General features: G+C 63.5%; 56 protein-coding genes (2 of these 56 running past the window's edge). 29 read left to right on the top strand and 27 right to left on the bottom strand.

Going from position 1 to position 55954, the window contains the following annotated elements; all coding sequences use genetic code 11:
* Positions 1-95 carry the beginning of a PhoH family protein gene (locus G7026_RS01865; protein WP_181068942.1) on the bottom strand. It extends 1297 nt beyond the left edge of the window, so 95 of the gene's 1392 nt are visible here — the first part of the coding sequence; its start codon is at positions 93-95; its stop codon lies beyond the left edge, outside the window.
* Positions 96-344: 249 nt separating this feature from the next.
* Positions 345-1331 carry a CDF family Co(II)/Ni(II) efflux transporter DmeF gene (dmeF, locus tag G7026_RS01860; RefSeq protein WP_181068941.1) on the bottom strand — a complete coding sequence of 329 codons (987 nt, stop codon included), beginning with the start codon at positions 1329-1331 and terminating at the stop codon, positions 345-347.
* A gap of 149 nt (positions 1332-1480) precedes the next feature.
* On the opposite strand from dmeF, the gene yaaA reads away from it, so the two are divergent.
* The 3 genes from yaaA to G7026_RS01845 all read left to right on the top strand — a co-directional run bounded on the left by yaaA (position 1481) and on the right by G7026_RS01845 (position 4883).
* Positions 1481-2260: a peroxide stress protein YaaA gene (gene yaaA / locus G7026_RS01855; protein WP_181068940.1), complete on the top strand. Its 780-nt coding sequence runs from the start codon at positions 1481-1483 to the stop codon at positions 2258-2260.
* 718 nt (positions 2261-2978) lie between these two features.
* Entirely contained in the window at positions 2979-4421 is a 1443-nt protein-coding gene (locus G7026_RS01850) for a mannose-1-phosphate guanylyltransferase/mannose-6-phosphate isomerase (protein ID WP_181068939.1), read from the top strand.
* Between the two features lie 240 nt (positions 4422-4661).
* Positions 4662-4883, top strand: coding sequence for a hypothetical protein (locus G7026_RS01845; protein ID WP_181068938.1), 222 nt, complete (start codon positions 4662-4664; stop codon positions 4881-4883).
* 282 nt (positions 4884-5165) lie between these two features.
* Here G7026_RS01845 and purU read toward each other — a convergent pair whose 3' ends face one another.
* Positions 5166-6017: a formyltetrahydrofolate deformylase gene (gene purU / locus G7026_RS01840; RefSeq protein WP_181068937.1), complete on the bottom strand. Its 852-nt coding sequence runs from the start codon at positions 6015-6017 to the stop codon at positions 5166-5168.
* Between the two features lie 286 nt (positions 6018-6303).
* On the opposite strand from purU, the gene mvaT reads away from it, so the two are divergent.
* Positions 6304-6681 carry a histone-like nucleoid-structuring protein MvaT gene (gene mvaT, locus G7026_RS01835; RefSeq protein ID WP_181068936.1) on the top strand — a complete coding sequence of 126 codons (378 nt, stop codon included), beginning with the start codon at positions 6304-6306 and terminating at the stop codon, positions 6679-6681.
* Positions 6682-6856: 175 nt separating this feature from the next.
* Here mvaT and sbcB read toward each other — a convergent pair whose 3' ends face one another.
* The gene (sbcB, locus tag G7026_RS01830; protein ID WP_181068935.1) at positions 6857-8281 is read right to left on the bottom strand and encodes an exodeoxyribonuclease I; all 1425 of its coding nucleotides are present in this window, start codon (positions 8279-8281) and stop codon (positions 6857-6859) included.
* A 280-nt stretch (positions 8282-8561) separates the two neighbouring features.
* Between sbcB and G7026_RS01825 the strand changes: the two genes are divergently transcribed.
* The 6 genes from G7026_RS01825 to G7026_RS01800 are packed head-to-tail and all read left to right on the top strand — an operon-like array spanning position 8562 to position 15316.
* Positions 8562-9239, top strand: a complete 678-nt coding sequence (locus G7026_RS01825) for an RDD family protein (protein WP_258190140.1) — start codon at positions 8562-8564, stop codon at positions 9237-9239.
* On the top strand, positions 9236-10216 hold the full coding sequence (locus tag G7026_RS01820; RefSeq protein ID WP_181068933.1) for a stage II sporulation protein M: 981 nt from the start codon (positions 9236-9238) through the stop codon (positions 10214-10216). The genes G7026_RS01825 and G7026_RS01820 overlap by 4 nt, the downstream gene beginning before the upstream one ends.
* Complete coding sequence (locus tag G7026_RS01815) at positions 10203-11780, top strand: DUF4129 domain-containing protein (RefSeq protein WP_181068932.1); 1578 nt, start codon at positions 10203-10205, stop codon at positions 11778-11780. Before G7026_RS01820 ends, G7026_RS01815 begins: the two co-directional genes overlap by 14 nt.
* Complete coding sequence (locus G7026_RS01810) at positions 11777-12955, top strand: DUF4350 domain-containing protein (RefSeq protein ID WP_181068931.1); 1179 nt, start codon at positions 11777-11779, stop codon at positions 12953-12955. The genes G7026_RS01815 and G7026_RS01810 overlap by 4 nt, the downstream gene beginning before the upstream one ends.
* A complete protein-coding gene (locus G7026_RS01805; RefSeq protein ID WP_181068930.1) occupies positions 12952-13968 on the top strand; it encodes an AAA family ATPase in 1017 nt (338 codons plus the stop codon). The genes G7026_RS01810 and G7026_RS01805 overlap by 4 nt, the downstream gene beginning before the upstream one ends.
* Positions 13969-13984: 16 nt before the next feature.
* Positions 13985-15316 carry a DUF58 domain-containing protein gene (locus G7026_RS01800; RefSeq protein WP_181068929.1) on the top strand — a complete coding sequence of 444 codons (1332 nt, stop codon included), beginning with the start codon at positions 13985-13987 and terminating at the stop codon, positions 15314-15316.
* Between the two features lie 4 nt (positions 15317-15320).
* On the opposite strand, the gene G7026_RS01795 is transcribed toward G7026_RS01800, so the two are convergent.
* From G7026_RS01795 to G7026_RS01785, 3 genes are read right to left on the bottom strand one after another with little or no spacing between them, the layout of a single operon-like run.
* Positions 15321-15764, bottom strand: a complete 444-nt coding sequence (locus tag G7026_RS01795; protein ID WP_181068928.1) for a PilZ domain-containing protein — start codon at positions 15762-15764, stop codon at positions 15321-15323.
* A 55-nt stretch (positions 15765-15819) separates the two neighbouring features.
* A complete protein-coding gene (locus G7026_RS01790) occupies positions 15820-16245 on the bottom strand; it encodes a DUF4124 domain-containing protein (RefSeq protein WP_308811743.1) in 426 nt (141 codons plus the stop codon).
* Positions 16246-16276: 31 nt separating this feature from the next.
* Complete coding sequence (locus G7026_RS01785; protein ID WP_181068926.1) at positions 16277-16654, bottom strand: tetratricopeptide repeat protein; 378 nt, start codon at positions 16652-16654, stop codon at positions 16277-16279.
* A 154-nt stretch (positions 16655-16808) separates the two neighbouring features.
* Between G7026_RS01785 and pyk the strand changes: the two genes are divergently transcribed.
* On the top strand, positions 16809-18260 hold the full coding sequence (pyk, locus tag G7026_RS01780; protein ID WP_181068925.1) for a pyruvate kinase: 1452 nt from the start codon (positions 16809-16811) through the stop codon (positions 18258-18260).
* A 47-nt stretch (positions 18261-18307) separates the two neighbouring features.
* Here pyk and G7026_RS01775 read toward each other — a convergent pair whose 3' ends face one another.
* Together G7026_RS01775 and G7026_RS01770 are read right to left on the bottom strand one after the other, a co-directional pair.
* On the bottom strand, positions 18308-19237 hold the full coding sequence (locus G7026_RS01775; protein ID WP_181068924.1) for an iron-sulfur-binding ferredoxin reductase: 930 nt from the start codon (positions 19235-19237) through the stop codon (positions 18308-18310).
* A complete protein-coding gene (locus G7026_RS01770) occupies positions 19237-20364 on the bottom strand; it encodes a GGDEF domain-containing protein (RefSeq protein WP_181068923.1) in 1128 nt (375 codons plus the stop codon). Before G7026_RS01770 ends, G7026_RS01775 begins: the two co-directional genes overlap by 1 nt.
* A gap of 199 nt (positions 20365-20563) precedes the next feature.
* On the opposite strand from G7026_RS01770, the gene G7026_RS01765 reads away from it, so the two are divergent.
* Complete coding sequence (locus G7026_RS01765; protein WP_181068922.1) at positions 20564-22087, top strand: fumarate hydratase; 1524 nt, start codon at positions 20564-20566, stop codon at positions 22085-22087.
* 65 nt (positions 22088-22152) lie between these two features.
* Here G7026_RS01765 and G7026_RS01760 read toward each other — a convergent pair whose 3' ends face one another.
* From G7026_RS01760 to G7026_RS01750, 3 genes are all read right to left on the bottom strand, one after another.
* Positions 22153-22374 (bottom strand): VF530 family protein, encoded by a 222-nt coding sequence (locus G7026_RS01760; RefSeq protein WP_181068921.1) that lies wholly within the window; start codon positions 22372-22374, stop codon positions 22153-22155.
* A gap of 82 nt (positions 22375-22456) precedes the next feature.
* On the bottom strand, positions 22457-23038 hold the full coding sequence (locus G7026_RS01755; protein WP_181068920.1) for a DJ-1/PfpI family protein: 582 nt from the start codon (positions 23036-23038) through the stop codon (positions 22457-22459).
* Positions 23039-23078: 40 nt separating this feature from the next.
* Positions 23079-24242 (bottom strand): phospholipase D-like domain-containing protein, encoded by a 1164-nt coding sequence (locus G7026_RS01750; RefSeq protein ID WP_258190139.1) that lies wholly within the window; start codon positions 24240-24242, stop codon positions 23079-23081.
* A 532-nt stretch (positions 24243-24774) separates the two neighbouring features.
* Here G7026_RS01750 and olsB point away from each other — a divergent pair.
* Genes olsB through G7026_RS01735 form a run of 3 tightly spaced genes read left to right on the top strand, consistent with a single transcriptional unit; the run spans position 24775 to position 26915 of the window.
* Complete coding sequence (gene olsB / locus G7026_RS01745) at positions 24775-25527, top strand: L-ornithine N(alpha)-acyltransferase (protein ID WP_181068919.1); 753 nt, start codon at positions 24775-24777, stop codon at positions 25525-25527.
* Between the two features lies 1 nt (position 25528).
* Positions 25529-26296, top strand: coding sequence for a lysophospholipid acyltransferase family protein (locus G7026_RS01740; RefSeq protein WP_181068918.1), 768 nt, complete (start codon positions 25529-25531; stop codon positions 26294-26296).
* Positions 26297-26345: 49 nt separating this feature from the next.
* Positions 26346-26915 (top strand): acyl carrier protein phosphodiesterase, encoded by a 570-nt coding sequence (locus G7026_RS01735; protein WP_181068917.1) that lies wholly within the window; start codon positions 26346-26348, stop codon positions 26913-26915.
* A 3-nt stretch (positions 26916-26918) separates the two neighbouring features.
* Here the strand turns inward: G7026_RS01735 and G7026_RS01730 are convergent, their stop codons facing one another.
* Together G7026_RS01730 and G7026_RS01725 are read right to left on the bottom strand one after the other, a co-directional pair.
* Positions 26919-27707: a class II aldolase/adducin family protein gene (locus tag G7026_RS01730; RefSeq protein WP_219858258.1), complete on the bottom strand. Its 789-nt coding sequence runs from the start codon at positions 27705-27707 to the stop codon at positions 26919-26921.
* Between the two features lie 91 nt (positions 27708-27798).
* A complete protein-coding gene (locus G7026_RS01725) occupies positions 27799-28251 on the bottom strand; it encodes a flavodoxin (protein WP_181068915.1) in 453 nt (150 codons plus the stop codon).
* Positions 28252-28490: 239 nt separating this feature from the next.
* Here G7026_RS01725 and G7026_RS01720 point away from each other — a divergent pair, with 239 nt between their 5' ends.
* From G7026_RS01720 to folX, 3 genes are all read left to right on the top strand, one after another.
* Positions 28491-29117: a PilZ domain-containing protein gene (locus G7026_RS01720; RefSeq protein ID WP_181068914.1), complete on the top strand. Its 627-nt coding sequence runs from the start codon at positions 28491-28493 to the stop codon at positions 29115-29117.
* A gap of 105 nt (positions 29118-29222) precedes the next feature.
* The gene (folM, locus tag G7026_RS01715) at positions 29223-29933 is read left to right on the top strand and encodes a dihydromonapterin reductase (protein WP_181068913.1); all 711 of its coding nucleotides are present in this window, start codon (positions 29223-29225) and stop codon (positions 29931-29933) included.
* Positions 29934-29962: 29 nt separating this feature from the next.
* Positions 29963-30337 carry a dihydroneopterin triphosphate 2'-epimerase gene (folX, locus tag G7026_RS01710; protein ID WP_181068912.1) on the top strand — a complete coding sequence of 125 codons (375 nt, stop codon included), beginning with the start codon at positions 29963-29965 and terminating at the stop codon, positions 30335-30337.
* Here folX and G7026_RS01705 read toward each other — a convergent pair.
* Positions 30312-31316, bottom strand: a complete 1005-nt coding sequence (locus G7026_RS01705) for an SDR family oxidoreductase (RefSeq protein WP_181069230.1) — start codon at positions 31314-31316, stop codon at positions 30312-30314. The genes folX and G7026_RS01705 overlap by 26 nt on opposite strands.
* A 174-nt stretch (positions 31317-31490) precedes the next feature.
* Here G7026_RS01705 and G7026_RS01700 point away from each other — a divergent pair, with 174 nt between their 5' ends.
* Complete coding sequence (locus tag G7026_RS01700) at positions 31491-31781, top strand: DUF1244 domain-containing protein (RefSeq protein ID WP_181068911.1); 291 nt, start codon at positions 31491-31493, stop codon at positions 31779-31781.
* Positions 31778-32125, top strand: coding sequence for a HopJ type III effector protein (locus G7026_RS01695; RefSeq protein ID WP_181068910.1), 348 nt, complete (start codon positions 31778-31780; stop codon positions 32123-32125). Before G7026_RS01700 ends, G7026_RS01695 begins: the two co-directional genes overlap by 4 nt.
* 45 nt (positions 32126-32170) lie before the next feature.
* On the opposite strand, the gene trxB is transcribed toward G7026_RS01695, so the two are convergent.
* Complete coding sequence (trxB, locus tag G7026_RS01690) at positions 32171-33154, bottom strand: thioredoxin-disulfide reductase (protein WP_181068909.1); 984 nt, start codon at positions 33152-33154, stop codon at positions 32171-32173.
* 197 nt (positions 33155-33351) lie between these two features.
* Between trxB and cysZ the strand changes: the two genes are divergently transcribed.
* Positions 33352-34101 (top strand): sulfate transporter CysZ, encoded by a 750-nt coding sequence (cysZ, locus tag G7026_RS01685; RefSeq protein ID WP_181068908.1) that lies wholly within the window; start codon positions 33352-33354, stop codon positions 34099-34101.
* 50 nt (positions 34102-34151) lie between these two features.
* On the opposite strand, the gene G7026_RS01680 is transcribed toward cysZ, so the two are convergent.
* The 4 genes from G7026_RS01680 to G7026_RS01665 form a co-directional block, all read right to left on the bottom strand.
* The gene (locus tag G7026_RS01680) at positions 34152-35261 is read right to left on the bottom strand and encodes an NADH:flavin oxidoreductase (protein WP_181068907.1); all 1110 of its coding nucleotides are present in this window, start codon (positions 35259-35261) and stop codon (positions 34152-34154) included.
* A gap of 63 nt (positions 35262-35324) precedes the next feature.
* A complete protein-coding gene (locus tag G7026_RS01675) occupies positions 35325-35921 on the bottom strand; it encodes a TetR/AcrR family transcriptional regulator (protein WP_181069228.1) in 597 nt (198 codons plus the stop codon).
* A gap of 127 nt (positions 35922-36048) precedes the next feature.
* Positions 36049-36534: a glutathione peroxidase gene (locus G7026_RS01670; protein WP_181068906.1), complete on the bottom strand. Its 486-nt coding sequence runs from the start codon at positions 36532-36534 to the stop codon at positions 36049-36051.
* Between the two features lie 126 nt (positions 36535-36660).
* Positions 36661-37146, bottom strand: coding sequence for an FKBP-type peptidyl-prolyl cis-trans isomerase (locus G7026_RS01665; protein ID WP_181068905.1), 486 nt, complete (start codon positions 37144-37146; stop codon positions 36661-36663).
* Between the two features lie 86 nt (positions 37147-37232).
* Here G7026_RS01665 and G7026_RS01660 point away from each other — a divergent pair, with 86 nt between their 5' ends.
* The 4 genes from G7026_RS01660 (at position 37233) to G7026_RS01645 (ending at position 41927) form a co-directional block, all read left to right on the top strand.
* Positions 37233-37448: a DUF3565 domain-containing protein gene (locus G7026_RS01660; RefSeq protein WP_181068904.1), complete on the top strand. Its 216-nt coding sequence runs from the start codon at positions 37233-37235 to the stop codon at positions 37446-37448.
* A gap of 10 nt (positions 37449-37458) precedes the next feature.
* Positions 37459-38649 carry an acetate kinase gene (locus tag G7026_RS01655; protein ID WP_181068903.1) on the top strand — a complete coding sequence of 397 codons (1191 nt, stop codon included), beginning with the start codon at positions 37459-37461 and terminating at the stop codon, positions 38647-38649.
* Positions 38650-38714: 65 nt separating this feature from the next.
* On the top strand, positions 38715-40808 hold the full coding sequence (gene pta, locus G7026_RS01650; protein ID WP_181068902.1) for a phosphate acetyltransferase: 2094 nt from the start codon (positions 38715-38717) through the stop codon (positions 40806-40808).
* A 204-nt stretch (positions 40809-41012) separates the two neighbouring features.
* Positions 41013-41927 carry an acyltransferase gene (locus G7026_RS01645; protein WP_181069226.1) on the top strand — a complete coding sequence of 305 codons (915 nt, stop codon included), beginning with the start codon at positions 41013-41015 and terminating at the stop codon, positions 41925-41927.
* Positions 41928-41956: 29 nt separating this feature from the next.
* Here the strand turns inward: G7026_RS01645 and G7026_RS01640 are convergent, their stop codons facing one another.
* The 6 genes from G7026_RS01640 to G7026_RS01615 form a co-directional block, all read right to left on the bottom strand.
* Positions 41957-44101: a putative bifunctional diguanylate cyclase/phosphodiesterase gene (locus G7026_RS01640; RefSeq protein WP_181068901.1), complete on the bottom strand. Its 2145-nt coding sequence runs from the start codon at positions 44099-44101 to the stop codon at positions 41957-41959.
* Positions 44102-44255: 154 nt separating this feature from the next.
* Positions 44256-47987, bottom strand: a complete 3732-nt coding sequence (locus G7026_RS01635) for a CHASE domain-containing protein (protein WP_181068900.1) — start codon at positions 47985-47987, stop codon at positions 44256-44258.
* Between the two features lie 151 nt (positions 47988-48138).
* Positions 48139-48795, bottom strand: a complete 657-nt coding sequence (locus G7026_RS01630) for an OmpA family protein (protein ID WP_181068899.1) — start codon at positions 48793-48795, stop codon at positions 48139-48141.
* Positions 48796-48938: 143 nt separating this feature from the next.
* On the bottom strand, positions 48939-49580 hold the full coding sequence (locus G7026_RS01625; RefSeq protein WP_181068898.1) for an MBL fold metallo-hydrolase: 642 nt from the start codon (positions 49578-49580) through the stop codon (positions 48939-48941).
* 82 nt (positions 49581-49662) lie between these two features.
* A complete protein-coding gene (locus tag G7026_RS01620; RefSeq protein WP_181068897.1) occupies positions 49663-51345 on the bottom strand; it encodes a fatty acid--CoA ligase in 1683 nt (560 codons plus the stop codon).
* Positions 51346-51496: 151 nt separating this feature from the next.
* Positions 51497-52126, bottom strand: a complete 630-nt coding sequence (locus G7026_RS01615; RefSeq protein WP_181068896.1) for a LysE family translocator — start codon at positions 52124-52126, stop codon at positions 51497-51499.
* 67 nt (positions 52127-52193) lie between these two features.
* Between G7026_RS01615 and G7026_RS01610 the strand changes: the two genes are divergently transcribed.
* The 4 genes from G7026_RS01610 to G7026_RS01595 all read left to right on the top strand — a co-directional run bounded on the left by G7026_RS01610 (position 52194) and on the right by G7026_RS01595 (position 55587).
* Positions 52194-53156: a 2-hydroxyacid dehydrogenase gene (locus G7026_RS01610; RefSeq protein WP_181068895.1), complete on the top strand. Its 963-nt coding sequence runs from the start codon at positions 52194-52196 to the stop codon at positions 53154-53156.
* A 69-nt stretch (positions 53157-53225) separates the two neighbouring features.
* Positions 53226-54224, top strand: coding sequence for a class I SAM-dependent methyltransferase (locus G7026_RS01605; protein ID WP_181068894.1), 999 nt, complete (start codon positions 53226-53228; stop codon positions 54222-54224).
* Between the two features lie 248 nt (positions 54225-54472).
* A complete protein-coding gene (locus G7026_RS01600) occupies positions 54473-55060 on the top strand; it encodes a TMEM165/GDT1 family protein (protein WP_181068893.1) in 588 nt (195 codons plus the stop codon).
* An 83-nt stretch (positions 55061-55143) separates the two neighbouring features.
* Positions 55144-55587, top strand: coding sequence for an ester cyclase (locus tag G7026_RS01595; RefSeq protein ID WP_181068892.1), 444 nt, complete (start codon positions 55144-55146; stop codon positions 55585-55587).
* A gap of 16 nt (positions 55588-55603) precedes the next feature.
* Here the strand turns inward: G7026_RS01595 and G7026_RS01590 are convergent, their stop codons facing one another.
* A protein-coding gene (locus G7026_RS01590; protein ID WP_181068891.1) for a M48 family metallopeptidase crosses the window boundary here: on the bottom strand, positions 55604-55954 show its end. The gene runs 468 nt beyond the window's last position; 351 of the gene's 819 nt are visible here — the last part of the coding sequence; the start codon falls outside the window, past its right edge — the gene reads right to left on this strand; it ends in the stop codon at positions 55604-55606.

Below are 55954 nucleotides of genomic sequence, written 5' to 3'. Positions count from 1 at the left end.
AAGTTCAGCAACGCGTTGGGATCGTGGATCAGCACATTGGTGTCGAGCACGTAGAGCGTGGGCTGCGTAGCGCGGGGTCTGCCGTAATCATCCATACGCGGTTTCACCTTTCTCGTCTGGCCGGGCGCGGAGCAGACGACGCTCCGTCGCATACGAACCGCCATGCGCAAGGTGAGCGACTTGGGGAGCCAGTGGGTTCGGAGCATCCCGAGGCCGCCACCTGTGTTGCAGGTTTCGGCGGTCTGTCTCTGGTAATACCGTAAAAAACATGACCGGCGAAAGGCTTTTTCGACCCGATGAGGCTTTTTTTTCCGCGCGACGAAATGCGCTTGGCGGTCCCGAGCTCAGCGCGCTAGAGTCCCGAGTCCAGGCCCTGCGAAATGCGTCGCAAGAGCGCAGCGATTGACCTCCGCGGTGACGTGAACGATCTCGGCAAAACCATGCAGCACCGCCTTGTAATCGTCCGCCGAGCGATCCCCATGGGTGACGACACTGAGGATGCAGCTGTATTGCGCCTTCCCCACGCGCCATAGATGCAAGTCCACCACTTCGGTATCGGGCAGTTGCTCGAGTGCCCGCCGAACCTTCGCCACCAGCGGATCGTCCATTTCCCGATCGAGTAGCGCCTTCGCGGTCTCGAGCAGCAGCCCCTTGGCCCATATGCCGATCACCAGTGCGCCTAGCACGCCCATCAGAGGGTCCAGCCAGCCCCATCCGTAATATTTCACCCCGAGCAACGCGACGATCGCCGCCACCGAGGTCAACCCATCGGTCAACACATGCACGAAGGCGGCCTGACGGTTGAGGTCCTTGCCATGCCCATGCGGGTGCCCCTCTCCATGACCGGCATGGGCGTGATGGGCATGCCCGTGCTCATGCTGGCCACGCAGCAGCCACGCCGACCAGAGGTTTACCAGCAGGCCGATCACCGCCACCCAGAGCGCCTCGTCGTAAGCGATCTGCGCAGGCGACCAGAAGCGCCAGATCGATTCGCCGAGCATCAGCACCGCCACCACAACCAGCAGCAAGGCACTGGCAAACCCGGCCAGCACTTCGATCTTCCAGGTGCCGAAGGCAAAGCGGCGATCACCCGCAAAGCGCCTGGCGAGATAGTAGGCCAGTGCCGCAAGACCGATCGCCACCATGTGCGATGCCATGTGCCAGCCGTCGGCCAGCAACGCCATCGAGTTGAACAGGTGACCCGCCCCGATTTCCAGAATCATCGTCGCCCCGGTCAAAGCCACCACCTTCCAGGCCTGCCGCTCGGACTGCCGCTCCAGCGGTCGGTAATCATGGGAAGGATGCCAGTGGGAATGGTTGCAGTCGGTCATCGGCGCTCTCCTCGAAACTCGACACAGCTTGCTCCTTGCCCCCAGGGGAAGGTCAAGCATCCCGCTGGCCGGGACGGACAATCGCGCCGATAGCTGGAGCCGCGAGACCCATCACGCCTAGAATCGGCACCATTTGATGGAGACTGCTGATGCTGATGGTGATATCCCCCGCCAAGACCCTCGATTACGAGACGCCCCCTGCTACCCGGCGCCATACCCAACCGCAATACCTCGACCACTCCCAGGTGCTGATCGATGAGCTTCGCAAGCTCTCGCCCCAGGAAGTCGCCGAACTGATGCACCTGTCGGACAAGCTCGCAGCGCTCAACGTGGCGCGTTATGGCGGCTGGGATCCGGAATTCACCCCTGAGAACTCACGGCAGGCGATCCTGGCTTTCAAGGGCGACGTCTACACCGGGCTGGCCGCACAGGACTTCAGCGAAGAGGATTTCGATTTTGCGCAGAAGCACCTGCGCATGCTGTCGGGACTGTACGGAGTACTGCGACCGCTGGACCTGATGCAGCCCTACCGACTGGAAATGGGCACCAAGCTCGCCAATGCCCGCGGTAAGGACCTCTATGCCTTCTGGGACGAGCGCATCAGCGAATGGCTGAGCGAAGCTCTACGGGAGCAGGGAGATGACGTGCTGCTCAACCTGGCATCCAACGAATACTTTTCCGCGGTGAAAAGAAAAGCACTGGCCGCCCGCGTGGTGGAAACCGAGTTTCGTGACTTGAAAAACGGTGAATACAAGATCATCAGCTTCTACGCCAAGAAAGCACGTGGCCTGATGGCTCGCCATGTGATCAAGCATCGGATACGCGACGTCGATCAACTCAAGGCGTTCGACGACAAGGGCTATCGCTTCAGCGAAGAGCGCTCGACCGACGACCGCCTGGTCTTCCTCAGGGCCGAACCGGTGGACTGATCGCTTTCCCTTCTACTCCCCTCCGGGGCGGCTGCCCTCGCCGCCCCGCTCTCGATACGGACAACGGGTGCAGTGCTCGTCGGAACGGGCGCGTACCCTCCAACCTTTTGCCCCAAAAACAAATGCCCGGGAACTATCTAAGGGCACCAGCATCATAAGCGCGTACCGACAATTCCGGATTGGAAAGGGACGTCGCACATGAATGTGCCCTGGGTCATCAAACAATTGCGTTTTTCATTCCGGACCGAAGCGCGACAGGTATTGCCCGCTTCATCCGCCGATAGTGATCACTGCGCGATCACTCCGCGGTCCCGGGATATTGAGCACTCCGCTTGCCATGGCAAGTCGGCGTCTCGACGCTCGATGGATACGACTGATCCATTCGCGCGCGGACTATCCACGGCGAAGCAGCGCTTTGCCGGTCAGTCGAACTGCCGTGGCGAGGCACTGCGCTCGTCCTGTTCAGTGGATAGAACCAACAGGAGCACCGGCAGCGGCCAGGTCGCTCACATCACTCCCGCTCGCCGGCAGGCGAGAAGAAACTGCGGCTGCCTGGGGCTCACGCCTCGTCGGGCACGCCTTGGCTTTTCAGTCGTGGAACGCTACTCCGCGGCCCGTGGAACCTGACAGCTCAAATGAGCGATGCATCAACGCGGCTTTGCGCTGCGCTTAATCGGACAAGAAAAGACTTCAAACGAATCGATTCAGGAGAACGCACATGATCCCGGTTATTCTTTCAGGTGGTAGCGGTTCCCGGCTTTGGCCCCTGTCCCGCAAACAGTTTCCCAAGCAGTTCCTGGCACTGACCGGCGAACAGAGCCTGTTCCAACAGACCGTCGAACGCCTCGCGTTCGAAGGCATGCAGCAACCCGTGCTGGTGTGCAACAAGGAACACCGCTTCATCGTCAAGGAGCAGCTGCAGAACCGCAAGCTGTCGGTGCAGAGCCTGATGCTCGAGCCCTTCGGCCGTAACACTGCGCCGGCCATCGCCATCTCCGCGATGAAGCTGATCGAGCAAGGTCGTGACGAGCTGCTGCTGGTACTTCCCGCCGACCACGTGATCGAAGACCAGAAAGCCTTCCAGCGCTCGCTCGCCCTGGCCACCAATGCCGCCGAACGTGGCAAGCTGGTGCTGTTCGGCATCCCAGCGACCCGCCCCGAGACCGGTTTCGGCTACATCAAGTGCGATCTTTCCGAGCGCGACGGCCTGCCCAACGGCGTCAATCGCGTCATGCAGTTCGTTGAAAAACCCGACGAAGCGCGCGCTCAGCAGTTCGTCGAATCGGGCGACTATTTCTGGAACAGCGGCATGTTCCTGTTCCGCGCCAGCGTCTTCCTCGACGAGCTCAAGCAGCACGACCCGGACATCTACGACACCTGCTGGGCCGCGCTCGAGCGCAGCCTGCACAACGGCGAAGAAGTCCTCATCGACCCGGCAACCTTCGCCTGCTGCCCGGACAACTCGATCGACTACGCCGTGATGGAAAAGACCCAGCTCGCTTGCGTCGTGCCAATGTCGGCAGGCTGGAGCGACGTCGGCTCCTGGTCCTCGATCTGGGACGTCCACGCCAAGGACGAGAACGGCAACGTGGTCAAGGGCGACGTCGTCGCGATGGACACCCACAACAGTCTGATCCACAGCAATGGCAAGCTGGTCACCGTGCTGGGCATGGACGACGTGGTCGTGGTGGAGACCAAGGATGCGCTGATGGTGGCGCACAAGGACAAGGTCCAGGACGTCAAGAAACTGGTCAACGCCCTCGATGCCAAGGAGCGTTCCGAGACCCACAACCACTGCGCCGTCTACCGCCCCTGGGGCTGGTACGACTCGGTGGACATGGGCGGTCGCTTCCAGGTCAAGCGGATCTGCGTCAACCCGGGCGCCAGCCTGTCGCTGCAGATGCACCACCACCGCGCCGAGCACTGGATCGTCGTATCCGGTACCGCGCAGGTCACCTGCAATGACAAGACCTTCCTGCTGACCGAGAACCAGTCCACCTACATTCCGGTGACTTCGGTCCATCGTCTCGCCAACCCTGGCAAGATCCCGCTGGAAATTATCGAAGTCCAGTCGGGCAGCTACCTCGGCGAAGACGACATCGAGCGCCTCGATGACGTATATGGTCGCGCCGAGGGCGTCGAAGCCAATGTAGCCCGCTAAGCGACGCCGCTAAAGAGAGCCCCCTTCCGCAAGGCAGGGGGCTTTTTCATTGGAAAATCGCGCCGGCACAGTCATAAGTCGGCTGTGCGCAGGAACATCCTGCACCAGCGATTCACTTCCTGTTTCGCCACTCCGATCATCGTAACAAACAGTTTTATCTTGAAACTCGCAAACAATCTGCTTTCAATACGCAACCCTGCACAGAGCAGATTCCATTCTTGAACGAGCGATAGACCAAACGTGACCAAAGATGAACTGCGCATCGAACTCGAACGCCAGGCGCAGCGATACAAGACCATTTATGGCGGGGAGGTCACTACCTACGCCGCCCAAGTTGAACCCGAACGCAAACCCTGGCGCAAAAAAGCCAGCGTTCAAGACCAGGCGTTCAAGGAAGAATTGCAGAAACTGGAACTCGAACGGGAGAAACTGCAAGACGATCCCGAAAACAAGTCCCTGTAAATTGCGCGGCTAATACGCACCGGATTGGCGCAGCATGCTGATAGCGGAAGTTAGACGGCAGTCCATTGCCGCCCCGTCCTTAGCCGTCCTTTCCCGATGACTTTTCCGCCGTATCACGCCCATCAGGGGCTTGTTCCTGCAAGCGCTGCCACAACTGCGCCGCCTCCGGAAACTCCGTGCCATGATTCTCGCTGAGTTCCTCGGGATCATAACGACGAACACAGCCCTCACCGATAGTTGATGGGGCCTGGCTCGTCGCTTTGTCCAAAGGCGTGCTCATGCTTAATTGAATACGACTGTCTTGTTGTCGTGTACGAGAACACGGTCCTCGAGGTGATAACGCAAGCCGCGGGACAACACCATTTTTTCGACATCTTTGCCCAAGCGGACCATGTCTTCGATGCTGTCTCGATGCGTTACGCGAACGACATCCTGCTCGATGATCGGCCCGGCATCCAACTCTTCGGTGACGTAGTGGCAGGTCGCACCGATGAGCTTCACGCCTCTGAGCGACGCCTGGTGATAGGGTTTGGCACCAACGAACGACGGCAGGAAACTGTGATGGATATTGATGACCTGTTGGGCGAACTGCTCGCAAAGATCGGGCGGCAGGATTTGCATGTAACGCGCAAGCACGATCACATCGGCCTCATGAGCCCTGACCAGGCGTGATACTTCGGCGAATGCTTCTTCCTTGCGCCCCGCAATGACCGGTACGTGGAAATAGGGGATGCCATGCCACTCGACCATGCTGCGCAAGGCGTCGTGGTTAGCTATCACGCAAGGGATCTCGCAATCGAGTTCGCCGCTGTGCCAGCGATGCAGCAAGTCCGCCAGGCAATGCGATTCGCGGCTCGCCATGAGTACCACGCGCTTGCGCTGCTCCGAATCGCTGATGCGCCACTCCATCGAGAATTCCCGGGCTATGGGCGCGAAGGCCTGGCGGAATCCTTCCAGATCGAAGGGCAATGAATCGGCGCGAATTTCATGACGCATGAAGAACCAGCCACTCTGGCTGTCGGAGTGATGACTCGCCTCGGTAATCCATCCATTGTAGGTGGCGAGAAAATTACTGACCTTGGCGACGATGCCAACGCCATCCGGACAGGCAATGACCAGCCTGAAAGTACGCATCGAGGTAACTCCGCGGTTCGTGAGGCGCGCATTCTATCCCAACGCGTAAAATCGCAGCCATCGCCGTTTTTCGCTATTGCCGACGGCATAAGCCCGAAAACGGCAGCTTCCGTGGGCAAGACAAATCAATAAAGAAGTTGTCCGAGATTCGTCCGCATCGGAAAAACGCCGCAACTTAAATCTCGAGTACGACAACGGTAATTTGCCGAGCTATATTTACTTGCCGCATTTGCATGATTACCATTACGGACAACCTTAACCTTATCCTCATATCAGGGAAGCCCACATGTCGCTTATCAACGAATACCGCGCTACCGAAGAAGCTATCAAAGAACTTCAGGAGCGCCTGAAGAACATGTCGCAGGATGACAAGCTGCAAAAGGAACTTGAATTCGAAGGCAAGCTTCGGGAGCTGATGGGTCAGTACCAGAAATCGCTGCGCGACGTTATTGCCCTGCTCGACCCGGAGGCAAAAAATACTCGTACTAACCGTACTGCCAAGGCGCCTGCGCCAAGCAAGCGTGCCCGCCGCGTAAAGCAGTATAAGAACCCGCACTCCGGCGAAGTCATCGAAACCAAAGGCGGCAACCACAAGACCCTGAAAGAGTGGAAAGCCAAGTGGGGTGCAGACACCGTTGAAGGCTGGTCGACCCTGCTGGGCTGACCCAAGTAGCGAACATCGTCAGAGCGCCAATGCGACCAGAGCGCCCATGACCACTCGGTCATTATCAGCTGAAAGCCTCTGAAGGTTCGATACCACAGCAACACGGAACGCCGGTTCTCCCGGTTATTCGAAAAAGAAACTTTTCGAATAACAAGGAAGCCGGCGTTTTTTTAACTCATAAACCGTAGCGAATACGCAGCTGCTCGGCGTGCGCCTGCCACTGCTGCAGCAGACCTACCCGATCTGCACTCGCGCCTTCCAGCAACTGACCGGCCTGCACCTCGAAGCTCTCCAATGTGTTCGGAGCGCCGCACTCCGGCTGGCTCAAGCGTCGTCTGCAGAATTCCCACCACTGCTGCCTTTCTTCACCGGTCAACGACTCCGGGAAGTTTCGCGCCCGGTAGCGAAACAGCAACTCCGCCAGACGTGGATCGGCAAAAGCCCATTGCCCTGCAAGTTCATGCGGCTGCGCATTACGCACGCGGTCGCACAGCCTGCGGTCACGATCGCCGATGAAACCGTCGTACAACAGTTGTTCGGTATCGTCGGGACAGGGCAATGGCTCTTCCCGGTAGATCTCGTCGAGCCTGTTCTGCCAGTCCGCTTGACGCTCACGCAATGACTCGGCGTTGCGATGACATCCGTCGACATCCAGCGCCAGACGCTGGATATCTTCCTTGCGCAGCACGCCCATGGGCGCGATGACCGGGCAGCGGTTCACGTGGATCAGTTTCAGCGGCACCGGCAGCTCGCCCCCAAGCTCATCGCGCCGGGTATAGAGCCGCTCACGCAAGGTCTGCGCCGATTCGAGCCACAACGGCGACGGGTCGGCCTGCAGGTCGCAGACGATCAGCGCGTTCCGATTGACCGGATGCCAGGCGAGCGGCAGCACGATCGAGAGGAAGTGCCGTGCCGCCGAAAAGCGCCCGGACACGTGCACGAAGGGTTTGAGCAGCTGAATCTGTTCGAGCACCTGTTGTTTGCGCCTCAGCCGATACAGGTAATCGTATAACCGCGGCTGCCGGTCGCGGATCAGGCGAGCCAGCGCTATGGTCGCGCGCACATCGGACAAGGCGTCGTGAGCCTGCATGTGCTCCAGGCGGTTAGCCACGCTCAGGCGCTCGAGCTTCAAACTCACGCGACCGTCCTCTTCCGGCCAGACCAGACCCTCTGGACGCAGGGCATAGGCGGCTCTTACCAGATCGATCAGGTCCCAGCGGCTGTTACCGCCCTGCCATTCCCGTGCATAGGGATCGAAGAAGGTGCGATACAAGCCATGGCGCGTGACTTCGTCGTCGAAGCGGATGCTGTTGTATCCGGCGGTGCAGGTACCCGGCTGCGCCAGCTCCGCGTGCAGACGCGTCATGAATTGCGCCTCGCACAGGCCTTGGCGCTCCAACGTCGAGGGGGTGATGCCGGTCACCAGGCACGCCGCGGGATGGGGCAAGATGTCGTCGCCCGGTCGACAGTACAGGTTCAGGGGCTCGCCGATTTCCTCCAGTGCCTCGTTGGTGCGTATTCCGGCAACCTGCAGCGGACGGTCGCAACGAGGCGAAATACCGGTGGTTTCGTAGTCGTACCAGAAAATAGTCGGCGTCACGTGATCGATCCTTCCATGCGTTGCCACGAGTCTACCCCAGCCGCCCGCGCTGACGACGCGAACCGCCCTTGGGACCCTACTTGCCAACGTTCACATCGCTCGCAACCGCTAAACCATTCCATTGCCAGCCACCAGCTCGGGCGTGCCGCAGCGTCGCCCAGTCGGCATATTGCCAGTCTCCAATTGATTCCCGCTGCGGTGCCGCATAGCATCTGCCTTTGCTCGACGCCTCGAACGAGTCCACTCTTTGTTACCCGCCAGTTCTTCATCTCCAGAGCCGTTGGACAACAGTCACAAGGTCGAGACACCGGAAGGTATCGATCTCGTGCTGCGTCCCGCCGGGCTGGTGCCGCGCGCCCTGGCCTTTGCCCTGGATCTGGCCATACGGGGTGCGATCCTTGGCGCCCTCGCCCTGCTACTGACTCTGCTCGGGAAATTCGGCATGGGGCTCGGCGCCATCGTCCTGTTCCTCGTTCAATGGTGGTACATGGTGCTGTTCGAAGTGCTGAACCAAGGGCGCACGCCCGGCAAGCAATGGATGGGGCTGCGTGTGGTGCACGACGACGGCACGCCGATTGGCTGGCCCGCCTCCCTGACACGCAACCTGCTGCGCTTCGTCGATCTGCTGCCCTTCGGCTATTTCCTCGGCGCCCTCAGTTGCCTGGCTCATCCTTCGTTCAAGCGCCTTGGCGATCTGGCGGCCGGAACCCTGGTGGTGTATCGCGAGCAGCCGACGAACCGGCCGCAGCTGCCGGACATCGAAGCCATGCGCGCGCCCTTCCCGCTGACCCTTGACGAACAGCGCGTACTGATGAGCTATGCCGAGCGCCAGGCGGGACTGTCCGCACCCCGGCGCCAGGAGCTTGCGGCGATCCTGGCCGAGCCCCTGCAAGTCGCGCCGGAACAGAGCGAGGCGCGTATTCAAGCGATCGCCCGCGGCTTGCTGGGCCCGACATGAAGCAGAACCTGTTCGAAGCCCGGCATCAGAAGGAATGGCAGCGCTTTTCGGCCCAGCTCGACCTGCTCGAGCGCGGCCGCAAGCCGAGCGAGCCGACGCACGACTTTCCCGCCGCCTACCGACAGATCTGCCAGCACCTGGCGCTGGCCGAGTCGCGCGGCTACAGCAGCTACCTGATCGACCAGCTCAGGCAATTGGCGATGCGCGGCCATCAGCAGTTCTACCGCCATCGCAGTCATTTGCTGGCCGACCTGCTGGGGTTCGTCCTGAGCGGTTTCCCGCGTCTGGTGCGCCACGAATGGCGCGCACTGCTGGCCGCCAGCCTGCTGTTCTATGGCAGCCTGGCGCTGATGGGTGTGCTGGTCTATCTATTCCCGGACCTGGTGTACAGCCTGATGGGCGCCGATCAGGTGAGCCAGATGGAGTCGATGTACGACCCCGACGCGAGCCGTCTCGGTCGTTTCTCCGAACGCGGCTCGGGCGATGACTGGTTGATGTTCGGCTACTACATCATGAACAACATCGGCATTGCCTTTCAGACCTTCGCCAGCGGCCTGCTTTTCGGCATCGGCACCTTGTTTTTCCTGCTGTTCAATGGCCTGACCATCGGCGCGGTCGCGGGGCACCTGACCGAAATCGGCTATCACCAGCCCTTCTGGTCGTTCGTGATCGGTCATGGCGCGTTCGAACTGACCGCCATCACTCTCGCCGGAGCGGCAGGATTGAAGCTGGGCTGGGCCCTGCTCGCCCCTGGTCAACGCACCCGGGCGGAGGCGCTGCGCATGGCGGCGAAACGGGCCATCGGTCTCATCGCCGGCGCGGTGATCTTTCTTCTCATCGCTGCGTTCGTGGAGGCTTATTGGTCGTCGATGACCTATACCTCGGCGACCGTCAAATATCTGGTCGGAGCGGCGCTCTGGGTATTGGTCGGACTCTATCTGTCACTGGCCGGACGGGGTTCGCATGCGCCTGAGTGATGCGACCATGGCGATCCGCCCCCGCAGCGCCTGGGAAGCGCTCGACCTCGGCGTCCTCCTGGCGCGGCGCCACGCACCGCGCCTGATGCTCAGTTGGGCATTGCTGACCTTGCCGGTGTTCGCCGTGCTCAGCCTGGTATTCTGGCGATACCCGAGTGTCGCGTTTGTGCTGTTCTGGTGGTTCAAGCCGCTCTATGAACGCCTGCCTCTGCTGATTCTTTCCCGCGCCCTGTTCGGTAACACGCCAACCCTCAGGCAAAGCCTCAAGGCGTTGCCGTCCGCCCTGCGCAGCCAATGGTTGGCCAGCGTTACCTGGCGCCGCTTCAGCATGACCCGCAGTTTCGACCTGCCGGTGGTCCAGCTCGAAGGGCTGTCCGGGCGCGCAAGAAGCCAACGTCTCGGAGTTCTGGCGCAGCAAAGCAGCGGCACGGCCACTTGGCTAACCATCGTCGGGATGCACCTGGAGACTGCCCTCTGGCTGGGCCTGCTCGGGGCGCTGTACTTCATGCTGCCGGCTCAACTGATGGATAACTGGAACTGGAGCGATCTGCTCGGCGATGGCCAGGAATGGCTCTGGCTGGAGCATCTGAGCAACCTGTTGTATGTGCTGGTACTCATCGTCTGGGAACCGATCTACGTGGCCTGCGGCTTCAGCCTCTACCTCAACCGCCGCACGATTCTGGAGGGCTGGGACATCGAACTGGGCTTCAGGCGCCTGCAGCAGCGGCTGGCCGGTATCGTGCCGGCGCTGCTGATCGCGATCTGCCTGTGGACCGCTCTGCCGGTGAGCGATGCCTTCGCCCAACAACCGGCCGCCACGCAGGAAGCCAAGCGGGACAGCGACGAAAGCCCCAAAGCCCAACGCCTACTCAGCCAGCCGCTCACCAGCAAGACCTCCAGCGAGCAGATCCAGAAGATTCTCGATAATCCGCCCTTCGAACACCGAGAAACCGTCACGCGCTGGCGGCTTGGTGACGAACAGCAGGATGCGGACGATGAAAAGGGCAAAGGCCTGTTCGAAGCGCTGTCACGCCTTCGCGATATGTGGAAGAGTCTGGAGGCCGTCGCCCAGGCGCTGGAAGTGATGCTCTGGGCCGCGCTGATCGCCGGCCTCTTCATGCTCTGCTGGCGATATCGTACGTGGCTGCAGGTGTTCGGTTCACGCTTCGGGCTGACACAACGCCCAACGCCAGAAGCTCCAACGCAACTCTTCGGCCTGGATCTCGAGCCCCGGAGCCTGCCGTCGGACGTGGCCGGCGAAGTCGAACGACTATGGGCCGAGAACCCGCGCGCAGCACTTGGCCTGCTCTATCGTGCGCTGCTCAGCCGTCTGGTGCACGCTCATCGACTGCCGCTGAAAGACGCCCATACCGAGGGCGAGGTGATCGCCCAGGTAAGCCAGCTGGACCAGCCGCCGCTGCATGATTTCGTCCAGTTGCTGACCCTGCACTGGCAGAACGCGGCGTACGGCCATCGCATGCCCGCCGCATCGGTCAGGGACCAGCTCTGCAGTACCTGGCGCAGCCTGTTCGAGGCAGGCCATACGCAGGAAACCGGGTCATGAGCTTACGGATCAAGCTGACCCTCGCGCTGGCGGCCGCCGTGCTGGTCGGCCTGCTGGGTTTCTACCTGCAAAGCAGGCTGCAACCTTACGAGGAAATCATCGAGCACGGTCCTGCGCCCGAGGCCAAGGCCAACCCCTATCTGGCGGCCGAGGCGTTTCTACGCGAACAGGCCATTGCCACCCGGCGCAATGACGATCTGGAAGCCGTCAAGGGACTTCCCGGCCCCGGCAATACCCTGCTGCTGCTCAGCGACCGGAGCCGCATGAGCCCACGCCAGTCGCGCCAGCTGCTGGAGTGGGCCGCGAGCGGCGGTCATCTGATCGTTGTCGCCGAGCGCCTTTGGGACGAGGAAGCACGCAAGAGCGGCGACCTTATACTCGACAGTCTCGAGCTTCAGCAGTACGAAACCGATGAGCTGACAGCCGAAGACGCCAGCAAAGCCGCGGATTCCGCCGCTGCCGAGCCCTATCCCGAACTGACCAAGCTGTATTTGGAAAACGAACAGGCGCCCGCCTACCTTGCCTTCGACACCGGTTATCACCTGTACGACGCCGGCAATCGGGCACACGCCTGGGCCAACAGCGCAGGCGCCACGCACATGCTTCAGCTGCAACATGGCGATGGCCTCGTGACGGTGCTGACCGACGCCTGGATCTGGCAGAACCGCAAGATCGGCCAGTACGACCACGCCTGGCTGCTCTGGTACCTGACCCAGGACAGCGCGGTGACGCTCATTTACCGTGCCGATCACGAGAATCTGGCCCGCCTGCTGCTGAAGCATTTCCCACAGGCACTGACAGCCCTGCTGCTGATGCTCGCCCTGCTGCTCTGGCACCATGCCCAGCGCCAGGGCCCGATCCTGGTTCCGGCGAGCCCCGCACGCCGCCAACTCCAGGAGCATCTTCGCGGAACGGCGGACTTCCTCCTGCGCCGCAGCGGGCCACAGCGCTTGCTACAGAGTCTGCAAAAGGACATCCAGCGGCGAGCGCGCCACCGGCACCCCGGTTTTGAACGCCTCCCGGTCGCGGAACAGTGGCAGGTACTGGGCCAGCTGAGCAGGCTGCCGGTCAACGCCATCAGCCAGGCGATGCGGCCCGTGGCCGCAGAACGCATTCGTCCCCTCGATTTCACCCGCCAGGTCGCCCACCTGCAAAACCTCAGGAATGCCCTATGAGCGAACAGACTCCCGAATCGACCGCCAGCACGCCGCCGGCGGCGACGCCAAGCAGCCAGCGCGCGCGCGCCAGCCAGCTCGTCCAGGCTCTCAACCAGGAGCTGCACAAGGCCGTGATCGGGCAGAACGAGGTTGTCGAGGGCGTGCTCACAGCGCTCATCGCCGGCGGCCACGTCCTTATCGAAGGGGTTCCGGGCCTCGGCAAGACGCTGCTGATTCGTGCACTGGCGCGCTGTTTCGGCGGTGAGTTCGCCCGCATCCAGTTCACCCCTGACCTGATGCCCAGCGACGTCACTGGCCACGCGGTCTACGACCTGCAGAGCGAGCAGTTCAAACTGCGCAAAGGGCCGGCATTCACCAACCTATTGCTTGCGGACGAGATCAACCGGGCGCCTGCGAAGACGCAGGCCGCTCTGCTCGAGGTCATGCAGGAACGTCAGATCACCCTCGAAGGGCGTGCGCTGGCCGTACCGCAACCCTTTCTAGTGATGGCCACGCAGAACCCCATCGAGCAGGAAGGGACCTACCCGCTGCCCGAGGCAGAGCTCGATCGTTTCATGCTGATGCTGCGCATGGACTACCCGCAGGCCGAGGAAGAGATGACCCTGGTACGCCAGGTGACGCGGTCGGCCAAGGGCGACATGCTCGACGTCGCCTCGCTGCGCAGCCTGTTGCAGGCCCGAGACATCCTCGCGCTGCAGAAGATCGCCGCCGACCTGCCCGTCGACGAGCAAGTGCTCGAATATGCCGTGCGGATGGCAAGAGCCACGCGCTCCTGGCCCGGCCTCACCCTCGGCGCCGGCCCGCGGGCCTCCATCGCCCTGGTGCGCGGCGGCCGAGCACGCGCCCTGCTGCGCGGTGGTGAGTTCGTCACCCCGGACGACATCAAGGCCTGCGCCCTGCCCGTGCTGCGCCACCGAGTGCGGCTATCGCCGGAGCTGGATATCGAAGGGCTCTCGGCCGACCAGGTGCTGCGCCAGCTGCTCGACCAGATTCCGGCGCCGCGCCTGTGATCCGGACGCCACGCCCATGAACCCCTCCCGCCGGTTGATCATCCTGACGGTCGCCCTGCTGCTGCTCGCCGTCCTGCTCGGCGCATTGCCGGCCCTGGGCATCGCCTTGCCTCGGGCGCTGGACGGTCTGTGGTGGAGCTTGCTGCTCGCCATGCTGGCCATCGCCGCGTTCGACGCGCTGCAGCTGCGGCGGTTGCCGGCGCCCGAGCCGACGCGGAGGCTGTCGGGTAATCTGCCGCTTGGCCGTAGCAGCGAGGTGCGCCTGGAATTCCACCATCGCTTCGCGCAGCCGATCACCCTCGAGGTGTTCGACCATGCACCGCCTGGGATGACGATCGAACACCTGCCGCAGCGGATCACGCTGCGGCCCGGAGAGCGCGGCGAGCTCGGCTACTTCCTTCGCCCGACCCGTCGCGGCCATTTCACCTTCGAGACCTGCGAGATCCGCCTGCCGAGCCCGCTGGGCCTCTGGCGAATGCGACGCCTGCTAGCGCTGCCCGCCCAGGCACGGGTCTACCCCGACTTCGCCAGGCTGCACGGTGCGCAACTCACCGCGGTGGACAACTGGCTCAGCCAGCTCGGCGTCCGGCAGCAGCCTCGCCGTGGTCTCGGAATGGAATTCCATCAACTGCGCGAATTCCGCGACGGCGACACACTCCGTCAAATCGACTGGAAGGCTACTGCGCGCAAGCGCACACCGATCGCCCGCGAATACCAGGACGAACGCGATCAGCAAATTCTTTTCATGCTCGATGGCGGCCGGCGGATGCGCAGCCAGGATGACGAACTCTCGCATTTCGATCATGCCCTCAACGCGTGCCTGCTGCTCAGCCATGTCGCGCTGCGCCAGGGAGACGCGGTCGGCATTTCGGCCTTCGCCACGCAGCAGCCACGCTTCGTCGCCCCGGCCAAGGGGCCGGCGCACCTGAACAGCCTGCTCAACGCCCTGTACGATCTGCAGAGCAGCACGCTTGCGACGGACTTTGCCACTGCCGTCGACGCTGTACTGGCCCGGCAACGCCGGCGTGCGTTGGTCGTACTGGTGAGCAATCTGAGGGACGACGATGACGCGGAGCTGCTGACCGCGGTGCGCCGCCTTTCGCGCCAGCATCGGGTCCTGGTGGTCAGTCTGAGGGAAGAAGTGCTCGACCGGCTGCGCAGTACACCGATCGAGGGATACGAGCAGGCGCTCGCCTATTGCGGCACGGTCGATTACCTCAATGCACGCAACACCCTGCACGAGCGGCTGATAGCCCATGGCGTACCGGTTCTGGACGTCCGCCCTGCCGAGCTAGGCCCCGAGATCGTCGCCCGCTATCTGGCCTGGAAGAAGGCCGGCACGCTCTGATCCTTTACCCGCGCTCAGCGCGCCGGGTCGGCGCTGACTCGATCGGTTCCATATAGCCATCGTCCTCGCGCCACGCCGGGCTCGGCGAACCACCGGTGGGAACGAACGACTGGAAACTGAAGTAATGCTGTAGCGCGTTGATCATGCCGACGAACTCGGCCGACGGCGCGATCAGGGCGAAGCCCGAATCGAAGCTGCCCGGCGTCACGTCTTCATGAGTCCACTGGCAGGTCGCGGAAAAGTCCACATAACGAAGGCGCCCCTCCTGGCCGGGGATTTTCAGGCGCATGTCGAACCGCGCATTGACCAGCATGGGATAGGGGCTGATGAGCATCAGCCCTTTCTCCGACAGGTTGCCGATGAATCCCATCGGCTTGTCGGTGATACGGTTGAAAACCTTGAGGTAATAGGGCAACTGGTGTCGTTCGATACGCCGTTGGTTGAGCATGATCTGACCTCCCCCACCTGCTGCCAGTATGGCTGCTGCATTACTTTACGGCCAGTCAGCCGCTACAGTCCCGGCTGATCCTGCCTGCCAAATATTGCCGCGCAGACTCGACCTGAGTCTCGCTGTAGTACTGCCGCTCGCCGCGCTCGTCGGTGCTAAAAAAACGCCCGCCGTCGGCCAGCTGCGCAAGCTCGCGGCGAAAACGCTGGCAGCGCTCGTCACGCTCAGCCCGGACCTTCTGCGCTTTCTCCCCGGCTGCCTGCTGCTCCTGGCGCCGCGCCTCGAACAAGCGCTCTGTCCGCTGCAGGCGTTCATGCGCCGCGTCGTCCCGCTCCATTACCTGCGGCTTGACCTCTACCCGCTCGGCACCAGCCGGTGGGTTCTGACCAAACTGCACGCGCCCCTGCTCGTCGGTCCAGCGATAAATCTGCGCCGATGCGACCAAAGGCAACGCCAACGCAATCCACAAGAACAGTCGCACAGAATCCCTCCTTGGCTTCGTCCGCGAGCACTCAAGGCTTGGCTGGACGCACCTTTGCCGGCTCGCTTGGCTGATAATGCCCCAACTGTCGCAGCGTCTCCAGCCTGGCGCGCGAACGGAAGGCATATTCGCTGGCCGGGTAGCGGGTGATGATGAACTGGTAGGTCTGCGCGGCGTCGACGAACAGCCCTTGACGTTCCAGGCACTGGCCGCGCAACAGCGAAATCTCCGGCTGCAGGTAGCTGCGCGATCGGCTACGGCGTTCGGCCTGGGACAGCTCGAGCATGGCCTTGTCGCAGTCGCCCCTCTCGTAATGCTGATAGGCATTGTTCAAGTGGCGGTCGAGCGAGCTCTGGGTGCTGCAGCCAGTGGCTAGAATGGCCAGGGTGAACAGAATGAAAATGCGCATGGGGATCCTCCGTTGAGGACGTTATCGACCGGCCGGGCAGAATCTGCAGCCGCTCCTGCCGTACGTGCCATGCCCAAAGAGTAGTGCCGCGCAACAATGACTACAGCGCCAGCGCGTAGTAGCCTCCAGGCCAGCCAGAACAAGGAGTCTTTGCATGACCTCGCGTCGTACCAAAATCGTCGCCACCCTCGGCCCCGCCAGCAATTCTCCGGAAGTGATCGAACAACTGATCCTTGCCGGGCTCAACGTTGCACGCCTCAACTTTTCCCACGGCACGCCGGACGAGCACAAGGCTCGAGCGCGCCTGATCCGCGAAATCGCCGCCAAGCACGGGCGCTATGTGGCGCTGCTCGGCGACCTGCAGGGCCCGAAGATCCGCATCGCCAAATTCGCCGACAAGCGCATCGAGCTCAAGGAAGGCGATCTGTTCCGCTTCTCCGTCACCCATCCGCGCGACGCCGGTACCCAGGAGGTGGTCGGTATCGACTACCCGGACCTGATCAGCGATTGCTCGGTCAACGACGAGCTGCTGCTCGACGATGGCCGTGTAGTGATGTGCGTCGAACACAAGACCGCCGACGAGCTGCACTGCAAGGTCCTGATCGGCGGCCCGCTGTCGGACCACAAGGGCATCAACCGTCGCGGTGGCGGCCTGACCGCCCCGGCGCTGACCGCCAAGGACAAGGCCGACATCAAGCTGGCCGCGGAAATGGAACTTGACTACCTGGCCGTGTCCTTCCCCCGCGATGCCGCCGACATGGAGCTGGCGCGCCGTCTGCGTGACGAGTCCGGTGGCACGGCCTGGCTGGTCGCGAAGATCGAACGGGCCGAGGCCGTGGCCGACGACGAAGCGCTCGATGGGCTGATTCGCGCCAGCGATGCGGTGATGGTGGCGCGCGGCGACCTAGGCGTCGAGGTTGGCGACGCGGAGTTGGTCGGCATCCAGAAAAAGATCATTCTGCACGCGCGTCGCTACAACAAAGCGGTGATCACCGCGACCCAGATGATGGAGTCGATGATCGCCAACCCGATGCCCACCCGCGCCGAGGTCTCCGACGTGGCGAACGCCGTGCTGGACTACACCGACGCGGTGATGCTCTCGGCCGAAAGCGCTGCCGGTGCCTATCCGGTCGAAGCGGTCAAGGCCATGGCCCGGGTCTGCCTCGGCGCCGAGAAGCATCCCACCAGCCAGAAATCGAGCCATCGCCTGGGCCATAGCTTCGACCGTTGCGACGAGAGCATCGCCCTGGCGGCGATGTATACGGCCAACCACTTCCCGGGCGTCAAGGCGATCATCAGCCTGACCGAGAGCGGTTTCACCCCGTTGATCATGTCGCGCATCCGGTCGTCGGTACCGATCTATGCCTTCGCGCCGAACCGCGAAACCCAGGCTCGGGTCGCGCTGTTCCGCGGCGTGTACACCATCCCGTTCGACCCTTCCATCGAGCGCAGCGAAAGCGTCAGCCAGGCCGCGGTGAACGAACTGCTGCAGCGCGGCCTGGTTCAGCCGGGCGACTGGGTGATCCTGACCAAGGGCGACAGCTACCACACCATCGGCGGCACCAACAGCATGAAGCTGTTGCACGTTGGCGAAGCGCTGGTCTGATCGAGCTGACGGTACCAAGCGGAGCGCCTCTGGCCCCTCCGCTTTTTTTATGCGTCGTGCTTTGCAGACACGAAGGTGTCACTGAATATCTGGCCACGCGGCAAGCCGGTCATGAACAGACGCCGTGAAGCCGCCTCGACGAAGCCATCCCCCCCACAGAGCAACGCGATAGTCCGCCGCGAGGTCGGTTGCAGCGAGGCGAGCCATTCCTGCCCTTCCTCAACCCGCTCCACCTCTACCTGCGGTTGCGACAGGGCCAGCGCCTCCAGCGCCTCGCCCAAATAGCCGTAGCCAACATGAATCAGCCGGATCGGCGCCGTATGCCCCTGACGCAGCGCCTCGCGAAGGATCGCCCACAGCGGCGCGAGACCAGTCCCGCTGGCGAGCAGGAGCAGCGGCTGATTTTCCCAGAGCGGATCGTAATGCAGCGCCCCGCCATGCAGGTTGCCCAGGCGCAAGGTATCGCCCAGCGAAAGATGGCGCACAGCCTCGCTGAAGGCTCCGGGGTTGCGACAATCCACATGAAACTCCAGCCAGGCATCCTCGGCAGGAAGACTGGCCAGCGAATAGGGCCGGGCGACGCCCTGTTCGGTCCAGAGCAGAACATGCTGGCCGGCGTTGTAGCGAAAGGGCCGCTGGGGCTGCAAGCGTAGCCGGGCGATGCCCTTGGCTGGCCAGTCGAGGTGCTGCACGTTTGCTGGAATGCCTTCTCGCTCGGGATCGTAGACCTCGACGTTCAGGCTCTCGCGGACGCGGCACTGGCAGGCCAGACGCCAGCCTGCCGCACGTTGGTCGAATGGCAACGCGTCTGGTCTGGCATCCTCGGGTTGGCCTGCGGTACAACGCACCATGCAGGCATGGCAACTGCCGGCACGACAGCTATAGGGCACACGATGACCGGCGAGATTGAGCGCATCGAGCAGATTGGCACCCGCCTCGACCGACCAGCACTGCCCGGCGCAGCACAGCTCAGGCATCACACTCTACCCCAGGATGCCTGACAGCGATTGCGCCCGCTGCGCTTGGCCTCGTACAGCGCCTCGTCGGCATGCTGCAGCGCCGCTTCCAGATCGTCGTTCGCGTTCAGCAGGGTCATGCCCACCGACAGGCTCAGCTGCGAAGCATCGACATTGGTATCTGGAACTTCGGCCGCAGCGAAAGCTTCGCGCAGACGCTCGCAACAGGCCGTGAAAGTCTCCGGCTCGGTATCCGGCAGCAGCAGGACGAACTCTTCGCCACCGTAGCGGGCCAGAATGTCGCCCTCTCGCAGGCAGCCCCGGGCGATGCTGGCGAAGCACTGCAGCACCAGATCTCCGGTGGCGTGGCCATGCACATCGTTGATGCGCTTGAAATGATCCAGATCGATCAGCGCCAGGCCCGAGCGATGTCCCGGTCGAAGGCGCCTGATATCGGCCTCGGCCAGCTTGATGAAATGCCGCCGATTGAACAGTCCGGTCAGCTCGTCGGTAGATGCCAGGTCTTCGAGCTGGCGCATCATTCCACGCAGCGTCTCCTGATGGGCCTGCAAGGCGAAACGCCGCTGCCGCATCCGCTGGCGCATCTGGTACAGGTAACTGACGAAGAGGCTCATCCAGACCAGCATCACCAGCAGCACGCAGGCCTCTAGCAGCGCGAGTTTTGGCTGTACCAGCACCCGATTGAAGTGATCCCACAGGTTGAGCCCGGCATAGCTGCAAAACGCAAGGGCTGCGCAGCGTACGAAGACCAGGGGTCTGAGGCTGAAGGCGGCGAACAGCAGCACCAGGATATAGAGGACGATCAGCGAGCCACGGGCCTCGCCCAGATGCGCGAGGAAATAGGTCAGCCAGAGCAGCCCGACCAGGACCTGAGGCTCGGTCAGGCTCGGGTCCTCGAAGCGGAGGTTGAGCCCACTGCGGAAGAAATAAAGGAAGACCAGTTGACTACCGACAATCATCCCGCCGGATGCTACCGCCGTGCTGGCCGGTGCCTGGTAGAACCCGCCGACTACGGTCAGCCAGGTAAGCAGTAAAGCCAGCGCATAGGTTCCTGCGGCCATGCCGAAGCGTTTGAGCAGCAAAAGCTGTAGCGCCTGCTGAGCCCCGTCATCGCGCATCACGCCCATGGGGTCCATCCCGCAATATCATTTTGATAGCAAAATACGTCAAAGCCAGACGAAAACCTAGTGCGCATCCCTTCTCTCCTGCGGCTGTGTCCATTCAATGCAGCGCGCTATACTGCCGCGCGTTTTTCCTGCGAGAGCACGCCAGCTGCCTGGCTCGGCGTGCCTCGGTTGTTCCCGCCCCCCCTAGAGGACGCGCAGCATGACCGTGATCAAGCAAGACGACCTGATTCAAAGCGTCGCCGATGCCCTACAGTTCATTTCCTATTACCACCCCCTCGACTTCATTCAGGCCATGCACGAAGCCTACCTGCGTGAAGAATCTCCGGCTGCACGCGATTCCATGGCTCAGATCCTGATCAACTCACGCATGTGTGCCACCGGCCACCGCCCGATCTGCCAGGACACCGGCATCGTCACCGTGTTCGTCAAGGTCGGTATGGACGTCCGCTGGGACGGCGCCAGCATGAGCCTCGACGACATGATCAACGAAGGCGTGCGTCGGGCCTACAACCTGCCGGAGAACGTGCTTCGAGCTTCGATCCTCGCCGACCCGGCGGGTTCCCGCAAAAACACCAAGGACAACACCCCGGCGGTCATCCACTACTCGATCGTGCCCGGCAATACCGTGGAAGTCGACGTGGCGGCCAAGGGTGGCGGCTCGGAAAACAAGTCGAAGATGGCCATGCTCAACCCGTCCGACTCGATCGTCGACTGGGTGCTGAAAACCGTACCGACCATGGGCGCTGGCTGGTGTCCGCCGGGCATGCTCGGCATCGGTATCGGCGGCACCGCCGAGAAAGCCGCGGTAATGGCCAAGGAAGTGCTGATGGAGCCGATCGACATCCACGAACTCAAGGCTCGCGGCCCGCAGAACCGTATCGAGGAGCTGCGCCTGGAGCTGTTCGAGAAGGTCAACCAGCTCGGCATCGGTGCCCAGGGCCTGGGCGGCCTGACCACCGTGCTCGACGTCAAGATCATGGACTACCCGACCCATGCCGCGAGCCTGCCGGTGTGCATGATCCCCAACTGCGCAGCCACCCGCCACGCGCATTTCATCCTCGACGGCTCCGGTCCCGCCGAGCTGGAAGCGCCGCCGCTGGACGCCTACCCGGATATCGTCTGGGAAGCTGGCCCGTCCGCGCGCCGGGTCAACCTGGATACCATCACGCCGGAAGAAGTACAGGCGTGGAAGCCGGGCGAGACCCTGCTGCTCAACGGCAAGATGCTCACCGGCCGCGACGCCGCCCACAAGCGCATGGTCGACATGCTCAACAAGGGCGAGCAGCTGCCAGTGGACCTCAAGGGCCGCTTCATCTATTACGTTGGCCCGGTCGATCCGGTCGGCGACGAAGTGGTAGGACCGGCCGGCCCCACCACCGCGACGCGGATGGACAAGTTCACCCGCCAGATCCTGGAAAGCACCGGCCTGCTCGGCATGATCGGCAAGTCCGAGCGCGGCCCGATCGCCATCGACGCGATTCGCGACAACAAGGCGGTCTACCTGATGGCCGTCGGTGGCGCTGCCTACCTCGTGTCGCAGGCGATCAAGGGTTCCAAGACGCTGGCATTCCCCGAGCTGGGCATGGAAGCGATCTACGAATTCGACGTCAAGGACATGCCTGTCACGGTCGCCGTGGACACCCAGGGCGAATCGGTGCACATCACCGGCCCGGCGATCTGGAACAAGAAGATCGCGGAAAGCCTGGCGGTGGAAGTGCAGTAACCCACCGGCAATAAAAAGCCCGGCCTTGCGCCGGGCTTTTTATTGCGCGCGGTTCCGATCCCGCATCAGCGCGACTGGCGCATCCGCACGAACAGCGCCTCGACCTTTTCCCGCGCCCAGGGGGTACGACGCAGAAAGGTCAGGCTGGACTTGATGCTCGGCTCGCTCTTGAAGCAGCGAATATCGATACGCTGGGCAAGGCCATCCCAACCGTAACGGGCCTGAAGCTCGACGAGCATGGCCTCGAGCGTCACGCCGTGCAGCGGGTCGTGGGAAGAGTCGGGCACTGTGAGCCTCGCCTTGGTCGATGAAGGGCCGACAGCATAGTGAAAGCGGCTGCGTCGGGCAAAGCCGCCGCAGCCATTTCGATCACAGACGGATCTCGGTACCGAGCAGCTTGAGAAACGCCGCCAGCCAGGCCGGATGAGCAGGCCAGGCGGGGGCCGTGACCAGATTGCCTTCGGTGTGCGCCTGATCGACCGGGATGTCGACGAACTCGCCGCCGGCCAGCTTCACCTCAGGGGCACACGCCGGATAGGCGCTGCAGCCTCGCCCTTGCAGCACGCCCGCTGCGGCCAGCAACTGGGCGCCATGGCACACCGCCGCGATCGGCTTGCGCGCTTCGGCGAAGGCCCTGACCAGCGCCAGCACCTGGTCATTGAGGCGCAGGTACTCCGGAGCACGACCGCCTGGAATCACCAGCGCGTCATAATCCTGCTCGCGCACCTGGGCGAAGTCGAAATTGAGCGCAAACCGATGCCCGGGCTTTTCGCTATAGGTCTGCTCGCCTTCGAAGTCGTGGATAGCGGTACGCACCGTCTCCCCCGCCTTCTTGTCGGGGCAGACCGCATGGACGTTGTGCCCAACCATCAGCAGTGCCTGGAATGGGACCATGGTTTCGTAGTCTTCGACGTAGTCTCCCACCAGCATCAGAATCTTTTTCGCGGCCATGTGCGTGTCCTCCGGTGAAAAGGCTTAAAAGGCTGGCGGCTCAGCCGCTGCGGTTGAAAACGTTGATCAGCAGCTTGTCGAGCGTGCCCCACAAACGCTGATGCACGCGGGTGAACAACGGTCGATGCTTCCACTGCGCCATATCGATTTCCAGACTCTGCTGAAAATCCTGCTCGAAGCTCATCGCCGCCTCGCCGGCGAATCCCGGATCGATCACTTCGAGATTGGCTTCCAGATTCCAGCGCAGGTTCCAGTGATCGAAGTTGCAGGAACCGACGCTGACCCAGTCGTCCACCAGCACCATCTTCAGGTGCAGGAAGTGTGGCTGATATTCGAAGATGCGCACGCCGACTCTCAGCAAGCGTGGGTAGTAGCGCTGCCCGGCATAACGTACCGGCGGATGATCGGTGTTGCGACTGGTCAGCAGCAGGCGCACGTCGACCCCGCGTCGAGCCGCGCGGATCAGGGCGCGGCGGACCTTGCCAGTTGGCAGGAAATAGGGAGTAGCCAGCCAGATCCTGTCCTTGGCCAGTCGGATATTGCGCAGCAGACTGTGCAGCACATCGCGGTGCTGGCGCGCCGCCGCGTAGGCCACACGGCCCATGCCCTCGGTAGCCATCGGGCTGGGCGGAATCCGCGGCGGCCGGACCGGCACCGGCAATTGCCAGATACGTCGCTTCAGGCAATGCACCCACTGCGCTTCGAACAGGCGTTGCCAGTCCGCCAGCAGCGGGCCACCGATTTCCGCCATCGCTTCGTGCCAGTGCTCGCTCGGGTCATCTGGATTCCAGAACTCGTCGGTGATGCCGGCCCCTCCGACGTAACCGACGCGGTCATCGATCAGGAGGATCTTGCGGTGATCGCGGTGCAGGTTGCGAAAACGCAGGCGCAGCGACAGAGGGTTATAGACGCGCAGGTCGACACCGGCCTGCGCCAGCCGATCACGGGGTTTCTGCCCCAGTTTGAGGCAGCCGAAGCCATCGAACAGACAGCGTATCGCCACGCCACGCCCGGCCGCCGCAATCAGCGCATCAACCAACCGATCGGCGCAGCGCCCATCCTCGACCAGATAGAACTCCAGATCGATCGTATGCCGAGCCGTACCGATGGCCTCGAGCATGACCGGAAAGAACGTCGGCCCGTCGAGCAGCAATCGAAAACGATTACCGTCGCGCCACGGGAACACCCCGCCCGCCAGCTTCAACGCAGGCGCTCCCGGCCAGGGGCAGCGGGATGCCGTTGCGCAGGCCTGACAATGACAGGAGTGCGTTGCTCTTGGGGCGACGGATGGCGGATGCGCGGAACACCGCTACCGCCGAGCACGGCGCCGAGCTTGCTCTGCTGCTTCATGAAATCCCTTTGCGAAAGTTCGTTCGCGACAGCGATGCGCCGCCGCTGAGCGAGGGGGGCCGAATCGCCTTGCCGGCATCGGATCTCACACGCCCAGATATAGGCTTGGGAAGCCGGCCAGAGTTCCACCCCGGACCGGGGTCCAGGTTCGCATCGAGCCCGATTCGAAAGCCATAGCTGCACCGCCCGTGCAAGGCGCCAAACCACTGCCGCCAGGCCAATCGCGACGCCGTGCACGGCCGCCGCGGCTGTCATCCAAGCATCATCCCTTCGTCACCTGGCTGACACCACGGCTACCTAGCCTGAGCCTGCCAACCCGATCGCCACCTACAGGCAGACCGGGACAGGCAGTCACGCCGCTTGCGGCGACCTCAGGGAGACACAGCATGACCGCGATCGTATCGACCCGCACCTTGGCACATCGTCGACTGCAAGCAGAGCGCCTGGTCGGCCCGGCGGCCCTGCGCGACGCTCAGGCCCTGCGTTACCGCGTGTTCAGCCAGGAATTCGCGGCGCGGCTCAAAGGCGAAGAGTTCGGCCTGGACATGGATGACTACGATCCTCATTGCGAGCACATCGGCGTACGCGATCTGGACTCCGGAGCCCTGGTGGCCACCACTCGCCTGCTCGACCACGTCGCCGCCCGAGGGCTGGGCAGCTTCTACAGTGAACAGGAGTTCAGCCTGCACGGGCTGGCGCACCTCGATGGCCCAATTCTCGAAATCGGTCGCACCTGCGTCGACCCCGATTACCGCAACGGCGCGACCATCGCTGTGCTCTGGGGCGAACTCGCCGAGGCCCTCAACCGCGGCGGCTATCGCTACCTGATGGGCTGCGCCAGCATTCCCATGCAGGACGGCGGCATCCAGGCGCAGGCCATCATGCAGCGCCTGCGCGAACGCTACCTGTGCACCGAGCACGTGCGTGCCGAGCCGAAGAATCCGCTGCCGCCGCTGGACCTTCCCGGCAACCTGATTTCGGAAATGCCACCCCTGCTCAAGGCATACATGCGCCTGGGCGCGAAAATCTGCGGCGAGCCGTGCTGGGACCCGGACTTCCAGGTCGCCGACGTGTTCATTCTGCTCAAGCGCGACGAGCTGTGCCCGCGCTATGCGCGCCACTTCAAGGCGGCGGTGTGAGATGACGCGGCTACGTCTGTATCGCCGGCTGCTGCGCCTCGCCGCAGTCATCACCCAAGGCCTGGCCATGGCCTGCTGGGTTTCACTGCGCCGGCGCCTGGGCCGTGACGATCCTGCGCTCCAGCAGCAGCTGACCCGTGTTTTTCTCGGCCGTCTGGCCGCAACGCTGCCGTTGCGCGTCCAGGTGATTGGCGAACTGCCGGATCGCCCGATGCTGTGGCTCGCCAACCACCTGTCCTGGACGGACATTGCGCTACTAGGCAGCCTGACGCCGCTTTCGTTCCTGTCCAAATCGGAGGTGCGCCGCTGGCCCGTGATCGGCTGGCTCGCCCAGCAGGCCGGAACGCTGTTCATCCGCCGGGGCGCCGGCGACAGCGCCGAGGTCAGGCAATTGCTGGGCAGCCAACTGCAGGCCGGATGCCCCTTGCTGATCTTCCCCGAAGGCACCACCACCGACGGCAGCACTCTGCGCACCTTCCATGCCCGTCTGCTGTCGTGCGCCATCGACGCCGGCGTGCCGCTGCAGCCGGTCGCGCTGCGCTATCGCCGCAATGGCGAGCCCGACCGGCTAACGCCTTTCGTCGGTGACGACGATCTCCTCTCTCACCTACTGCGGCTGCTCCGCAGCGAAGAGGCCGATGTGGAAATCCAGCTGCTCACGCCCATCGAGACCGCAGGCCTTAACCGCAACAGCCTGGCGCGCCTGAGCCACACGGCAATCGCCGAAGCGCTGTACGGCAGCGCCGAGATCGAAAAGGCCGCCGCCTGACCGAAGACGTCGACGCCAGTATGGGCAGCGCCTGGGTTAAGCTTGGGGGATGAATTACCTCGCACACCTCCACCTTGGCGGCCCGCGCCCGGCCGATCTGCTCGGCAGCCTGTACGGCGATTTCGTCAAGGGCCCGCTGCAGGGACGCTGGTCGGCCGACATCGAGGCCGGTATCCGCCTGCACCGTCAGATCGATGTATTCACCGACAGCCATCCGCGCGTGCTGATGGCCAAGGCGCGCTTTCCGACCGAGCGCCGTCGACTGGCCGGCATTCTCGTCGACCTGTTCTTCGACCATTGCCTGGCGGCGAACTGGCACGACTATGCCGAAGAGCCACTCGATGTTTTCACCCGGCGCGTCTATCGGGTCCTGAAGGACGAAGCCGAACTACCCGGCGCACTGGCGCAGATCGCTCCACGCATGGCCGCGCAGGATTGGCTCGGCAGCTACCGCGAATTCAGTGTGCTCGAGCAGGTGATCGCAGGCATGAGCCGGCGCCTGTCGCGCCCACAGGCGCTGGACGGCAGCCTGCAGGAGCTCGAGCGTCTGTACGCGCCGCTCAGCGAGGATTTCCGCAGTTTCTACCCCGACCTGCAGGCCTTCGCGACGCGGCGCTGAACCTCAGGCGTCGTATCCGGGGCTCTGCAGATCCAGCTTGCGCAACAGCGCCGGCCAGGCGAGCGCGCCACCCATACCTTTCGACGTCTTGGTCACCGCGGCGGCCATCGCCTTGGCGCCATCGAGGATCTGCTGCGGAATGGGGATCAGTTCGGTGCCACCGGACTGCGCCATCACCTGGATCTCGCAGGCACGCTGGAAGGTGAACATCATCAGGAAGGTGTCGGCGATGCTGCGCCCGCAGGTCATCAACCCGTGGTTGTGCAGCAGCATGAAACCGGTGTGGCCAAGGTCGGCCTGCAACCGCGCCTTTTCGTCGTGATTGAGCGCCACACCTTCGTAGCCGTGATGGGAAAGGCTGGCCAGCACGAACAGCGCTTGCTGACTGATCGGTAACAGCCCCTGGCGCTGGGCCGAGACTGCAACGCCTGCGGCGGTATGGGTGTGCATCACGCACGCCACGTCATGGCGAACCTCATGAACCGCACTGTGGATCGTATAGCCGGCGGGGTTGATGTCGTAGGGGCTGTCCATCAGCTTGTTGCCGGCCAGATCGATCTTCACCAGGCTCGAGGCGGTGATCTCGTGGAACATCATCCCGTAGGGGTTGATCAGAAAATGCTCGCTGTCGGGAATCCTCGCCGAGATGTGGGTGAAAATCAGGTCATCCCATCCATGCAGGGCCACCAGCCGATAACAGGCCGCCAGATCGACCCGCGCCTGCCACTCGGCCGGGCTGACCTGGTCTCTTACTGCGGGGAGCGTATGTAGAGCCGTCACAGTACACCTCATCCATTGTTGTTCTGATGAGGCTGAGTCTAGCCTGCCCGGCTAACTCGCCCAGTCGCGTTGTCAGCCAGCGCAGTGACTCACCGGGACATCGCTAAGCTTGCAGCGCGGCGGCCAACCGATCCAGCCAGGGCTCGGCGTCGCTCTGCGGGGTAACCGTCTCGCTGGCATCGAGGCGCAGCATCTCCAGCACCTCGCGCATGCCCAGTTCGGCAAAGAGTTCGCGCATCTGCTCGCCACCGCCGCAGAAGGTATCGCCATAGCTCGCATCGCCCAGCGCGATGACCGCGCACGGCAGGCCCTGCCAGGCCGGGAACTGATCGCGGATGGTGGAATAGAGCGGTATCAGGTTATCGGGTAGCTCACCCATGCCGGTGGTGGACGTCACCGCCAACAGCGCGTCGGGGCCGAACGTCTGGATCTGCGGCAGTTGCGCCCGGGGATCGTGCCAGACGTCGAAGCCAGCCGCCTTCAGGCGCTCCCCAGCATGCCGTGCCACGTCTTCGGCGGTGCCGTAGACCGAGCCTGAGAGAATTGCGATCTTCATGATGTCGCTCCGATCAAAACCTCCGATTATGCCCCATCGCGGGCCGCGGCTCGAATCGTGACCGATCACAGAGCGGTCGACCGACGGTAGCGTCACGGCGCCCTCCCATGCGGAACCAATTCGACACCATGAGGTCTTAGCGCCGTCCCCACCACACGGCACCGATCCCCTGCAAGGGACGCGGCCCGCCCGGCGCCCTGCAACCGCCCGGCTCAGCATCCCCGAGAGGGATAATCCCGATGGCCGACGACAGCATTCTCTCCAGCGACGAGCTGGAGTTCATCAACAGCCTGATGAACCCGCCAACGGTCGGGCAGCCGTCGAATACGCCCACCTTCAGGGTCGACGGCGGGCCTCAGTCCAACCAGATGCTTTCGACACTGGCGCAACACTCGAAGCTGACCTTCGACGCCCAGTTCGACGACTTCTGCATGTCCTTTCCGCTGCAGCTGGCCAAGGACGAATTTCACGTCCTGCAGCTGAGAATGGCCGCACCGGTCATCTACGAGCGAGGCCCGGTACTGCGCGCCTGGCGCTTCCATCCCGACAAGCCGCTGCCGCTGCTCGAAGCCGATGGTGGCAGGAGCAGCCTGAGCGTGCATGAATTGTCGCCGAGCGGCTTGCTCGTCGATACCAGCCGCAAGCGCAACACGCCGGATTACTTCCAGCTTCGCCTGGCGCTGCCCGGGGGCGACACGCTCCCGCTGGAAGCACGGCGCGTGCGCGATGTCGACGAAGGCATGACCGCCTATGAGGTCGACTACCCCGAACAGAAGGATGCCGAGCGCATCCGCCGCTACCTCTTCAGGCAGCACCGCCGCCTGCACCCGGAACTGCAACCCGAAATGCCCCTCGATCTGGTGTAAGCTCCCCGCTCAGCACCGCTCGCGCTGCGGCAACGCGTCCTCTCCAGGACGCGCCGTGGCGACTGGCGGCGCACGCCTGACTCCATCTCGTTTGCAGTAGCCGCCATGAAGCCAGTCACGCCACCGATTCTCATCACCGGAGCGGCCCAGCGCATCGGCCTGCATTGCGCCGAACGGCTGCTGGACGACGGCCAGCCCGTGATCGTCAGCTACCGACAAGAGCAGCCCAGCCTGCAACGACTACGCTCACGCGGCGCGATCGCACTGCACGGGGATTTCAGCGACGAGAGCGGCATTCTCGCCTTTATCGATGCCCTCAAGGACACGACCGGGCAGCTGCGCGCGATCGTGCACAACGCCTCGCTCTGGCACCCGGACACGCCAGGAGAGGAAGCCGAGGCGTTTCGCCAGATGTTCCAGGTGCACATGCTCGCGCCCTACCTCATCAACCTGCACTGCAGCGACCTGCTACGCCACGGCGGCCCGGCTGATATCGTCCACATCAGCGATGATGTCACGCGCAAGGGAAGCGCCAAGCACACCGCGTATGCTGCCAGCAAAGCCGGCCTGGAAAGCCTCACGCTGTCGTTCGCGGCGCGCCTGGCGCCGGCGGTGAAGGTCAATGGCATCGCGCCGGCGCTGATCCAGTTCAATGAAGGCGACGACGAGGCTTATCGCCGCAAGGCATTGGCCAAGTCCGCACTGGGCATCGAGCCGGGTGCCGAAGTGATCTACCAGAGCCTGCGCTACCTGTTGGACAACCCCTATGTCACCGGCGCCCTGCTGCCGGTAAACGGCGGACGACACCTGGTTTGACCGCCCATGAGCTTGATTGGAGTAACGATATGCCCCGACTGGAACCCGCCATGGCGCGCATCCGCGTCAAAGACCTCAGGCTGCGCACCTATATCGGTATCAAGGAGGAAGAAATCCTCAACAAGCAGGACGTGCTGATCAACCTCACGGTGATCTACCCGGCCAGCGATGCCGTGCGCGACAACGCCATCGAGCAGGCACTGAACTACCGCACCCTGACCAAGGCGATCATCGCCCATGTCGAAAGCAATCGCTTCGCCCTGCTGGAGCGCCTGACTCAGGAGATTCTCGACCTGGTGATGGCTAACCCCTCGGTGCGCTACGCCGAGGTCGAAGTCGACAAACCCCACGCGCTGCGCTTTGCCGAGTCGGTATCGATCACCTTGGCCGGCCACCGCGACTGAGCAGACCCGCCACCAACGCACCGCCGGCCAGGGCCAGTGCGCCAAGCGCCAGGCCTCGGCGGTGCATGCTCGCCCACACCTGAACGCTGTGCGCCTTGGCCTCACGGTCGAAACGGCCATGGCTGCCCATGTCGCGCGCTACCGGTTCGAAGAGATTGTCCGGCCGATCGTCCGCCAGCGGCTGGCCGCTCTGCTGGCCATCGTAGCCCTGTTGACTGAGTATCCGGTCAGCCAGCCAGGGAAACAGGCCATTGCCGAGAATCGTCTTGACTGCGGGAAAACCCAGCCAGACTTCGCGACGGCGCTGCCCGGCGGCCCAGACGATGCCTCGGGCAGCGATCTCAGGCTGGAAGATCGGCGGCACCGGCTGCGGCTGTTTCGGCAAACGCGTACGGGCCCAGTCGAATTGCGGTGTGTTGAATGCCGCCAGCTGCACCATGGTGACATGTACCCGGCTGCGATCATGCCTGAGCTCCACCCGCAGGGCATCGGTAAAACCGCGCACCGCGAACTTGGCGGCGCAGTAGGCCGACTGCAAGGGAATCGCACGGTAGGCCAGCGCCGAGCCGACCTGGACGATGGTGCCGCGATTGCGTGCCCGCATGCGCTTGAGCGCGGCGCAGGTGCCATGCACGGTACCCAGGTAACTGACCTCGGTGACCCGCCGATACTCCTCGGCGCTGATCTGGTGGACCGGCGCAAGAATCGTGACCATGGCGTTGTTGACCCAGATGTCGATGGGGCCGAGCTCGGTTTCGATCCGCTCGGCGGCCGCTTCGACCTGAGCCGAATCGGCCACGTCCACGCGAATCGTCAACGCCCGGCCTCCTAGCGCTTCGACTTCCCGTAGGGCTCCCTGCAATCCTTCCTCGCCTCGCGCCAACAATGCGAGGCGAGCGCCCTGCCGAGCGAATTCAACAGCCGTCGCACGTCCGACCCCTGCCGACGCGCCAGTCACCACCACTACCTTGTCTCTCATCGTCGTCATCTTCGCGGTGTCCTCTCTCGGGCTTGCCTTGCGTGGGCGAGCCTCTGTCTATCCGGTGGCAACCGGGCCAGGAAGTTCCACCCAGCTGCCGGGCGCGGACGCTGGCCCGGTGCTCGAAGCAGGCGTTATCATCACGGCCACCTCTGCCACGCCGAGACCCGAACCATGAACGACCAAGAACGCCTCGAACTCGAAGCCGCCGCCTTTCGCCGCCTCGTGCAGCATCTGCGCAGTCGCCCCGACGTGCAGAATATTGATCTGATGAACCTGGCCGGCTTCTGCCGCAACTGCCTGTCCAAGTGGTACAAGGCTGCCGCCGAAGACATGGACCTGGAGGTCAGCTACGACCAGGCCCGCGAAGAGATCTACGGCATGCCGTACGAAGAATGGAAAGGCCGCTACCAGAAGGAAGCGAGCGCCGAACAGCAGGCCGCATTCGACAAGGGACAGAAATGAGCGAAGCACTGAAAGAATTCCGCGCTCGCCTGAGCAGCAGCACCCACAGGTTTAGCGAGACCCTCACCTTTATCGACAGCCATTACCTCTATCAGCCGAGCAGCTTCGTCAACGGCGATGTGGAAAACGCGGCCGGTGAAAACATGGGCTCGTGCAAGACGCTGGGGCTCGCCCTGCTCGAAGGCTTCTCGACCGAAGAAGCGCTGCTGGCGTTCGCCGAGCATTACCAGGCCGTGCTGGCAACGCCGAACGGCGATGACCACCGCAACATCCGCGCGCTGATGCAGACCGGCTTGCCTGGCGTGCGTTTCGAGGCCATGCCGCTTGCCCGCAAGCCAAGCTGAACGAAAACGGCCCGCATGCGCGGGCCATCGGGACGTGGCTAGGGCCTAGATCCCGTCGAGATAGCGCTCGACATCCAGAGCCGCCATGCACCCGGCGCCTGCCGAGGTGATCGCCTGACGATAGACGTGATCAGCGACATCGCCAGCGGCGAACACGCCCGGCACGCTGGTAGCAGTCGCGTTGCCGTCACGCCCGCCGTGAATGACGATGTAACCATCCTTCAGCGCCAGCTGCCCCTCGAACAGCGAGGTGTTGGGTGTATGCCCGATGGCAACGAACAGACCGTCGACATCGAGCCGTTCGATCTGCCCATCACGCCCACGCAACTGCACGCCGGTCACGCCCATTTCATTACCCAGCACCTCGTCCACTTCCCGATCAAGGCTGAGCACGATCTTGCCTTCGGCGACCCGCTCGCGGAGCTTATCCTGGAGAATCTTCTCGGCACGGAAACTGTCGCGACGATGCACCAGGGTCACCCGGCTGGCGATATTGGCCAGATACAGGGCCTCTTCGACGGCAGTGTTGCCGCCACCGACCACCGCGACCTCCCGGTTGCGGTAGAAAAAGCCGTCACAGGTGGCGCATGCCGAGACCCCGCGACCCATGAAGGCTTCTTCCGAGGGAAGACCCAGGTAGCGCGCGCTCGCCCCGGTGGCGATGATCAGAGCATCGCAGCTGTAGCTCGTGCTGTCGCCGATCAGAGTGAATGGCTTGCCGGCCAGATCCACGGCCTTGATATGGTCGAAGACGATTTCAGTCTCGAAGCGCTCGGCATGGGTCTGCATGCGCTGCATGAGGTCAGGACCGGTCAAGCCGTGCGGGTCGCCTGGCCAGTTGTCCACTTCGGTGGTCGTGGTTAGCTGACCACCCATCTGCATGCCGGTGATGAGCAACGGCTTGAGGTTGGCGCGCGCGGCATAGACCGCAGCGCTGTAGCCGGCCGGCCCGGAGCCGAGAATGATCAGTCGAGCGTGACGATCTGCCATGGGGACTCCTTGCCTGTCGGCGAAATAAAAAAGGGTCATCCCAGCACTTGGGGAAGGCTTGATGGAGCGGATGACCCTCGGGAAACCAATGGCGCGAACTCTACGCCTGGAACGCAGTTCACAGAAATTCAGGTATTCGATCCGCTGCATAGGCAACGGCTATCGATCTGACGGGGCACTTTTACACGCCGGGCAAAGCCGGTAAGGTCGCCGCATCCGTTCGCTGGAGTCTTCCCATGCCCGCTGCACTTTCCGGCCCGCAATACCTGCGCGAGGGTCTGCGACTGGTCCTCAGCCCAGGCCTGAGGCTCTTCGTGTTACTGCCGCTGACCGCGAACCTTCTGGTGTTCGCCAGCCTGATCTATTTCGCCATCAGCCGCTTCGGCGGCTGGGTGGATGTCTTCATGCCGAACCTGCCGGACTGGCTCGGCTTCCTCGAATACCTGATCTGGCCACTGTTCGTGGCACTGGTCCTGCTGATGGTGTTTTTCACCTTCACACTGTTCGCCAACATCATCGCCTCGCCGTTCAACGGGTTTCTTGCCGAGAAGGTCGAAGTCGTCGTGCGTGGCGAGGACGATTTTCCACCGTTCAGCTGGCGCGAGCTGTTCGCCCTGCTGCCCCGCACCATCGGTCGGGAACTGCGCAAGTTGGCCTACTTCGCGCCACGCGCACTGGCACTGGTGATCCTGTCGTTCATTCCGGTGGTGAACCTGGTGGCTGCGCCTTTGTGGCTGCTGTTCGGCATCTGGATGATGGCCGTGCAGTACATCGACTACCCGGCCGACAACCACAAGATGAGCTGGAACGACATGATGGCCTGGCTGCGCCAGCGACGCTGGCAGAGTCTGAGCTTCGGTGCGGTGACCTACGCCGCGCTGCTGATCCCGGTGGTCAACCTCTTGATCATGCCTGCCGCGGTCGCCGGTGCGACCGTGCTCTGGGTGCGCGAAGGCGGCGGAAATCCCGTGGTCCGGCGCAACTAGAAAAAAGCCGGGCTGCAGCAGCCCGGCCAGATAGGCCGCAGCGCCTGGCGTCAGGCCAGGGTCGCCAGCGCCTCGCGGCTGAACGGCAGGATGTCCTGCATGCGGCCGTCGCGGACCTTCGCCGCCCATTCCGGATCGACGATCAGGGCGCGGCCCACGGCGACCAGATCGAACTCCTGGTCGTCCAGGCGTTGCAACAGATTCTCGATGCTGGCCGGCTGGGCCACTTCGTCGGTCTTGCCGAAGAACTGGGTGAACTCGCTGCCGTCCAGGCCAACGCTGCCGACAGTGATGGTCGGCTTGCCGGTGAGCTTGCGTGTCCAGCCGGCCAGGTTCAGCTCGGAGCCTTCGAACTCGGGAATCCAGAACCGTCGGGTCGAGCAGTGAAAGATGTCGACGCCCGCCTCGGACAAGGGCTTGAGGAATGCCCCCAGCTCCTCGGCGCTCTGCACCAGGCGGGCACTGTAATCCTGCTGCTTCCATTGCGAAAAACGGAAGATGATCGGGTAGTCCGGACCCACCGCCTCGCGCACCGCCTGGATCAGCTCGATGGCGAAGCGCGAACGGTTGGCCAGGCTGCCGCCGTATTCGTCGGTGCGCTGGTTGCTGCCTTCCCAGAAGAACTGGTCGATCAGGTAGCCATGGGCACCATGGATCTCGACACCATCCATGCCGATCGCCTTGGCATCCCGGGCGGCCTGGGCGAACGCGGCGATGACTTCGCGAATATCGTCCTTCGTCATGCCATGGACCAGAACCTTATCGTCCTTGCGCTTCTCCATCGGCCCGTAGCCCGGCACGCTCGCGTCCGGCTCGGCGCCGAGCCGACGCACGTTGCCCACATGCCACAGCTGCGGAACGATGGTGCCGCCCTCGGCATGCACCGCGTCGACCACCTGCTTCCAGCCCGCCAGGGCGTCCTCGCCATAGAAGCGCGGAACGTTGGGATAACCGTTGGCCGCGCGATGCCCCACGGTGGTGCCTTCGGTGACGATCAGGCCGACGCCTGCCGCCGCACGGCGCCGGTAGTACTCCACCACCGCCTGGTTCGGCACGCCGCCTGGCGAGAAGGAGCGGGTCATCGGTGCCATCACGACGCGGGTGGGAATGGTCAGCGAACCGAGGCGAAAGGGTTGGAACAGGGACTGTGCAGCGGTCATCGAGGGCAACTCCATGCAGTTTAAAATGACCGGTCGTCTAGCGAACCGGAAAAAGGGGAAGCGTCAGCGATGGCGCAGCAGCCACTCCAGCTGACCGAGGAAACTTTCCAGCGGCGCCACCCGGCCACCGACCTTCATCCGCATCAAGGCGCCTTCCCAGGCGTTGCCAATGAACTCGGCCAGCGAGCGGCAATCCACGTCGGAGGCGATTTCGCCCGCCTCGCGCGCCGACTCCAGGCAATCCGCCAGCAGCGTGACCGATCGCTCGAGAATCGCCTCGACCCGTTGGCCGATCGGCTGGCACAGCTCGGCCATCTCGAAGCTCAGGCTGCCGATGAAACAGTGGTACTCGGGGGTAGGCTGGCGGGCGAAGTGAGCCACCAGCTCGCGGTAGTAATCGAGGATGCGCTGCGTCGGTGGCAGGCGCGTGTCGGTCAGCGCACATTCGTAACGCTGCAGCCGCGGCCGATAGAGATGATCGAGCGCCTGCAGGGCGAAGTCTTCCTTGCTGGCGAAATAGTGATAGAACGAGCCCTTCGGCACGCCGGCGGCCTGGACGATCTCCAGCACGCCGGTACCGTGATAGCCACGCCGGGTTATCACCTGCGCACCCTTGGCGAGGATCAGTTCATGCTTGTCGGAGCGGGCTCGGCTGTTCATGGAGCCGAGAATATGACCGGTCGTCTCGGACACATAGCATCATCAACGACGCTTATCGGCGGCCAACTGCAACGGTCATAAGCAACAGGAAGATGCCCGGCGCGGAACCGGCCGGGCAACGGCAACATCAGTCACCGAGGGCTTTTTCGATGGCCTGGATCAGCGCCGGGTCGTCAGGCGTGGTACGCGGCGAGAAGCGCGCCAGCACGCGGCCGTCCTTGCCGACCAGAAATTTTTCGAAATTCCAGCTGATGTCGCCCGGGAAGTCGGCACCTTCGCCCGCCAGCAGGCGGTACATCGGGTGACGCTGCGGGCCGTTGACTTCGAGTTTGCCGGTCAGCGGAAAGCTGACGCCATAGGTGGCGCTGCAAAAGCCCTGGATATCCTCGTCGGAGCCAGGCTCCTGGGCGGCAAACTGGTTGCAGGGCACACCGAGCACGCTGAAGCCACGTTCGCCATATTCCTGCTGCAACTTCACCAAGCCGGCATATTGGGGTGTCAGGCCGCATTGCGACGCGACGTTGACGACCAGGGTGACCTTTTCCTTGAAGGGCGCGAGCGGCAGCTCCCCACCTCCCAGAGCCGGCAGCTTCAACTCGTGGAACGCACTCATTTTCAACTCCTACAGAGGACAAAGGCGCTCCGGCAATACCGGAACGCCTCCTACACGCTACCCGAACACCGCCGGGTACCGTCAACCATGCCCAATGGTCACACAGGGATCAGCGTTACGCTGTCCTCAATGATGATGACCACCTTCACCATGGATATGCCCATGGGCAACTTCTTCCTCGCTGGCCTCGCGCACATCGACGATCTTCACGTCGAAGTTCAGGCGCTGGCCGGCCAGCGGGTGGTTACCGTCGACCGTCACGTCGTCGCCCTCGACGTCGCGAATGGTGACGATCTGCATGCTGCCATCCGGGCCGGAGGCGTGGAACTGCATGCCGACTTCAAGCTCGTCGACGCCTTCGAACATGGCGCGGCTCAGGGTGGCGACCAGCTCGGCGCTGTATTCACCGTAGGCATCTTCGGGCTCGATCGCGACCTGCACGTGATCGCCGCTCTGCTTGCCTTCGAGGGCCTTTTCCAGCCCGGCGATGATGTTGCCTGCGCCATGCAGGTAGACCAGCGGCGCACCGCCGGAAGAGCTGTCGATTACCTCACCGGCATCGTTGGTGAGGGTATAGTCGATGGAGACAGCCTTGTTCGCGGCGATCAGCATGGGAGTGGACCTTTGCTTGAGAGTTATGAATGCCAAAGTTTAACCGCGGCCCGCGATGATTGCGAATCGAGGCCAGATGAACGGGAATGGCTGCCATGCCCACTATTTCGTATCTGATTGATTTTCATCAGGACGACGACCTGCACTGGGTGGCAGTCTTGTCGTGTGGTCATACGCAGCACCTGCGGCACCAGCCGCCTTGGCAATCACGTGCCTGGGTGGTCGATCCCGAGCAGCGGCGCGCCCGGCTCGGCAAGCCGTTCCCCTGCGGCTGGTGCGCCAAGGGCTGCGATACAACATGAAGGAGTTTCGATGTCTGCGCGCAATATCCTGGTGGTCAACTGTGGCAGCTCTTCGATCAAGTTCGCGCTGATCAACGAAGCGCATTCGCAATTCCCCCTGAGCGGACTGGCCGAGCGGCTCGGTACCGCCGACGCGGTGCTGCACTGGCAGCGCAGCAGCGGCGAAAAGGACAGCATGCTGATCCCCAACGCCGATCATCGCGCGGCCCTTTCGCAGCTGTTGCCGATGGTCAATTCGGTGGCTGGCGGCCAGCTTCACGGCATCGGCCATCGGGTCGTTCATGGTGGAGAATTTTTCACCCGCGCGACGCTGATCGACCAGAAGGTGCTGGCCGCGATCGACGCGACCGCCCCCCTCGCCCCGCTGCACAACCCGGCCAACCTGCAGGGCATTCAGGCGGCGATGAAACTGTTCCCCAACCTGCCGCACGTGGCGGTTTTCGATACCGCGTTCCACCAGACGCTGCCTGAGCACGCTTTCCGCTATGCCCTGCCCGATCACCTCTATCGGCAGCACGGCGTGCGCCGCTATGGCTTTCACGGCACCAGTCACCGCTTCGTCAGCCACCGCGCCGCCAGCATGGCCAACCTGGCCGTGGGCGACAGCAGCTGGCTCAGCGCACACCTGGGCAATGGCTGCTCCACCTGCGCGATCGTCAACGGCCAGAGCCGCGACACCAGCATGGGCCTGACGCCGCTGGAAGGCGTGGCGATGGGCACCCGCAGTGGCGACGTCGACCCCAACCTGCACAGCCACCTCGCCAGGGCGCTGGGCTGGCGCCTCGAGCAGATCGATCGGATGCTGAACAACGACAGCGGAGTCAAGGGTTTGTCCGGCCTGTCCAACGACATGCGCACCCTGGAACAGGCGCGTGAACAGGGACATGTCGGCGCGACGCTGGCCATCGAAGTGTTCTGCTATCGCATTGCCAAGTCGCTGGCCGCCATGGGTTGCGCCCTACCCCAGCTGGACGGCCTGATCTTCACCGGCGGGATCGGCGAGAACTCGCCGCTGATCCGACGCAAGACCGTCGAGCACCTGCGCCTGTTCAATCTGGAACTGGACAGCGAGGCCAACGCGCGCTGCATCCGCGGAGTATCCGGATTCATCCAGGCCTATGGCCGCCCACGGGTGCTGGTGGTACCGACCAACGAAGAACGCCAGATCGCCCTCGACACCCTGGGCCTGCTGGACGCCTGATTCGCCCAGGCGCCCGGCGTCGACCATCGCCGCGCCCTGCCCGCTTCGCTCTCAAGGAGAACCGGATGCACACCTTTTTCATCTCGCCGACCGGCTTCGGCGTCGGCCTGACTTCCATCAGCCTCGGCCTGGTTCGCGCGCTCGAGCGCAACGGCCTGAAGGTCGGCTTCTTCAAGCCCATCGCCCAACCGCACCTGGGAGATGAAGGCCCGGAACGCTCGACCGAACTGATCGCCCGCACCCACGGCCTGACGCCGCCCAAGCCGCTCGGCCTGGCCAAGGTGGAGCGCATGCTCGGCGATGGCCATGTCGACGAATTGCTCGAAGAGATCGTCAGCCTGTTCCAGCAGGCTGCGCAGGACAAGGACGTGGTGATCGTCGAAGGCATGGTGCCGACCCGCCAGGCCAGTTATGCCGCTCGGGTCAACCAGCACCTGGCCAAGAGCCTGGACGCCGACGTGATCCTGGTCAGCGCGCCGGAAAGCGAAACCCTCGGGGAGCTCTACGGGCGCATCGAGATCCAGGCTCAGCAGTTCGGTGGTCCGAAGGACCCGAAGGTGCTCGGGGTGATTCTCAACAAGGTGCGCCATGAAGCGGGCATGGACGATTTCGTCCAGCGCCTCAAGCGACACGCGCCTATGCTCGACAGCGACCACTTCCGCCTGATCGGCTGCATCCCCTGGGCCGACGAACTCAACGCGCCACGCACCCGCGACATCGCCGACCTGCTCGGTGCCCGGGTCCTCAATGCCGGCGAGTACGAGCAGCGCCGCGTCGGCAAGATCGTACTGTGCGCCCGCGCCGTGCCGAACACCGTGCAGTTGCTCAAGCCGGACGTGCTGGTGGTGACCCCCGGCGATCGCGACGACATCATCCTCGCCTCGAGCCTGGCCGCCATGAACGGCGTACCGCTGGCAGGGCTGCTGCTGTGCAGCGACTTCGCCCCCGATCCGCGGATCATGGAACTCTGCAAGGGCGCGCTGCAGAGCGGCCTGCCAGTGCTGACGGTCTCGACCGGTTCCTACGACACCGCGACCAACCTCAACCGGTTGAACAAGGAAATCCCGATCGACGACCGCGAGCGCGCCGAGAAGGTGACCGAATTCGTCGCCGGCCATATCGAGCACGATTGGCTCAAGCAACGTTGCGGCAGCCCGCGCGAGCTGCGCCTGTCCCCACCGGCATTCCGCTACCAGTTGGTCAAGCGCGCCCAGGCGGCCAACAAGCGCATCGTGCTGCCCGAAGGCAGCGAGCCGCGCACCATTCAGGCGGCGGCGATCTGCCAGGCCCGCGGCATCGCCCGCTGCGTGCTGCTCGCCAAGCCCGACGAGGTGCACAGCGTCGCCCAGGCTCAGGGGATCGAGTTGCCGGACGGGCTGGAGATTCTCGACCCTGACCTGATCCGCGAGCGCTACGTGCCGTCGATGGTGGAACTGCGCAAGGGCAAGGGCCTCAACGCGCCGATGGCCAGCGCCCAGCTGGAGGACTCGGTGGTGCTGGGCACCATGATGCTGGCCCTGGATGAGGTGGACGGGCTGGTATCGGGTGCCATCCATACCACCGCCAACACCATCCGCCCGGCCCTGCAGCTGATCAAGACCGCGCCGGGTTACAAGCTCGTCTCCTCGATCTTCTTCATGCTGTTGCCCGACCAAGTGGTGGTCTATGGCGACTGCGCGGTCAATCCCGACCCGACTGCCGCCGAGCTGGCGGAAATCGCCATCCAGAGTGCCGATTCGGCTGCGGCCTTCGGCATCCCGCCTCGGGTGGCGATGATCAGCTATTCCACCGGCGATTCGGGCAGCGGCGAGGAAGTGGAAAAAGTGCGTGAAGCCACTCGTCTGGCCCGCGAGCTGCGTCCCGATCTGGCGCTCGACGGCCCGCTGCAGTACGACGCCGCCGCCATCGAGAGCGTCGGCCGGCAAAAAGCGCCCAACAGCAAGGTCGCGGGCAACGCCACGGTGTTCATCTTCCCCGACCTCAATACCGGCAACACGACCTACAAGGCCGTGCAGAGAAGCGCCAACGTGATCAGCGTCGGGCCGATGCTGCAAGGCTTGCGCAAGCCGGTGAACGATCTGTCGCGCGGGGCCCTGGTCGACGATATCGTCTTCACCATCGCCCTCACTGCAATCCAGGCTGCCAGCCAGGAAGCCTGACTCTCCGCGCGCCATCGCCTCCGGGCGGTGGCGCGCCGGGCCCCACCTGTATCCCCGGCGGCCACGTCCGTCCCGCCTGCGACCGTTGCCGATCTTCGGCGATAACTTGCAGTTCTACCCACAATCGTTACCCTTGGCGCCCAAAATAACGACCCAAGCGCCAACCGGGCCATCGCCCTGCGCTTTTTTTCGAGACATCGCATGATGCTGAGCTTTCTGCCTCACTGCCTTCGCGGCACTCTTGCCGGCCTGCTATTGATCCTCAATACGCTGTTCTGGTGCTGGCCGCTGTTCGCCCTTTCGCTGCTCAAGCTGGTGCTGCCATTCCCGGTGGTGCAACGGTCACTGCGCACCGCCATGCACTGGATCGCTGAATCCTGGATATCGGTGAACAGTTTCTGGATGGATCTGGTGCAGCGCACCCACTGGGACGTCCAGGGACTGGAGAAGGTGGACATGGGACATTCCTACCTGGTCACCAGCAACCACCAGAGCTGGGCCGACATCCTGATGCTGCAGTACCAGCTCAACCGGCGGATGCCGATTCTCAAGTTCTTCCTCAAGCAGGAGCTGATCTGGGTTCCCGTGATCGGGCTGTGCTGGTGGGCGCTGGAGTTTCCCTTCATGAAGCGCTTCAGCAAGGAGTACCTGGCCAAACACCCTGAAAAGCGCGGCCAGGACCTGGCGACCACGCGCAAGGCCTGCGAACGCTACAAGACCAACCCGGTGTCGGTGTTCAACTTCCTCGAGGGCACGCGCTTCACCCCCGCCAAGCACGATGAACAGGACTCGCCGTTCAGGTATCTGCTCAAGCCCCGCGCGGGCGGCATCGCCTTCGTGCTGGACGCCATGGGCGAGCAGCTGACCGCGCTGATCGACATCACCATCCACTATCCGGACGGCAATCCGAGCTTCTGGGATCTGCTGTGCGGGCGGATACGCCACGTGGTGATACGCATCGAGGCGATGCCGATTCCAGCCGAATTCATCTGCAAGAGCTATGACCAGGACGAGCAATACCGGCTGAGCTTCCAGCAGTGGGTGAACCAGCTCTGGCAGGACAAGGACGCCGAGCTCGAAGCGCTGCACCGGGAATACCCGGACTCCGCAGACCAGTGAGCGCGGGTGGCCTGGATGGGCCGCCCGAATCAGTCCCCGGGCACCGCCACCGGTAGCCGACTCCAGTCGATCTGCGACGGGAAATTCTTTGCCTGATCGCAGCTAAGCCCCGGCGCCACCAGAAAACCCTGCATCACGTGGCAATCGTGGGCGATCAGCCAATCCCGCTGGGCCATGGTTTCCACACCCTCGGCGATTACTTCCAGGCCCAGGTTGCGGCCCAGGTCGATGATGGTGCTGACCACCGCCGCATCGCGGGGCGAGTCGAGCATGTTGGACACGAACAGCCGGTCGATCTTCAGCGTATCGAGCTCGAAATGCCGCAGGTAGGCGAGCGACGAATAACCGGTGCCGAAATCGTCGATCGCCACCCTGACGCCCAGCTTGCGCAGGTTGCTGAGTTTCTCGCAGCTATGGTCGAGGTCCTGCATCAACGTTCCTTCGGTGACCTCCAGCTCCAGTTGCGATGGCTTTAGCCGGTAGTCGTCGAGCAGCCTGCTGAGCGCATCCACCAACCCGGCCATGGCGAACTGGATCGGGCTGACATTGATGCTCAGGACCAGGTCATCGCCCAGGCGTGGCAGCCATTCCTGACATTGACTCAGGCTCTCGCGCATTACCCACTCGCCTACCCGGTTGATCAGGCGCGTTTCTTCGAGCAGAGGGATAAACACGCCCGGCATTACCTGCCCGCTGCCGTTGCCGTCCCAGCGCAACAGCGCCTCGAAACCGCGCAGGCGGCCGGTGTCGAGCTGAATCTGCGGCTGGTAGACCAATCCGAAATCGTTGCGATCGATCGCGCTGCGCAGGTTTTCCTCCATGATCAGGCGAGCATGGGCACGGCCATTCATTTCCCTGGAGAAGAAGCGGAACTGCTGGCGCCCCGCACGCTTGGCCTCGTACATCGCCATGTCGGCCGAACGCAGCAGGTCTTCGACGTTCTGCCCGCACTCGGGAAAGCTGGCGATGCCAATGCTCGCACCCAGCGTCACCTCGGTGCCCTCGATGCTATGGCGCACCGAAATCAGCTCGATGAGCTTTTCCGCGACCTTGGCTGCGTCTTCGGTGTGTTCCAGCGAATCGAGCAACGCGGTGAATTCGTCGCCGCCCATCCGCGCGAGGATATCGTAGGGTCGCATGCAGGTTTCCAGCAGGCGCGCCACCTTGCACAGGATCGCATCACCCGCCTCGTGACCCAGCGAGTCATTGATGCGTTTGAAGCCGTCCAGATCGATATAGAGGATCGCCATGTGCTTGCCATTGCGGTCGACCCGCGCCAGGGCCGAATCCAGGGCCTGGTGGAAGCCGCGGCGGTTGAGCAACCCGGTCAGCGAGTCGGTGACCGCCTGGGTCTCGAGCTGCACGTGCAGGTTGCGCACGACCGACATATCCAGCGCGATCACCACCATCGAACGCTGTTGGCGCGGCAGAGGCGAGCAACTCAGCGCCACCGGCAGCGACCCTCCATTGCCGGTCCGCAGCTGCGCCTCGTGGACGCGATAGGTCGCACCGCTGCGCCAGTGCAGGTAGAAGTCGGTTTCGCGCCAGGCCTCGGGCATTTCCGGAGCCTCGAGGTGCGTCAGCAACGGGGTGCCCTTGAGCGCATCGACCGTGGTGTGCAGCATTTGCGCGATGGCCGGGTTGGCGAAACTGATGATCCCATCCTCGCCGACCACCAGGATGCCTTCGGCGGCGTTGTTCAATACCGAGGCATTGAACGCCCTGGCGCTGTCGAGCTGCTGGCTGAGCAGCTGCAGATCGCGACGATTGTGCTCGTGGGCCAGCAGCGTGTTGATCTTGTGCTTGAGCACCTGCGGATCGAACGGCTTGAGAATGAAATCCACGGCACCGGTCGCGTAGCCGCGCAGTACCGAATCGCGCGTGTGGGCAATGGCCGAAACGAAGATGATCGGCGTGTAGCGGGTATGGGGGCTGCCGCGCATCAGCCGCGCCACTTCGAAGCCGTCCATGCCGGGCATCTGCACGTCGAGCAGGACCAGTTCGACATCCAGTTCGAGCAGCGCCTGGAGTGCCGCTTCCCCGGAGTTGACGGTGTGCACCTGCCAGTCGCCGTCGCCCAGCAGGGCCTCCATGGCAACCAGATTGGCCTCTCGGTCGTCGACTACCAGCAAGGTGCGGGTGCGAGGGTCCGACTTAAGCTGCGCGCGCGCCATGTGCCACCTCCACTGCCTTCGGCCGCGTGACAATGATCGACACCATGGCCGATTGGAACAGCCGCAGGGCCGAACATGCCAAGAACAGCCCGTGCTCGGACTTGGCGTCCTGCTGGACGTAGGACATGAATAATGGGTGCAATCCACCTTCTCCTTATTTGTCTGCGGAGCGCTTCATCGCCACGCCGAGCCAATGTTCCAGTCGCTCGGCCAGCTCGCTCTGTGCTACCGGCTTGGGCAGATGATCATCGGCCCCGGCCTCGACACAGTGCTCCTTGTCTTCCTTCGTTGCATGGGCCGTGAGGGCAATGATAGGCACCTGACAGCCATGTTCGTTCCTTAACCGACGAATAAGCGTGCGTCCATCCAGCTTCGCCGCACGCATGTCCAGCAGCACCAGATCGATGGGCTCCTCATCGAAACAGTCCAGCGCTTCCTCGGCATCGGTCGCCGGCACCACCTGCAAACCGAGCTCGTCCAGCTGGGCGGTCATGGTGTAGATGGTGCGTACGTCTTCATCCACCAGCAGTACACGCTGCCCCAGTAAAGGTTGTTCCACCGCGCCACGCGAGGCCGGCGAGTTGCGCTCCTGCGGCCTGAGCAGTACGGCGATTTGCTCGATGGCCCGGTCTTTGGACAACGCCACGCCGGAATAACGCTCGAGCCGCTGAAGCTCGTCGTCGTCGAGCGGCTGGCGAACGCCGAGCACTATGCGCGTGCCGCCCAGCGGCCGCAGCCGGTCCAGGGCAGCGAACAGGTCCAGACCGCTCTCGCCGTGAAGCTCATGGTCGATGACCACCGCACTGTAGGACTGCTCAGCATAGGCCAAACGCACCTCGTCGCTGCTGCGTGCGACCGTCACGCTGTAGCCGAGTCGCTCCAGATGGTCACGTAGCGGCTGGCGCAGGCTCCGGTCCGTCTCCAGCAGGAGCAGGCGCAGCGGGTTGTGTTTTTGACGCGCCAGCTCAATGAACAGGCGCTCTAGATCGCTGCGGGGCACCGGTTTGACCAGGTAACGGCTGCTGTCGTCCCGCCAATCGTGCGGCTGCGGCACGCTGCTGATGACGATTACCGAAACGTCACGATGCCGCTCGTCGCCGCGCACGTTGGCAAGCACCTGCCAGCCACTGTGGTCGGGCAGCAGAACATCCAGCACGATTGCGGCGAAGCGATCGTTCTTCAGCGCCTGTTGCGCCTCTTCGGCACTGCTGCAGACGAGACTGTCGAACCCGTGATTACCAGCAGCCTCGGCCACTTCCGTGGCGAACGCGGCATCGCTCTCGACGATCAGCACCCTGGGTCCTAGTGTAGCCCGCTGCACCGGCCGTTCGACGTGCGGCTCGACCCGGGGCTCGGCCAGCTTGGGCTTGGCCAGGATGACCGGAATCTGTACGGCGAAGCAGGAGCCCTCGCCCGGTGCGCTGGTGAGCGTCACGCGGCCATCGAGCACCTCGACCAGTTGCCGGGTGATGGCCAGTCCCAGGCCGGTCCCGCCATAGTGGCGACTGATCGAACCGTCGATCTGCTGAAACGCCTGGAAGATGCGCTCGTGCTGCTCGGCTGGGATTCCAATACCGGTGTCGCACACGCGGATTCGCAGTGTCTCGCTGTCCGGCGCCTCGCCTTCGCCCTCGCCGACCCGATCGACGATGATCTCCACGCTCCCGCGCTCGGTGAACTTCAGTGCATTGGAAAGCAGGTTTAGCAGGATCTGCTGCAATCGAGCGCGGTCGCTGCGTATCGCGGTACGCACACCCGGCTCGATCCGCACGTTCAGCATCAGCCCTTTCTGCTCGGCCATTGGCCGCAGGCTCGCCTCGACTTCGTGTAGCAGATCTTCGAGATCGAGCGTTTCTACATCGAGCTGCATCCGCCCGGCTTCGATCTTCGCCAGGTCCAACACATCGTTGATCAATTGCAGCAGGTCGTTGCCGGCCCTATGCATGATGTCGGCATGGCGAACCTGCTTCTCGGTCAGGTTGCCCGCCGTGTTCTGCCGCATCTGGTCGCTCAGGATCAGGATGCTGTTGAGCGGCGTGCGCAGCTCGTGGGACATGTTGGCAAGGAACTCGGACTTGTAACGGTTGGCCAAGGCCAGCTCATCGGCCTGGTCGCGCAGGCGCCGCTCCGCGGCCTTGCGGTGGCTGATGTCGATGATCACCGCCTGCACCATCAGCTTGTCGCCGGCGCGCATCGGCGACAGACCGACTTCCAGCGGCAGTGGCCGACCATCGGCGTGCTGGCCGAACAGTTCGCGGTTGCTGCCCATCCGCCGCGGCTCGGCGTTCTTCATATAAGCCTGCAAGAGACCCCGGTGGGTTTCGCGCAAGGCATCGGGCAACAACATCTCCACCGGCTGGCCGAGCAGTTGCTGGCGCTCATAGCCGAACATGACCTCGGTCTGCCGGTTGACCATCGCGATGATCCCACGGTTATCGACCAGTACCAGCGCATTGGGCGAGGCCTCCACCAGATTGCGAAAGCGCTCCTCGGCGCTTTTGCGAGCCTGCAGGTCGACCAGATTGATCACATGATGCAGGCCGTCTTCGCGGGTGAGCTGGGTCAGGCTGACCGCCACCGGCACCAGCGTGCCGTCGTCGCGCTGCGCCTGAAATTCCTCCTGATTGGCCGCCATCGGGCCGGCGCGGCTTTCATCGATCAGCACTCCGGGAACGAAACGGCTAACGCGCTCGTTGAGCAACCCTTCGATGGAACTGCCCAGCAGGCTCGCCGCACTCTGGTTGGCCAGTTCGATACGGCCGCGGTCGTTGCACAGCAATGTCGCGACAGGCAGCTTTTCGATCAATTGGCGAAACCGCGACTCGCGCTCCTGCAGCTTGAGGCTGAGGGCACGGCTCTCGCGCAATGTGCGCTCGCGCAGGTAGAAGTAACCGCCAGCCATCAGTGAAAACAGCAGCGCCGCGCCCAGGGCACTGATGAGGCTGAACGACTGTCGGCTGCCGCGCAGGATGGCTTCGTATGCCGGAGTGCTGGCCACCACCAACTGCCAGCTGCGCCCATACATATAGAGATTGCGGGTACGCTTGAACTTCGCGGTTTCCGGTACCGGCAGGCGCTCCGTGAGCAGAGCCGCTTCCGGTTCGGCCGCATCATAGAGCTGCAGCTGGAACAATCCGCTGCGCGACCCGAGGATGCCCTCGAGCAGGTCGTTCAGGCGAAACGCACCATGCAGGGTTCCGGCAAAGGCGGCCCGTCGCTCGTCGCGGGTGGTGGTGGGCGCGTTGGGCGCGTACACCGGCAGATATAACAACACGCCGACTTGCACATGCTGCTCCGTCTCCTGCTTCAACCTCAGCGGCCCGGTCATGACCGGCACGCCCGTCTCGCGAGCGCTTACGATCGCCTCCCGGCGGCCCGGCTCGCTGAGCATGTCGTACCCCACCACCCTGCGATTGCGCCAGTCGGTGGGGTGAATGAAATCGACGATCAGGTACTCGTCGCGCACCCCTTCGGGATACATGCGGAAGCCGGGGCGGCCATTGCTCCGGATATCGGCGATGAGCTGATTCAGTGTCTCGGGAGTGGCGTAGCGTGCCAGGCTGACCGCCTGGATGCCGGGGTAAAGGTCTTGAAGTTGCAGCTGATCGGTGGCGCGAGTCCAGTCCTCGGGCGTGACCTCTCCACTGCCAGCGACGAAGCCGGACAAACCACGCAACACCATCTCGTAAGCACGCATGCGCTCCTTGAGGGTGTGTTCGATGTCATTCACGGCAAAGACGAAGCGACGCTCGTCTTCGGCGGCATTGCGCTTTTCAAGGGCCTGCCATTGCCAGCCGACCCATCCACACAGCCCCGCCAGCAAGGCCAGCGTGACCAACACAGGCAGCCAGGCCCTGCGCGAATGGAAAGCGGGGCGACGATCCATCCGACCTCCTCAGCCACTGCTGGCGCGCTATCAGCATTCTGAGAGTCTTCAGGCGCCCCAGAGGTTCCGACCGATCGATCAGAACCTCCGAATTCGTCACATTATTGGCGACGGAAAACCAGCAAAGCAGGCAGAGGGAGTCGCTTGTGGCTTACATCTGGATCAGGTTGATCTCGACACGACGATTCTGTGCACGCCCCGCCTCTGTGCTATTGCTGGCGATGGGCTGGCTCGGGCCGGCGCCATAGGCGGAGATGCGATTGGACGGGATACCGTTGGACATCAGGTAAGACGCCACGCTCTGCGCGCGACGATTGGACAGGTCCTGGTTCAGCTGCAACGAGCCGGTGCTGTCGGTATGGCCGACGATGTTCACGCCGTTCTTGTTGAACTCCTTGAACACCAGCACCAGCGAGTTCAGCGTCGAGTAGAAGCTCGAGGAAATGTCGGAGGAGTTGCTGCCGAAGGTGATGTTGCCTGGCATGATCAGGGTCAGCTGGTCACCGTTGCGCTGCACCTGCACGCCAGTGCCCTGCAGTGTCTGACGCAGCTTGGCTTCCTGGGTGTCGACGTAGTAGCCGTAGCCGCCAGCAGCTGCGCCACCGACGGCGGCGCCGATCAGCGCGCCCTTGGTACGGTCCTTCTTGCTGGAGGTGGCCGCGCCGATGACCGCGCCGCTCACCGCGCCAATGCCGCCATAAATGCCGGCCTTGCCCGCCTGGGACTCACCGGTGTAAGGGTTGGTGGTACAACCGGCGAGCAGTACGAGGCCTGCAGCCACGGCGGTCAGGTTACCCAGCATCTTCATATGTACTTCCTTAGATCATGTTCGGTTATCAAACTGGCCGCCCCGACGGAGCAGGCTCCTGCAGGGCGCGGCAAGATTAACAAGATGAAGCGCAGCGGAGTGGGAACCGGCCATCAGAACGATAATCGGTAGGCGCTGCCGGATCAGGCGCGCACGAAGGGGTTCTCTCGCATTTCATCGCCCAGCCGGGTATCGGCGCCGTGACCGGCGACCACCGTGGCGTCCTCGTCCAGCCGGTACAGCCGCTGTCTGATCGAGCGTTCCAGGGCAACCCGGTCGCCACCCCACAGGTCGGTCCTGCCGACGCCACGACGAAACAGCGTATCGCCGGCAATCAGCAGCTTCGCCTCCGGAAACCAGAAGCTCATCGAGCCCGGCGTGTGTCCCGGCGTGTGCAGCGCAACGCCACAACCACAGTCCAGCGCCTGGTCATCGGTCAGCCACTGGTCCGACGCAGGCACCGGCGCGTAGGGCACGCCGAACAGCTGGCACTGCATCTCCAGGTTATCCCAGAGGAACTGGTCGTCCTTGTGCAGATGCAGGGTGGCGCCGGTCTTCTCCTTCATCTGCCCGGAGGCGAGAAAATGATCCAGGTGGGCATGGGTGTGAATGATGCTCACCAGCTTGAGGCCGTGGGCGTCCAGGCGCGACAGGATCAGCTCCGGGTCTCCGCCCGGATCGACGACCATGGCCGTCTTGGTCAGCGGGTCACCGATGATCGTGCAGTTGCACTGCAAAGGCCCGACAGGGAAGGTTTCGCGAATCAGGGAAGCGGAATTCGACACGGAGAGCCTCGCTGCGGTGGTGTCATGCCGCGCAGGTTATCAAGACCTGGCGCGGCATGCCCGTCGCGACGCTGGCGGAGCCTCAGAGCGACGACAGTTCCACGCCGCCCTCTTCCTGCCAGCGGGCGATGTCGACGCGGATGCGCTTTTTGTCGAGCTTGCCGACGCTGGTCTTGGGGATTTCCGCGACCAGGGCGATCTGCGAGGGGATCGCCCACTTGTTGATCTGCCCCGCGTCCACGGCAGGCTGGAGGAAGTCCTGCAGGGTGAGGGCATCGAGCGACTGCCCTTGCGCAAGTACCAGCAGCGCGAACGGGCGCTCGCCCCAGCGCTCGTCCGGCACGCCGACCACGGCCACTTCGCGCACCGCCGGATGACGGCTGATCAGGTCTTCGAGGGCCAGCGACGATAACCACTCGCCGCCGGTTTTGATCACGTCCTTGATGCGGTCGCGGATGTCGATGGCGCCGCCGGGATCGATCGAGGCGACGTCGCCGGTATGCAACCAGCCGCCCTGCCAGAGCTCCTCGCCCTTTTCCGGCTCTCGGAAGTAGCTCTGTGTCAGCCAGGGCGCACGCAACACCAGCTCGCCCTGGGCCACACCGTCGGCGGGCAGGAAGCTGCCGTCCGCGCCCTGAATCGCCGCGTCGACCAGCACCACCGGAACGCCGGCCTTCAGGTAGGCCCGGGTCTGCGCCTCCTCGCCAGCTTCGAGCAGTTCATCGCTGATATGCGCACCGGAAATCAGCGGGCAGGTCTCCGACATGCCATAGGCCGCCGACAGGCGCATGCCGCGCGCCTTGGCCGCCTCGTAACAGCCTCGGTTGAGCGCGCTGCCGCCGACGATGATCTTCCAGCCGGCGAAATCGATGTCCTGAGCGGTGCCGGCGTTGAGCAGCATCTGCACGATGGTCGGCACGCAGTGGGAGAACGTGACCTTCTCCCGGCGCCAGAGCTCGATCAGGAATTGTGGATCGTAGCGCCCGGGGTAGACCTGCTTGACCCCAAGCATGGTCGCCACATACGGCATCCCCCAGGCGTGCACGTGAAACATCGGTGTGATCGGCATGTAGACGTCACCGGTTCGCATCAGCTCCGGGTCTTCCTTGCCGGTCACTGTGACCGCCGCGGCCAGGGTGTGCAGCACCAGCTGCCGATGGGTGAAATACACCCCCTTCGGGTTGCCGGTGGTTCCGGTGGTATAGAAGGTGGTCGCGACCGAATCCTCGTCGAAGTCGGGGAAGTCATAGTGCGGCTCGGCGCCGGCCAGCAACTGCTCGTACTCGCCGAGGCAATCGGGCAGCTCTGCATCGGCCGCGCCCTGGTCGGCCAGCAGGATGGTCTTCTCCACGGAGGTCAGCTGACCGGCGATGGCCTGATATAGAGGTGCGAACTCGCCATTGACCAGCACGAAGCGGTCGTCGGCGTGGTTCATGGTGTAGAGGATCTGTTCCGGCGACAGGCGCACGTTGATGGTGTGCACGACCGCGCCGATCATCGGGATGGCGAACATGCACTCCAAGTAGCGGTGGCTGTCCCAATCCATCACCGCTACGGTATCGCCAGCCTTGACCCCGGCCGCGGTGAGCACATTGGCCAGCCGCGCGATGCGCTCGTTGAGCGTGCGGTAATCAAAGCGGAGCTGGTCGCGGTAGACGATTTCTCGGGTGCGCTCGTAACGCTTTCCGGAGAGCAGCAGCTGCTTGATCAGCAGTGGGTATTGATAGGCGTTGTCGGCCGGTTTGAGGACTCGGGTCTGCAGCATCGGAGGGCATTCCTTTTTATTGGAGTTGTTGCCCGCACTCTAGTGGGCGGTCGAACGCCGTTGAACCCGTCTAAAGTGCGATTTTGGCCAGCAGCCATCTCGACCTCGCAACATGCCGCGCGATTCCCCACCGACACAGGTTGTAGAACTTTCAGCGCAGCTCGGTCAGCGCCAGCCTCGCGCCCAGCCCCACCAGCACGGCGCCCATCAGGCGATCGAACCAGTGCCCCATGCGGGCGAAACCCGCGCGAACGCGCCGGCGACTGAACAGCCAGGCAACCAGGCAGAACCAGAGCGCCGTCGCGACGGCGAGGTAGACGCCGTAACCGGCCTGCACCGCAAGCGGCGTCTGCGGACTGATCACTACGGTGAACAGGGAAAGAAAGAACAGGGTCGCCTTCGGGTTCAATCCATTGGTGACGAAACCGGTGACGAAGGCCCGTTGCCACGAAACCTGAGGCTGTTCCGACGTGGGCTCCAGCGCACCGACGCCCATGGGGCGAGCACGCAGGGCGCGCACGCCCAGATACAACAGATAACCGGCCGCCAGCCATTTGAAGAGGTTGAACAGCATCACCGACTGCGAGACGATCAGGCCGATACCCAGAAGCGAATACGCGACGTGCACGAGGATGCCGCTGCCCACCCCCAGCGCCGTCCAGCTGCCCACGCGCCGCCCCTGGGTGACGCTTTCACGCACCACCACCGCGAAATCCGGGCCCGGGCTGGCGACGGCCAGCAGATGCACCAGGGCCACGGTCAGAAATTCCATCCAGTACATGTCTCACGCTCCGCTCAACACCGGTTGGCATTCTCGACCAGCCAGAGCCACAACAAAAGGTACAGTCATGACCAATCGCCGCGCCGTTTTCCTCGACCTCGCCCCGCTGGACCAGGGCGACCTCGACCTGTCATCGCTAAAGGGCGTGTTCGACGAGCTGATCTGCCATGAGCACACCGCCCCACAGGACATCGTCGAACGGCTGCAGGGCGCTCAGGTGGCGATCATCAACAAGATCGCACTCGGCGCCGAGGTGCTGGCCGCCTGCCCGACGCTCGAGCTAATCCTGGTCAGCGCCACGGGTGTGAACAACATCGACCTGAACGCGGCGCGCGAACAGGGGATCACCGTGTGCAACTGCCAGGGTTATGGCACCGCGACGGTGGCCCAGCACACCCTCGCCCTGCTGCTGGCGCTGGCCATACGGCTGCCCGACTACCAGCGCGCGGTACAGGCCGGTCGCTGGCAGGAGACAGGCCACTTCTGCCTGCTGGACTTCCCCATCGTCGAGCTCGAAGGCAAGACCTTGGGCCTGCTCGGCCACGGCGAGCTGGGCAGCGCCGTCGCACGGCTGGCCGAGGCGCTCGGCATGCGCGTGCTGATCGGCAACCTGCCGGGCCGTCCGGAGCGCGCCGACAGGCTTTCGCTGGACGAACTGCTGCCGCAGGTAGACGCCCTGACCCTGCATTGCCCCCTGACCGAAGCGACCCGCAACCTGATCGGCGCCCGCGAGCTGGCACTGCTCAAGCCTACCGCGTTCGTCATCAACGCCGCACGCGGCGGGCTGATCGATGAACAGGCGCTGGCCGACAGCCTGCGCAGCGGCCACCTGGGCGGCGCGGCGACTGACGTGCTCACGGTGGAGCCGCCAGTCAATGGCAACCCGCTGCTGGCCGAGGACATTCCGCGTCTGATCATCACTCCCCACAGTGCCTGGGGCAGCCGCGAAGCCCGCCAGCGTATCGTTGGACAGCTGGCCGAGAACGCCAGCGCCTTCTTCGCCGGAGAGCCCAAACGCCAGGTCAGCTGATCGCGCGGGTAGGCATGCCGCAGCGGCGGCAAGGCTGATAAGCTTCGCCGCTTTTTCAGAGGAGTCGCCATGGATCCGCGCAGCGAAGTCATCTTGCGCCAGGCCGAGCTGTTCGGCGGCAACCTGTTGCTGGCGGGCCTGCCGGCCGACGACCTGCTCGGCCACCTGCCGAACGCCAGCGGCTGGAGCTGGCATGCCGGCGACCAGCTGCGCCTACAGGCGCGCTTTGGGGAGCGTTGCCTGTTCGGGGTGACCCCGCCGCCGCAGCCCTTCGACGCCGCCGTGCTGTTCCTGCCCAAATCGCGCGAGCTGAGCGACTACCTGCTGCGCGCGCTGGCCAGCCGGCTGGCCGACAAGCCTCTCTACCTGGTCGGCGAAAAACGCGGCGGCATCGAACGTGCCGCCCGCCAACTCGAGGAATTCGGCACCCCACGCAAGCTCGATAGTGCGCGCCATTGCCAGCTCTGGCAGCTGATGGTGAGAGACGCCCCCGCCGCCCCGGTGCTCGAAGAACTTGCGCGCCATTTCACTCTCGATCTGCCGGATGGCCCGTTGGAGGTCGTGAGCCTGCCCGGCGTATTCAGCCATGGGCGGCTGGATCGCGGCAGCGCCTTGCTGCTGACCCAGCTCGAACACCTGCCGAGCGGCCGGATACTGGACTTCGGCTGCGGCGCCGGCGTGCTCGGCAGCGCCCTCAAGCGGCGCTACCCCGAGAGCGACCTGGTGTTGTTGGATGTCGATGCCTTTGCCGTGCAGAGCAGCCGCATGACCCTCGCTGCCAATCAGCTGCAGGCCGAAGTCATCGCCGCCGACGGGATCGACGGCGCACCGATGGGCCTTGCGGCCATCGTCAGCAATCCTCCCTTCCACCAGGGTGTGCATACCGATTACCAAGCCAGCGAAACCCTGTTCCAGCGCGCTGCGGCCCACCTGATTCCCAACGGCGAGCTGCGCCTGGTGGCCAATGCGTTTCTCAGATACCCCCCGTTGATCGAGGCGGCGCTGGGCCCCTGCCAGACACTGAGTGAGGCCGACGGCTTCCGGATTTACCGGGCCAAACGGCGTTAGCCTGTTGCACAACCGGGTGTGCTTGGGCAAACTCGCGCCCGTCCTGGGGGAGTAGTCTCGGCGAGCACCTTGCCCGCCCGGCGTGCGTCAACACACTTGGTCCGCAGACCATGGCGCCCGCGACCAGCGAAGCTGCCTTACAGCCTTCGCCTGGCCTGACAAGACCCATGACATGAACACCTGATCCCGGGGGCGGGCAGGTCGTGCATGTCATGGTGAAATGTCGGCCCGCCCCTTTCGGAACTCGTTTGGAATCCTTCTTCATACCCACGTTGGTCGTTGCCCTCGCCGAGATTGGCGATAAAACGCAGCTGCTCGCATTACTTCTGGCGGCGCGCTACCGACGACCCTGGCCGATCATCGCGGGAATAGTCGTCGCCACGCTGGCCAACCATCTGTTCGCCGGCCTGATCGGCAACTGGGTATCGAGTGCCCTCTCCGAAACCACCCTGAGCTGGATCCTGGCGGCAGCCTTTGCCACAGTTGCCGTCTGGAGTCTGATTCCCGACAAGCTCGACGAAGACGAGGCCTCCCGCGGACGCCGCTACGGCCCCTTCTTCGCCACGCTGATCGCCTTCTTTCTCGCCGAGATGGGTGACAAGACCCAGGTCGCAACTGTGATGCTGGCCGCACAGTATCCGGAATTCATTCTGGTTATCCTCGGCACCACACTGGGCATGCTGGTCGCCAACGTGCCAGTGGTTCTGGCGGGCAACTTTGCAGCCGATCGTCTGCCGCTGACGCTCATTCGTCGCATAGCAGCTGCAGCGTTCGCTGGACTAGCCTTGTATGCCACCTATAAAGCGTTGAGCCTCAGTGGAATGCTGCCTTTCTGACTGCCGGCACGACTATCCGAACCCAGGGACGCTGCGACATGCTTGATCGCATGCCGCAGCCGAACCCCAGGAGAGAAGCTGCAATGTCACCGGATGATTGCAAGAAGCGGGTCCGAACTCACATCGACCTTAGCTGGAACAAGGGTCGCCTGGCTCTGGCCGAACAGCTGCAAAGCAAATACTTCACCTACAAGAGTTCCCTGGCCTTGCAACCGCTGGATAGCGCCGGGTTCGCCCAGATCGTGCGGGACATACGCGAGGCAATGCCGGATCTTGAAGTGGTGATCGACGAGTGCCTCAGCGAAGGCAACAAGGTCGTCACCTCCAGCACCTTGATCGGCACGCTGGTTAAGCCGGCGTTCGGGCGTCAGCCGAGCGACAAGATCATGGCAATCGCCGCGATGTCGATCTGGACGCTCAACCCGGCTGGGGATATCGAAGAGCTCAATTCGCTGTTCGACCTCGATGGCGGACGCTCCCTGATGCCTCAGGAAGCGCCCCTTGCGCAGGTGCAGCCGCTGGCATGAGCGGCTGCCCCTGAGATCAGCTGCCCGTGCGGGCTTGCTGGTACAAGGGTATCACTTTTGGGATGTTCGCCTGCAACGCGGCGATACGGCTGCCGGACGACGGGTGGGTGCTCATGAATTCCGGCGGAGCCGAGCCGCCTGCCTGGTTCATCTTTTCCCATAGCGTGACAGCCGCGTTCGGGTTGTAACCACCACGGGCGGCCAACTCCAGGCCGATCAGGTCGGCCTCATTCTCGTTGGCACGGCTGTTGGGCAGCGTCATCAGGTACTCCACGCCCATGTTGGCAAGCTGCAAGCTGCCGTCACCAAGGCCGAATGCGGAACCCAGCTGGGTGGCCATCTGCACGCCATAGGCCTTGGACATCGC

This window comes from Stutzerimonas azotifigens (genome assembly GCF_013522725.1).
Lineage (GTDB): Bacteria > Pseudomonadota > Gammaproteobacteria > Pseudomonadales > Pseudomonadaceae > Stutzerimonas > Stutzerimonas azotifigens_A.
The sequence above is the reverse complement of the archived record's forward strand: the minus strand, read 5'-3'. Positions and strand labels throughout refer to the sequence as shown.

Excerpts from the sequence above, each read along its gene's own strand:
- dmeF (WP_181068941.1), bottom strand. The coding sequence starts at position 1,331 with ATGACCGACTGCAACCATTCCCACTGGCATCCTTCCCATGATTACCGA.
- yaaA (WP_181068940.1), top strand. The coding sequence starts at position 1,481 with ATGCTGATGGTGATATCCCCCGCCAAGACCCTCGATTACGAGACGCCC.
- G7026_RS01850 (WP_181068939.1), top strand. The coding sequence starts at position 2,979 with ATGATCCCGGTTATTCTTTCAGGTGGTAGCGGTTCCCGGCTTTGGCCC.
- purU (WP_181068937.1), bottom strand. The coding sequence starts at position 6,017 with ATGCGTACTTTCAGGCTGGTCATTGCCTGTCCGGATGGCGTTGGCATC.
- mvaT (WP_181068936.1), top strand. The coding sequence starts at position 6,304 with ATGTCGCTTATCAACGAATACCGCGCTACCGAAGAAGCTATCAAAGAA.
- G7026_RS01820 (WP_181068933.1), top strand. The coding sequence starts at position 9,236 with ATGAAGCAGAACCTGTTCGAAGCCCGGCATCAGAAGGAATGGCAGCGC.
- G7026_RS01815 (WP_181068932.1), top strand. The coding sequence starts at position 10,203 with ATGCGCCTGAGTGATGCGACCATGGCGATCCGCCCCCGCAGCGCCTGG.
- G7026_RS01810 (WP_181068931.1), top strand. The coding sequence starts at position 11,777 with ATGAGCTTACGGATCAAGCTGACCCTCGCGCTGGCGGCCGCCGTGCTG.
- G7026_RS01805 (WP_181068930.1), top strand. The coding sequence starts at position 12,952 with ATGAGCGAACAGACTCCCGAATCGACCGCCAGCACGCCGCCGGCGGCG.
- G7026_RS01800 (WP_181068929.1), top strand. The coding sequence starts at position 13,985 with ATGAACCCCTCCCGCCGGTTGATCATCCTGACGGTCGCCCTGCTGCTG.
- G7026_RS01795 (WP_181068928.1), bottom strand. The coding sequence starts at position 15,764 with ATGCTCAACCAACGGCGTATCGAACGACACCAGTTGCCCTATTACCTC.
- G7026_RS01785 (WP_181068926.1), bottom strand. The coding sequence starts at position 16,654 with ATGCGCATTTTCATTCTGTTCACCCTGGCCATTCTAGCCACTGGCTGC.
- pyk (WP_181068925.1), top strand. The coding sequence starts at position 16,809 with ATGACCTCGCGTCGTACCAAAATCGTCGCCACCCTCGGCCCCGCCAGC.
- G7026_RS01775 (WP_181068924.1), bottom strand. The coding sequence starts at position 19,237 with ATGCCTGAGCTGTGCTGCGCCGGGCAGTGCTGGTCGGTCGAGGCGGGT.
- G7026_RS01770 (WP_181068923.1), bottom strand. The coding sequence starts at position 20,364 with ATGGGCGTGATGCGCGATGACGGGGCTCAGCAGGCGCTACAGCTTTTG.
- G7026_RS01765 (WP_181068922.1), top strand. The coding sequence starts at position 20,564 with ATGACCGTGATCAAGCAAGACGACCTGATTCAAAGCGTCGCCGATGCC.
- G7026_RS01755 (WP_181068920.1), bottom strand. The coding sequence starts at position 23,038 with ATGGCCGCGAAAAAGATTCTGATGCTGGTGGGAGACTACGTCGAAGAC.
- olsB (WP_181068919.1), top strand. The coding sequence starts at position 24,775 with ATGACCGCGATCGTATCGACCCGCACCTTGGCACATCGTCGACTGCAA.
- G7026_RS01740 (WP_181068918.1), top strand. The coding sequence starts at position 25,529 with ATGACGCGGCTACGTCTGTATCGCCGGCTGCTGCGCCTCGCCGCAGTC.
- G7026_RS01735 (WP_181068917.1), top strand. The coding sequence starts at position 26,346 with ATGAATTACCTCGCACACCTCCACCTTGGCGGCCCGCGCCCGGCCGAT.
- G7026_RS01730 (WP_219858258.1), bottom strand. The coding sequence starts at position 27,707 with ATGAGGTGTACTGTGACGGCTCTACATACGCTCCCCGCAGTAAGAGAC.
- G7026_RS01725 (WP_181068915.1), bottom strand. The coding sequence starts at position 28,251 with ATGAAGATCGCAATTCTCTCAGGCTCGGTCTACGGCACCGCCGAAGAC.
- G7026_RS01720 (WP_181068914.1), top strand. The coding sequence starts at position 28,491 with ATGGCCGACGACAGCATTCTCTCCAGCGACGAGCTGGAGTTCATCAAC.
- folM (WP_181068913.1), top strand. The coding sequence starts at position 29,223 with ATGAAGCCAGTCACGCCACCGATTCTCATCACCGGAGCGGCCCAGCGC.
- folX (WP_181068912.1), top strand. The coding sequence starts at position 29,963 with ATGCCCCGACTGGAACCCGCCATGGCGCGCATCCGCGTCAAAGACCTC.
- G7026_RS01705 (WP_181069230.1), bottom strand. The coding sequence starts at position 31,316 with ATGAGAGACAAGGTAGTGGTGGTGACTGGCGCGTCGGCAGGGGTCGGA.
- G7026_RS01700 (WP_181068911.1), top strand. The coding sequence starts at position 31,491 with ATGAACGACCAAGAACGCCTCGAACTCGAAGCCGCCGCCTTTCGCCGC.
- G7026_RS01695 (WP_181068910.1), top strand. The coding sequence starts at position 31,778 with ATGAGCGAAGCACTGAAAGAATTCCGCGCTCGCCTGAGCAGCAGCACC.
- trxB (WP_181068909.1), bottom strand. The coding sequence starts at position 33,154 with ATGACCCTTTTTTATTTCGCCGACAGGCAAGGAGTCCCCATGGCAGAT.
- cysZ (WP_181068908.1), top strand. The coding sequence starts at position 33,352 with ATGCCCGCTGCACTTTCCGGCCCGCAATACCTGCGCGAGGGTCTGCGA.
- G7026_RS01680 (WP_181068907.1), bottom strand. The coding sequence starts at position 35,261 with ATGACCGCTGCACAGTCCCTGTTCCAACCCTTTCGCCTCGGTTCGCTG.
- G7026_RS01675 (WP_181069228.1), bottom strand. The coding sequence starts at position 35,921 with ATGAACAGCCGAGCCCGCTCCGACAAGCATGAACTGATCCTCGCCAAG.
- G7026_RS01670 (WP_181068906.1), bottom strand. The coding sequence starts at position 36,534 with ATGAGTGCGTTCCACGAGTTGAAGCTGCCGGCTCTGGGAGGTGGGGAG.
- G7026_RS01665 (WP_181068905.1), bottom strand. The coding sequence starts at position 37,146 with ATGCTGATCGCCGCGAACAAGGCTGTCTCCATCGACTATACCCTCACC.
- G7026_RS01660 (WP_181068904.1), top strand. The coding sequence starts at position 37,233 with ATGGCTGCCATGCCCACTATTTCGTATCTGATTGATTTTCATCAGGAC.
- G7026_RS01655 (WP_181068903.1), top strand. The coding sequence starts at position 37,459 with ATGTCTGCGCGCAATATCCTGGTGGTCAACTGTGGCAGCTCTTCGATC.
- pta (WP_181068902.1), top strand. The coding sequence starts at position 38,715 with ATGCACACCTTTTTCATCTCGCCGACCGGCTTCGGCGTCGGCCTGACT.
- G7026_RS01645 (WP_181069226.1), top strand. The coding sequence starts at position 41,013 with ATGCTGAGCTTTCTGCCTCACTGCCTTCGCGGCACTCTTGCCGGCCTG.
- G7026_RS01640 (WP_181068901.1), bottom strand. The coding sequence starts at position 44,101 with ATGGCGCGCGCGCAGCTTAAGTCGGACCCTCGCACCCGCACCTTGCTG.
- G7026_RS01635 (WP_181068900.1), bottom strand. The coding sequence starts at position 47,987 with ATGGATCGTCGCCCCGCTTTCCATTCGCGCAGGGCCTGGCTGCCTGTG.
- G7026_RS01630 (WP_181068899.1), bottom strand. The coding sequence starts at position 48,795 with ATGAAGATGCTGGGTAACCTGACCGCCGTGGCTGCAGGCCTCGTACTG.
- G7026_RS01620 (WP_181068897.1), bottom strand. The coding sequence starts at position 51,345 with ATGCTGCAGACCCGAGTCCTCAAACCGGCCGACAACGCCTATCAATAC.
- G7026_RS01615 (WP_181068896.1), bottom strand. The coding sequence starts at position 52,126 with ATGTACTGGATGGAATTTCTGACCGTGGCCCTGGTGCATCTGCTGGCC.
- G7026_RS01610 (WP_181068895.1), top strand. The coding sequence starts at position 52,194 with ATGACCAATCGCCGCGCCGTTTTCCTCGACCTCGCCCCGCTGGACCAG.
- G7026_RS01605 (WP_181068894.1), top strand. The coding sequence starts at position 53,226 with ATGGATCCGCGCAGCGAAGTCATCTTGCGCCAGGCCGAGCTGTTCGGC.
- G7026_RS01595 (WP_181068892.1), top strand. The coding sequence starts at position 55,144 with ATGTCACCGGATGATTGCAAGAAGCGGGTCCGAACTCACATCGACCTT.